47 protein-coding genes, 1 other RNA gene and 2 pseudogenes (1 of these 50 running past the window's edge) are annotated in these 57,671 nt (G+C 56.7%); 42 read left to right on the plus strand and 8 right to left on the minus strand.

Translation table 11 applies throughout. From position 1 onward, the window contains the following. Positions 1-100 precede the first annotated feature (100 nt). Together dnaA and GF1_RS00010 are read left to right on the plus strand one after the other, a co-directional pair. A complete protein-coding gene (gene dnaA / locus GF1_RS00005; protein ID WP_267927578.1) occupies positions 101-1,420 on the plus strand; it encodes a chromosomal replication initiator protein DnaA in 1,320 nt (439 codons plus the stop codon). A gap of 448 nt (positions 1,421-1,868) precedes the next feature. Further along, complete coding sequence (locus GF1_RS00010; RefSeq protein WP_267927580.1) at positions 1,869-2,426, plus strand: hypothetical protein; 558 nt, start codon at positions 1,869-1,871, stop codon at positions 2,424-2,426. Positions 2,427-2,604: 178 nt separating this feature from the next. Here GF1_RS00010 and hemG read toward each other — a convergent pair whose 3' ends face one another. Next, positions 2,605-4,014, minus strand: a complete 1,410-nt coding sequence (hemG, locus tag GF1_RS00015) for a protoporphyrinogen oxidase (RefSeq protein WP_267927581.1) — start codon at positions 4,012-4,014, stop codon at positions 2,605-2,607. A gap of 228 nt (positions 4,015-4,242) precedes the next feature. On the opposite strand from hemG, the gene htpG reads away from it, so the two are divergent. The 6 genes from htpG to GF1_RS00045 all read left to right on the plus strand — a co-directional run bounded on the left by htpG (position 4,243) and on the right by GF1_RS00045 (position 9,838). Continuing rightward, positions 4,243-6,144, plus strand: a complete 1,902-nt coding sequence (gene htpG, locus GF1_RS00020; protein ID WP_267927582.1) for a molecular chaperone HtpG — start codon at positions 4,243-4,245, stop codon at positions 6,142-6,144. Between the two features lie 367 nt (positions 6,145-6,511). Then, on the plus strand, positions 6,512-6,886 hold the full coding sequence (locus GF1_RS00025; RefSeq protein WP_267927583.1) for a hypothetical protein: 375 nt from the start codon (positions 6,512-6,514) through the stop codon (positions 6,884-6,886). Positions 6,887-6,921: 35 nt separating this feature from the next. Continuing rightward, on the plus strand, positions 6,922-7,536 hold the full coding sequence (locus tag GF1_RS00030; RefSeq protein ID WP_267929159.1) for a protein-L-isoaspartate(D-aspartate) O-methyltransferase: 615 nt from the start codon (positions 6,922-6,924) through the stop codon (positions 7,534-7,536). Then, a complete protein-coding gene (locus GF1_RS00035) occupies positions 7,520-8,146 on the plus strand; it encodes a YqaA family protein (RefSeq protein ID WP_267927584.1) in 627 nt (208 codons plus the stop codon). The genes GF1_RS00030 and GF1_RS00035 overlap by 17 nt, the downstream gene beginning before the upstream one ends. A 52-nt stretch (positions 8,147-8,198) precedes the next feature. Further along, on the plus strand, positions 8,199-8,738 hold the full coding sequence (locus tag GF1_RS00040; protein WP_267927585.1) for a hypothetical protein: 540 nt from the start codon (positions 8,199-8,201) through the stop codon (positions 8,736-8,738). Next, positions 8,738-9,838 (plus strand): sensor histidine kinase, encoded by a 1,101-nt coding sequence (locus GF1_RS00045; protein ID WP_267927587.1) that lies wholly within the window; start codon positions 8,738-8,740, stop codon positions 9,836-9,838. Before GF1_RS00040 ends, GF1_RS00045 begins: the two co-directional genes overlap by 1 nt. A 121-nt stretch (positions 9,839-9,959) precedes the next feature. Here GF1_RS00045 and GF1_RS00050 read toward each other — a convergent pair whose 3' ends face one another. Beyond that, a complete protein-coding gene (locus tag GF1_RS00050; protein ID WP_267927588.1) occupies positions 9,960-11,153 on the minus strand; it encodes an amidohydrolase family protein in 1,194 nt (397 codons plus the stop codon). A gap of 106 nt (positions 11,154-11,259) precedes the next feature. On the opposite strand from GF1_RS00050, the gene GF1_RS00055 reads away from it, so the two are divergent. The 11 genes from GF1_RS00055 to GF1_RS00105 all read left to right on the plus strand — a co-directional run bounded on the left by GF1_RS00055 (position 11,260) and on the right by GF1_RS00105 (position 21,873). Then, the gene (locus GF1_RS00055) at positions 11,260-11,709 is read left to right on the plus strand and encodes a DUF2452 domain-containing protein (RefSeq protein ID WP_267927589.1); all 450 of its coding nucleotides are present in this window, start codon (positions 11,260-11,262) and stop codon (positions 11,707-11,709) included. A 330-nt stretch (positions 11,710-12,039) separates the two neighbouring features. Beyond that, positions 12,040-13,137 (plus strand): redox-regulated ATPase YchF, encoded by a 1,098-nt coding sequence (ychF, locus tag GF1_RS00060; protein ID WP_267927590.1) that lies wholly within the window; start codon positions 12,040-12,042, stop codon positions 13,135-13,137. A 23-nt stretch (positions 13,138-13,160) separates the two neighbouring features. Then, positions 13,161-14,222: a 3'-5' exoribonuclease YhaM family protein gene (locus tag GF1_RS00065; protein ID WP_267927591.1), complete on the plus strand. Its 1,062-nt coding sequence runs from the start codon at positions 13,161-13,163 to the stop codon at positions 14,220-14,222. Between the two features lie 80 nt (positions 14,223-14,302). Next, the gene (holB, locus tag GF1_RS00070; protein WP_267927592.1) at positions 14,303-15,304 is read left to right on the plus strand and encodes a DNA polymerase III subunit delta'; all 1,002 of its coding nucleotides are present in this window, start codon (positions 14,303-14,305) and stop codon (positions 15,302-15,304) included. A gap of 136 nt (positions 15,305-15,440) precedes the next feature. Further along, entirely contained in the window at positions 15,441-16,436 is a 996-nt protein-coding gene (locus tag GF1_RS00075; RefSeq protein WP_326491571.1) for a PSP1 domain-containing protein, read from the plus strand. 122 nt (positions 16,437-16,558) lie between these two features. Continuing rightward, positions 16,559-18,508 carry a methionine--tRNA ligase gene (gene metG / locus GF1_RS00080; RefSeq protein WP_435051701.1) on the plus strand — a complete coding sequence of 650 codons (1,950 nt, stop codon included), beginning with the start codon at positions 16,559-16,561 and terminating at the stop codon, positions 18,506-18,508. Positions 18,509-18,666: 158 nt separating this feature from the next. Next, entirely contained in the window at positions 18,667-18,963 is a 297-nt protein-coding gene (locus tag GF1_RS00085; protein ID WP_267927594.1) for a YggT family protein, read from the plus strand. A 17-nt stretch (positions 18,964-18,980) separates the two neighbouring features. After that, positions 18,981-19,274, plus strand: a complete 294-nt coding sequence (locus tag GF1_RS00090) for a DUF167 domain-containing protein (RefSeq protein WP_267927595.1) — start codon at positions 18,981-18,983, stop codon at positions 19,272-19,274. Between the two features lie 220 nt (positions 19,275-19,494). Next, positions 19,495-20,247 carry a precorrin-3B C(17)-methyltransferase gene (gene cobJ / locus GF1_RS00095; RefSeq protein ID WP_267927596.1) on the plus strand — a complete coding sequence of 251 codons (753 nt, stop codon included), beginning with the start codon at positions 19,495-19,497 and terminating at the stop codon, positions 20,245-20,247. Next, positions 20,244-21,005, plus strand: a complete 762-nt coding sequence (gene surE / locus GF1_RS00100) for a 5'/3'-nucleotidase SurE (RefSeq protein ID WP_267927597.1) — start codon at positions 20,244-20,246, stop codon at positions 21,003-21,005. The genes cobJ and surE overlap by 4 nt, the downstream gene beginning before the upstream one ends. Before the next feature lies 1 nt (position 21,006). Beyond that, positions 21,007-21,873, plus strand: a complete 867-nt coding sequence (locus GF1_RS00105) for a deoxyribonuclease IV (RefSeq protein WP_267927598.1) — start codon at positions 21,007-21,009, stop codon at positions 21,871-21,873. A gap of 16 nt (positions 21,874-21,889) precedes the next feature. Here GF1_RS00105 and GF1_RS00110 read toward each other — a convergent pair whose 3' ends face one another. Next, complete coding sequence (locus GF1_RS00110; protein WP_267927599.1) at positions 21,890-23,926, minus strand: fibronectin type III domain-containing protein; 2,037 nt, start codon at positions 23,924-23,926, stop codon at positions 21,890-21,892. Positions 23,927-24,181: 255 nt separating this feature from the next. On the opposite strand from GF1_RS00110, the gene GF1_RS00115 reads away from it, so the two are divergent. From GF1_RS00115 to GF1_RS00130, 4 genes and pseudogenes are all read left to right on the plus strand, one after another. After that, positions 24,182-26,005, plus strand: coding sequence for a GspE/PulE family protein (locus tag GF1_RS00115; protein ID WP_267927600.1), 1,824 nt, complete (start codon positions 24,182-24,184; stop codon positions 26,003-26,005). Between the two features lie 58 nt (positions 26,006-26,063). Further along, positions 26,064-26,521 (plus strand): annotated as a pseudogene (gene smpB, locus GF1_RS00120) (SsrA-binding protein SmpB). Between the two features lie 31 nt (positions 26,522-26,552). Next, positions 26,553-26,913, plus strand: a transfer-messenger RNA (tmRNA) gene (gene ssrA, locus GF1_RS00125). Between the two features lie 640 nt (positions 26,914-27,553). Beyond that, a complete protein-coding gene (locus GF1_RS00130) occupies positions 27,554-28,720 on the plus strand; it encodes a Fic family protein (protein WP_353740416.1) in 1,167 nt (388 codons plus the stop codon). A gap of 375 nt (positions 28,721-29,095) precedes the next feature. Here the strand turns inward: GF1_RS00130 and GF1_RS00135 are convergent, their stop codons facing one another. The 5 genes from GF1_RS00135 to GF1_RS00155 form a co-directional block, all read right to left on the minus strand. After that, complete coding sequence (locus GF1_RS00135) at positions 29,096-30,013, minus strand: SWIM zinc finger family protein (RefSeq protein ID WP_267927602.1); 918 nt, start codon at positions 30,011-30,013, stop codon at positions 29,096-29,098. Between the two features lie 76 nt (positions 30,014-30,089). Next, complete coding sequence (locus GF1_RS00140) at positions 30,090-33,305, minus strand: SNF2-related protein (protein WP_267927603.1); 3,216 nt, start codon at positions 33,303-33,305, stop codon at positions 30,090-30,092. A gap of 30 nt (positions 33,306-33,335) precedes the next feature. Beyond that, positions 33,336-33,998 (minus strand): isoprenoid biosynthesis glyoxalase ElbB, encoded by a 663-nt coding sequence (gene elbB / locus GF1_RS00145; protein ID WP_267927604.1) that lies wholly within the window; start codon positions 33,996-33,998, stop codon positions 33,336-33,338. Positions 33,999-34,016: 18 nt separating this feature from the next. Next, positions 34,017-34,535 (minus strand): hypoxanthine phosphoribosyltransferase, encoded by a 519-nt coding sequence (gene hpt, locus GF1_RS00150; RefSeq protein ID WP_267927605.1) that lies wholly within the window; start codon positions 34,533-34,535, stop codon positions 34,017-34,019. Positions 34,536-34,724: 189 nt separating this feature from the next. Continuing rightward, positions 34,725-37,031 (minus strand): tetratricopeptide repeat protein, encoded by a 2,307-nt coding sequence (locus GF1_RS00155; protein ID WP_267927606.1) that lies wholly within the window; start codon positions 37,029-37,031, stop codon positions 34,725-34,727. A gap of 172 nt (positions 37,032-37,203) precedes the next feature. Between GF1_RS00155 and GF1_RS00160 the strand changes: the two genes are divergently transcribed. The 19 genes and pseudogenes from GF1_RS00160 to GF1_RS16310 all read left to right on the plus strand — a co-directional run. Continuing rightward, on the plus strand, positions 37,204-37,956 hold the full coding sequence (locus tag GF1_RS00160; protein WP_267927607.1) for a polysaccharide biosynthesis/export family protein: 753 nt from the start codon (positions 37,204-37,206) through the stop codon (positions 37,954-37,956). Between the two features lie 20 nt (positions 37,957-37,976). After that, positions 37,977-39,458: an outer membrane beta-barrel protein gene (locus tag GF1_RS00165; protein WP_267927608.1), complete on the plus strand. Its 1,482-nt coding sequence runs from the start codon at positions 37,977-37,979 to the stop codon at positions 39,456-39,458. A gap of 16 nt (positions 39,459-39,474) precedes the next feature. Beyond that, positions 39,475-41,469, plus strand: coding sequence for an asparagine synthase (glutamine-hydrolyzing) (asnB, locus tag GF1_RS00170; protein ID WP_267927609.1), 1,995 nt, complete (start codon positions 39,475-39,477; stop codon positions 41,467-41,469). Between the two features lie 25 nt (positions 41,470-41,494). Then, complete coding sequence (locus tag GF1_RS00175; RefSeq protein WP_267927610.1) at positions 41,495-41,743, plus strand: acyl carrier protein; 249 nt, start codon at positions 41,495-41,497, stop codon at positions 41,741-41,743. Between the two features lie 44 nt (positions 41,744-41,787). After that, complete coding sequence (locus GF1_RS00180; RefSeq protein ID WP_267927611.1) at positions 41,788-43,323, plus strand: class I adenylate-forming enzyme family protein; 1,536 nt, start codon at positions 41,788-41,790, stop codon at positions 43,321-43,323. Positions 43,324-43,691: 368 nt separating this feature from the next. Continuing rightward, positions 43,692-44,576, plus strand: a complete 885-nt coding sequence (locus GF1_RS00185; RefSeq protein ID WP_267927612.1) for an adenine nucleotide alpha hydrolase family protein — start codon at positions 43,692-43,694, stop codon at positions 44,574-44,576. After that, positions 44,573-44,938, plus strand: coding sequence for a nucleotidyltransferase family protein (locus GF1_RS00190; protein ID WP_267927613.1), 366 nt, complete (start codon positions 44,573-44,575; stop codon positions 44,936-44,938). The genes GF1_RS00185 and GF1_RS00190 overlap by 4 nt, the downstream gene beginning before the upstream one ends. Continuing rightward, positions 44,913-45,395, plus strand: a complete 483-nt coding sequence (locus GF1_RS00195; RefSeq protein WP_267927614.1) for a ribonuclease toxin HepT-like protein — start codon at positions 44,913-44,915, stop codon at positions 45,393-45,395. Before GF1_RS00190 ends, GF1_RS00195 begins: the two co-directional genes overlap by 26 nt. A gap of 35 nt (positions 45,396-45,430) precedes the next feature. Next, positions 45,431-46,087, plus strand: a complete 657-nt coding sequence (locus tag GF1_RS00200; protein ID WP_267927615.1) for an exosortase C-terminal domain/associated protein EpsI — start codon at positions 45,431-45,433, stop codon at positions 46,085-46,087. After that, complete coding sequence (locus GF1_RS00205) at positions 46,084-46,953, plus strand: exosortase/archaeosortase family protein (RefSeq protein WP_267927616.1); 870 nt, start codon at positions 46,084-46,086, stop codon at positions 46,951-46,953. Before GF1_RS00200 ends, GF1_RS00205 begins: the two co-directional genes overlap by 4 nt. Positions 46,954-46,968: 15 nt before the next feature. Next, the gene (locus GF1_RS00210) at positions 46,969-47,817 is read left to right on the plus strand and encodes an XrtA system polysaccharide deacetylase (RefSeq protein WP_267927617.1); all 849 of its coding nucleotides are present in this window, start codon (positions 46,969-46,971) and stop codon (positions 47,815-47,817) included. Positions 47,818-48,018: 201 nt separating this feature from the next. After that, positions 48,019-49,019 (plus strand): annotated as a pseudogene (gene wecB / locus GF1_RS00215) (non-hydrolyzing UDP-N-acetylglucosamine 2-epimerase). Between the two features lie 16 nt (positions 49,020-49,035). After that, entirely contained in the window at positions 49,036-50,085 is a 1,050-nt protein-coding gene (locus GF1_RS00220; RefSeq protein ID WP_267927618.1) for a FemAB family XrtA/PEP-CTERM system-associated protein, read from the plus strand. Positions 50,086-50,087: 2 nt separating this feature from the next. Then, positions 50,088-52,505 carry a glycosyltransferase family 2 protein gene (locus GF1_RS00225; protein WP_267927619.1) on the plus strand — a complete coding sequence of 806 codons (2,418 nt, stop codon included), beginning with the start codon at positions 50,088-50,090 and terminating at the stop codon, positions 52,503-52,505. A gap of 1 nt (position 52,506) precedes the next feature. Beyond that, on the plus strand, positions 52,507-53,424 hold the full coding sequence (locus tag GF1_RS00230; protein WP_267927620.1) for a glycosyltransferase family 2 protein: 918 nt from the start codon (positions 52,507-52,509) through the stop codon (positions 53,422-53,424). Between the two features lie 33 nt (positions 53,425-53,457). Beyond that, positions 53,458-55,359, plus strand: coding sequence for an asparagine synthase (glutamine-hydrolyzing) (gene asnB, locus GF1_RS00235; RefSeq protein WP_267927621.1), 1,902 nt, complete (start codon positions 53,458-53,460; stop codon positions 55,357-55,359). Further along, positions 55,352-55,861 carry a serine O-acetyltransferase gene (locus GF1_RS00240; protein ID WP_267927622.1) on the plus strand — a complete coding sequence of 170 codons (510 nt, stop codon included), beginning with the start codon at positions 55,352-55,354 and terminating at the stop codon, positions 55,859-55,861. Before asnB (GF1_RS00235) ends, GF1_RS00240 begins: the two co-directional genes overlap by 8 nt. Positions 55,862-55,935: 74 nt before the next feature. Next, positions 55,936-57,117: a glycosyltransferase family 4 protein gene (locus GF1_RS00245; protein WP_267927623.1), complete on the plus strand. Its 1,182-nt coding sequence runs from the start codon at positions 55,936-55,938 to the stop codon at positions 57,115-57,117. A 5-nt stretch (positions 57,118-57,122) separates the two neighbouring features. After that, positions 57,123-57,671: the beginning of a glycosyltransferase gene (locus tag GF1_RS16310; protein WP_353740417.1), read on the plus strand. 591 nt of this gene lie beyond the right edge of the window; 549 of the gene's 1,140 nt are visible here — the first part of the coding sequence; the start codon lies at positions 57,123-57,125; its stop codon lies off the right edge, out of view.

Raw genomic sequence — 57,671 nt, forward strand, 5'->3', positions numbered from 1 at the left:
CGTTATGGCCGGGCACGACTTTGCCGTCTGCCCGGACCATGCAGGATTGTTGTTCTATTTTATTGTATTTACAAGAAAGGAGCGCAAGAGGTTGGTTTCAATGGTGTGGGAAACTGTCAGGGAATCGTTGCAGGACGCACTGCCGGAAAGCGATTTTGGCCTGTGGATCAAGCCACTTTCGTGCAGAAGAGAAGACCAGCAGGTGCTGGAGCTGGTTGGACCGGACCGTTTTTTCTGTGCCTGGGTCCAGGAACGGTACCTCGAGTTGATTAAAGGCCGTCTGCAGGAGTTTGGCGGTCCCTCCGAGGTCAGACTGACGGTGGCCAGCGAGCCCGAGACCCAGCTGGATGCCGGCGCCGGAGGTCAGCTCCGTCTGCCCGGGGTCACAGCCCCGGTCAACCGGATCCGGTCCCTGCATCCAGGCTACACCTTTGAGCAGTTCATGGTCGGGGAATCCAATATCCTTGCCCGGTCCGCCTGCCAGGCCCTGGCGGATGGCCAGTCCACCTATGGCCACTGTCTGTTCATCAACTCCTCCACCGGTCTTGGCAAGAGTCATCTGACCCAGGCCGTGGTCCACAAGGTGATGCAGACCGCCCCCTCCACCCGGCTCCATTATCTGACCGCCCAGCAGTTCTCCGCCGAGATGGTCCAGGGCATCCGCAGCGGAGCCATGGACAAGTTCTCCAGCAAGTACGTGCAGAACTGCGACATGCTCCTGGTAGAGGACATCCACACCCTGACCGGCAAGAACAAGACCCAGGAAGAGCTGAACACGGTGCTCGATTACCTGATCCGTTCCGGTCGTCGGGTGATCCTGACCTCGGCTGTGGCCCCGCGCAACATTGCCGGGATCGACGAGGATTTCCGTTCGCGGATGACCTCCGGGCTGGTCACCCATATCGAGGAACCGGAATATGAGACCCGGGCCTCCATCATTCGCCACAAGGCGGCCCAGAATGAGCTGGAACTCGGCGACGAGGTGGTGGATTTTCTCGCCCGCCATCTGCGGGGCGATATCCGCAGGACCGAGAGCGCCCTGATCGGGATCCGGGCCAAATCCTGCCTGTTGGGAACCCCTCCGGACCTGGCCCTGGTCAAGGAGGTGCTCAGCGCCATCATCGACCGGCCGGCCGAGCTCTCCGGCGAGACGATCCGTGATTTTGTCGGCTGTGAGTTCAAGGTTTCCATCGAGGAGCTGACCTCCCGCTCCCGCAAGCGCTCCATCACCTTTCCCCGCCAGGTGGCCATGTACCTGACCCGCAAGTACACCGGGGAATCGCTGGCCGATATCGGTCAGCTCTACAACCGCGACCACTCCACGGTTCTCCATGCCATCAAGGTGGTGACCCGGGACATGTCCCGCAAGACCTCGGTCCGCCGCCAGGTGGAGATGCTCTGTGAAAAACTGCAGAAATAGGTCCTGAGCCGCCGCCGAACCGGTACCCCGCTCCTGGCGGGTACCGGTTCGGGCCTGTTGCGCACGGTCTGCCATTTATCTCATGGTCCTCAGCATGACTGTGCTGTCCACGGGGCGGCCAGGTTCACGGCTGCCAGGCCCCACTGCGTAGATTTTCTTCACCTCGCTCCGCTGCTCCCCAGGAAAAAGTTTCATTCCATTTTGTGACATCCCAAGGTTTAATGGACTCAACTTAGAGGAAAAGTACTTGTCCTGGGTTACGACATGGTTACGATTTGATTAATTCCGCAACAGCAGGATGAAAGGAGCCCTCTCTTTTCGGGTCAGGGGAGAATCAAAAAGACATTTGGAGCTCGTATCGATGCATACCTTACGTTTACAACTACTATCCAAGATGTTACTGCCTATCCTGCTGGTGCTGATCCTTGCCGGCTGCAGCAGGTACCCCATGGGCATGAGTGAGGATGAATGGGAACACCTGTCGCCCGAACAGAAGCTTGAGATGCGAAGGCAACAGGCGGAGTTGAGGGCACGGGAGCAGCAGGAGCGGTTGCGCGCGGAAACGGAGAAAACCCGTATCGCAGCCGAACTGGAGAAAGCCCGCCTGCAGACCTGGCGGGAGCTTGCTTCCGGGATGGGTTACGGTGAATTCATCCGTGTCAATTTTCTTTCCGGCGAAGGGGATTTCCACGGATACGGTCCGATCGTGCCAGACAGTTTCCTCCTGCCGATCGGCGGTTTGGAAAAGCTGCGTTTGCGTAACCGCGATGGTGACGAGTTGGCGCTCTGGGCCGGTTACCAGCCGGGCAAGCTGATCCTGTGCTCCGAATCCTTTGCATCGTACAGCGACTACGACCCACGCCACTGCGCCATACTCCTGGACAACTGGTGGGAACAGGGCGAGGAGTACCATGTCGAGGTTCCGGGACGCTGGGACCCGGATCAGGCCTTGCTGCGCAAGGCGGTGGTGCGGGTCAAGGCTCTGAAGGCGAAGAACTGCCGGTGACGGAAGTTTTTTCCCTCTCCCGCCCCGCCGTGTCCCTTTCCTGGAACAGTAGTCCAGGAAAGGTTTGAAAAAGTCGGTTTTCTTGCCTGGTTATCCGAAAACCACCACTACTCTCAGGTAATTGCCGGGTGGTTTTCATGGTCTGTTGTGGCTGACCGGTCTGGTCCAGCCATGCGGGCTAGAAATAGACCCCTTTTACCTCTGCGCCTTCCTCTTTTTCTCCTGTTCCCATCAGGACGCCCTTGGCTGCCCTCCAGGCTTCCTTGGCCATGTCATTGATGCCGATGCCGCCCCAGCCAAAACCGCAGACATGCAGGTCCGGCCAGGTCCTGGTGAGCTGGTTGCGCCACGTAAGCAGGGCCGGGTAGCCGCGTTCCAGCTGCGGGATGCCCGAGGCAGGCCGCAGGACCCGGGCAAAGACCGGGTCGGGCAGGTCGATGAGCTCCTTGAGGTCGGCCAGGGTCTTGTCGATGAGCTCGGAGTCGTCCAGTTCCAGCCGTTCGGGATGGCGGCGGCCGCCGATGATGGTCTCCAGCAGTACGTGGCCGGTCGGGGCCCGGCCGGGGAACATGTTGGAGGAGAACAGGGACCCGAGGGCGAATCTCTTTTCCTGCTCCGGGGCCAGGTAGCCGAACCCGGGCGGGATCTTTGCCTGGTCGGTGAACCCCAGGATGACTGTGGCCACCCGGGCCTGGGGCAGCTCGGCAAGCGGCGGCGCGGTGATGTCCGGTACGGTGGCCAGGAGCCGCAGGGCCGGGTTGGCTGGCAGGGCCAGGACCAGCTGGCGGCAGGAAAAGGCGTTGTGCCCGGTCTGCACGGTCCAGCCTTCTTCATTGCGGGCGATACTCTGCACCCCGGTGCGGTACATGATATCCCGGTTGACCTTCAGGGGCTGGACCAGGCCCAGGATCAACCGTTCCATGCCCGAGGAGAAGGAGGTCATGGCCGGCAGTTCCTTTTTGCCGCCGCCGGAGCCTTTCTTCTTTTTGTCCCTGAGCATCTGGAACACTCCCTTGAGGACCGAGCCATGCTCCTTTTCCAGCTTCCGGACCCCGGGCATGACCCCGTCGATGCTGAGCCGGGTGATATCGCCGGCATAGGTGCCGGTGAAGACCGCGTCGGCAAAAGGAACCAGGGCCCGGCCGAACCGGTACTCCACCCAGTCGGCCACCGAGGGCTCGCCATCGAGCGGTTTTTTCCAGGCATCGGCCAGGACGCGGAGCTTGGCGGACAGCGGTACCAGATCAGCGCGGATGATCTTCATCGGCTGCTGGGGAATCATCCGCAACCGGCCGCCCAGGCAGATGTAGCGGACAAACTTGCCCAGCGGGGCCTTTTCTACCTCGTCCTCGGCCCCGGCCAGGTGGATCAGGACCCGGGACTCCAGGCAGTTGTCGAGAAAACCGTGTGGCCCGTATTCAGCCAGGAAGCCTTCCTCGCTCCTGGTCTGCACTGCGCCACCGGGCCGGTCTGATTTTTCCAGGACCAGCAGGGAACATTCCGGCCGCTTGTGGTGCAGGAACCGGGCCACGGCCAGCCCACTGAGTCCGGCCCCGATGATGATGGCGTCATAGATTTGTGTGCTCATGTGTAGCCCTTCGAAAATATGGTGGATTCCGGGACAGATTACGGTTTGTCCCCACTCTTGACAGGCCCGCAATCATGCTTACCATGTTGCCCGAAAGAAGAACCTGCATTGGGCACAGTCCCGGCCAGGGACCATGGGGTAACAGTCCGGGGAGGGGGCAGGTGGACAATGCAGAGGGAAATATACCCAAAGAGATGCAACAGAACCAGAAAAAAGGGAGCAGGTACAATGACAGACACCAAAGTCGAAACCAGGCAGTTTCAGGCGGAAACCAGGAAGGTTCTCGATATCGTGATCAATTCTCTCTACACCGAGCGTGATATCTTTGTCCGGGAACTGGTCTCCAACGCCGCCGATGCCCTGGAAAAATACCGGCATATCAGCCTGACGGAAAAGCCGGAATTTGACAAGGACGTACCCCTGGAGATCAATATCGACTGCGATGCCAAGCGCCACCGGCTCACCATCACCGATACCGGTATAGGCATGACCAGGGAGGAACTGGAGACCAACCTGGGGACCATCGCCCATTCCGGTTCCGGCAAGTTTCTCGAGGAGCTGGCCGAGGCGGCCAAAAAGGATATCAACCTGATCGGCCAGTTCGGGGTCGGTTTCTACTCGGTCTTCATGGTCGCCAAGCGGGTCCGGGTCCAGACCCGGTCCTGGGACGGCAGCGAGGGGCACGAGTGGGAGTCGGACGGCGCCGGCACCTACACCATCCGCGAGTGCCCGGGGCTGCACCGGGGGACCAAGATCATCATCGAGCTCAAGGATGATGCCGAGGATTATGCCAACAAGTTCACCATCGAGCGGATTATCAAGCAGTACTCCAACTTTGTTCCCTTTCCCATCAAGGTGGACGGCAAGACCGTCAACACGGTTCAGGCCATCTGGACCCGTTCCAGGTCGGAGATCACCGAAGAGGAGTACACCGAGTTCTACAAGTTCATCGCCAACGCGGTGGACGAGCCCATGTACCGGCTTCATTTCTCCACCGATGCGCCGCTGGCCATCAATGCCCTGCTTTACGTACCAAAGGAAAACTACGAGCTCATGGGCATGGGTCGGATGCAGCCGGCGGTCAACCTGTATTGCCAGAAGGTGCTCATCGATCAGCATTCCGAGCATATCCTGCCGGAGTGGCTGCGCTTTTTGAAAGGCGTGGTCGACTCCGAGGATCTGCCGCTCAACATCTCCCGCCAGGCCCTGCAGGACAATGCCCTGGTCCACCGGCTGCGCAAGGTGCTGACCAAGCGGTTCCTCAAGTTCCTGGCCGACGAGGCCAAGAACAATCCGGAAAAATATGCCGAGTTCTGGAAGACCTTCGGCATCTTCCTCAAGGAGGGAGCCACCTCGGATTTCGAGTACCGGGACGAGATCGGCAAGCTGCTGCGCTTCGAGTCCTCGGCCACCGAGCCGGGCGAGATGACCTCGCTGGACGACTACATCGATCGGATGAAGGAAGGCCAGGACGCCATCTACTATATCAACGGTCCCAGCCGCAGCGCGGTGGAGCACGGGCCGTACGTGGAGATGTTCAAGAAGCGCGACATCGAGATCATCTACACCCTGGAGCCCATCGATGATTTTGTCCTGAGTCACATGGGCACCTACCGGGACAAGAAACTCGTTTCCGCCGACCGCGCCGATCTGCGTCTGCCCGAGGCGGCCGACAAGGAAGACAAGGGCGAGACCCCTGCCGAGACCCTGCCCGAGGAGCAGGTCAAGGAGATCTGCTCCTTTATCAAGGAGGTGCTGGGTGACAAGGTCCAGGAGGTCAAGCCCTCCACCCGTCTGGTGGACAGTCCGGCCATGATCGTCAATGTGGATGGCCTCATGACCTCGTCCATGGAACGGGTTCTGCGGGCCACGGCCCGGGAAGACTCGATGCTGCCGATTGGCGGCAAGAAGGACATGGAAATCAACCCGGCCAGTCCGCTGATCAGGAAGCTTGGCGCCCTGCGGACCAGCGACGCAGACTTTGCCCGCGACGTGGTCTGGCAGATCTATGACAACGCCATGATCCAGGCCGGGCTCCTGGTCGATACCCAGGAGATGGTCAGCCGCAATTACCGTATTCTCGAGCGACTGGCAGGAGATAACACCGCTGATGAACCCGGGGAAAAGTAAGGCCCGTCGGCCTCATGACCGGTAAGCCTTGAAAAAAGGTTGTGTTCACGATATAGGAACACAACCTTTTTTGTATTCCGGGGCAAGGCCGGATGCGAAATTTCCTGTCTCACCATGGAGGAGTCTTCTGTTGGCCTGGTTTTCCGCCCGGTATCCTTCGTGGGACGGTGCCTGCCGGTACCGGACAGAGTCGGTCTTCCGGGTCTTGCGATCTCCTGTCGCCCGTGGCGGTTCCGCCGCCTGCCGGTGCCGGCTTCTTCGTTCCTGCACCGGTGCGGTGGACCCGGGACAAACGTTCTTTCATTCCTACCCGTCAATGCTTTAGTGGTGGCGCTGGCCGGATGAACTGTACCTTGGAGGAAAACTGATGCGCCGCGTACTCGTTCTCTGTTGTGTGTTACTGCTGCTGGGTGGCTGTTACGGTAAGCCGGTGCGCCACCTGGCCTCCGATGCCAGCCTGATCAAGCCGGATGTCTCCACCCGGAGCGATGTCCTCCTCTATCTCGGGGAACCCGACGGTCACCGGGTCGTTGCTCCGGGGGTGGAGGAATATGTCTACTATGAAGATCGCAAGGGGCTGCTGGGCCGGGCGCCGGTGATCGGCTCCTACCTGGACCCGGAGGGCTATGAGATGCTGGTGATCACCCTCAAGGGGGAAAAGGTGGCCGGCTGTGAATTTCGCGAGTTTGATAAAAAAGACACAAGCTGGATGGACGACTTCACCTGGGAAGAGATCAAGTGAACCACGCCACGTCCTATGACATCAAAAGGGAGCGGATGGTCGAGGAACAGCTGATTCCCCGGGGTATCAACGATCCCCTGGTCCTGGAGGCCATGCGTACGGTTCCGCGGCATCTCTTTGTCGAGGACGCCATGGCGGCCCGGGCCTATGACGATCATCCCCTGCCCATCGGTGCGGCCCAGACCATCTCCCAGCCCTATATCGTCGCCCTCATGACCCAGGCCCTGGGGCTCAAGGGCGGGGAGCGGGTGCTGGAGATCGGCACCGGATCCGGTTACCAGGCCGCGGTGCTGTCGCGGATCTGCGACCGGGTCTACACCATTGAGCGGATCGATTCGCTCCTGGGCCGGGCCCGGAGGGTCTTTGACAAGCTCCACTACCATAACATCGTTTCCCGGATCGACGACGGGACCATCGGCTGGCCGGACGAGGCGCCCTTTGACGGTATCCTGGTGACCGCCGGCGGGCCGAAGATCCCCGAGCCCCTCCTTGCGCAGCTGGCCGATCCGGGCCGGCTCGTCATCCCGGTGGGCGACCAGGCCGTTCAGGAGCTGCAACTGGTGGAGAAAAAGGATGGGGAGCTCACGGTTCATCCCCTGGAATATGTCCGTTTCGTCAGCCTGATCGGGACCCATGGCTGGGACAGCTGAGATGGAGGCGGGACTGAAGAGACCCTCCCTGGTGCAGCGGGTCTATGACCGGTGCATGGAATGGATCCAGACCCCGGCCGGGATCTGGGCCCTGTTTTTCATCGCCGTGGCGGAGTCGTCTTTCTTTCCCATTCCGCCGGACGTCTTTCTGATCGCGCTGTGTATCGCCGCTCCGAAAAAGTCTTTTCGCTATGCCGCCATCTGCGCCATTGGTTCGGTGGTGGGCGGGGTGATCGGCTATGGACTGGGGCTCGGTTTCATGGATACCCTGGGGATGCGTATTCTCGACTGGTACGGGCTCCAGGAAAAGTATGGTGTGGTCCAGGACCTCTACCGGCGCTACGATGCCTGGGCCGTGGGGGCAGCCGGCTTTACCCCGTTGCCGTATAAGCTCTTCACCATCACGGCCGGGGCCTTCAAGATCGATTTCGCCACCTTTTTCTTCGTCTCCCTGGTGGCCCGGTCGGCGCGTTTTTTCCTGGTGGCGGGACTGATTTACCGGTTCGGGGCCCCGGTCCAGTACTTTATCAGGCGGTATTTCAATATCCTTTCCATTGTTTTCCTGATTCTGCTGATCGGAGGATTCATTCTGGTCAAGACGCTGCTCTGAGATCGGCAGGATCCCCGGTCTGTTCTCCTGCAAGGGGTCGGACGGACAGGTAATGCAGAAGATCCCTGGGGTCAATGAGATGAAATCAACTTCCCGCCGCCATCCGGCCCGTTTCCCCGGCTCTCTTCTGGCCGGATTCGGGACCGGGACCTGCCTCCTTCTCAAGGCGCTGCCCGCCTTCGCTCTCCAGACCCATGCCGCGCCCGAGGGGCTATACGCCCACCAGATCGGGCATGTGCTCTACTTTCTTGCCATGGCCGGCCTGGTCTACAAGATACGCAACTCGCAGCTGTGGGGAAGTGCAGCCTGGCGCTGGATCGCCACCGGTGGCTTTCTGCTCGGCCTGTGGAACACCTGGGCCTTTGTCGGCCACGTGGTGGAGACCCTGCTGCCCCAGAACCATTTTGTCGGCAGTGTGGAAAGTGGTCACACGGCGCTCAGGATGGTGTCGCTCCTGGATTACCTTTACTGGTTCCTGCGTATGGATCACCTGATCTGCGTGCCGGCCCTGATCTGTATCTACCTCGGGTTGCACCGGATGCGGCGGGAGCGGGTCGCCAGCCTGATGACCCCCAGAGAGCAGAGGCCCTGATGATCTGGTCACTGTATCCGCTCAAGCTGGTGGATATCACCGGCTGCCTCGTCATGCTGGTGGTGGCCAGCTGCTGCCTGCGCCTGGCCCTGCAGATCTACGACCGTGAGCCGGAAAATGCCCTGACCACCTACCTGAAATGGCTCATTGCGGCCCTGTTTGCCTTCTGTGTCTCCCGCTCGCTTGGCCACCTGGTCCGGCACCTGCTCTACCTGGTCGGGCATGGCCAGCTCTGGCACCGGCTCTCGCCCCTGAGCGGGTCCATCAACACCATCAGTTTTGTCGTTATCTTCGCCGTGACCCTGTTTTTCCAGGATACGATGAGGATCATGGCCCGGATGATCAGAGATCGGGAAAACCTGGAGAAGACCAGCCGCCAGGTCCTGCAGCTCAACCGGGATATCGAGGTCATAGTCGCCGACCGGACCCGGGCCGAGCTGGCTCTGCAGGTGGCCCATGAAATACGTAATCCGGTCATGGTGATCGGCGGCCTGATCCGGCGCCTGCTGGGTCGAGGCAGCCGGCAGGATACCAGGCGGGACGAGCAGCTTGGGATGGTCCTGGAGCAGACCGAGAAACTCGAATCGCTGATCAACCGTTTCGAGGATCTCCAGGCCGGGATCAAGGAGCATTTCGGCGAGGTCGATCTCAACGATCTGGTGCGCCAGGTCCTCGACGTGGTGAAAAAAGAGGCGGTGGCGGCCGGGATCCGGTTGGAAAGCCATCTGGCGCCGGGCTCCCTGGTCCTCCAGGGTGACAGTCAGCTTCTCCGGGTGGCGATTCTCCATCTTGTCCGTAACGCCATCGAGGCCTGCGGCCAGGGCAACACCATCACCGTAACCACGGGCCGCGATCAGCGGGGGATCGTGCTGACCATCAGCGATGACGGTCCCGGGATTCCTGACCAGGTCCTGGAGCATATTTTTGAAGCCTTCCATGAAACCGATGCCGGTCCCACCGGCCTGGGGCTGCCCTGGGTCCGGCAGATCATCGACGAACACCGGGGTACCATTGACCTCGCCAGCACCTCGGGTCGGGGCACCACGGTGACCATCACCCTGCCGACCCACCTGGGAGAACTCCAGCACCAGCCCTCGTAAGATATATCCACCCCTCAGGCCGCCGCCATTTTTCCGGCCAGCTTTGCCACCTGGAGAAGGATCTCCTCCAGGTCCATGGTCAGCAGTCTCCTGTTGCGCACCACCAGTTGTCCGTCCACAATCACGTCCCGGACACCACCCCCCGGGCCGCGTACACCAGCAGGTTCGGGTCGTAGAAGGGGCGCAGGTGCGGCCTGTCCAGGTCCATCAGGATGAGGTCGGCCACCTGGCCCGGTTCGAGCCGTCCACCGGGACCGGATCGGTGCGACAGCAGGGGAGTGGTGGCCAGTTCCAGGATCCGGGCGGCCGGGATCGCCACCGGGTCGCGGCGACGGATCTTCTGGATCTTGGCCAGGCAGTCCATCTCTGCAAACAGGTCGAGGACATTGTTGCTGGCCGCGGAGTCGCTCCCCAGGCCCACCGGGATATCCCGGGTCAGCATGTCTGTGACCGGGGCCAGGCCCGAGCCCAGCTTCAGGTTGCTCCGCGGACAGGTGACCACCTGGGCCCCGGTGCGGGCGAGGATATCCAGGTCCTCCCTGTCTACCCAGACGCAGTGGATACAGACGGTCATGGCATCGAGTAGACCCAGGGCCTCCAGGTGGCGTACCGGCGAGCTGCCCCGGGGGTCCATGATCTGCTCCTGTTCGCCTGCGGTTTCGGCCAGGTGGATGAAAAAGGGCGCGTTTCGTTGCCGGGCCAGTTCCCTGGCCCGTATCAGGGTTTCGGGTGAACAGGTGTAGGGCGAGTGGGCGAAGATGGCCGGGGTGACCAGAGGATGGTTCTGCCACTCATCGAGGAACCGGGCCGCGGCCGAGATGTTGTCGGCCGGGTCCGGCACTCCGGGTGCAGGAAAATCGATCACCCCCTGGGCGGCCACCGCCCGGATCCCGCAGCCGGCAAAGGCCCTGGCGGCCTCGTGTTCGTGGAAATAACCGTCGGCCACCGTGGTGATGCCGGCGAGAAGCATCTCGGCCGCGGCCAGCGTCGTGCACCAGAAGACCATCTCCGGGGTGACGGCCCGGGCCTCGGCCGGGAAGATGTGCTCTGTCAGCCAAGTGGCCAGGTCCAGGTCATCGGCCAGGCCCCGGAAAAGGGTCATGGCCCCATGGCAGTGGCCGTTGACCAGGCCGGGCATGGCCAGGCAGCCTCTGCCGTCGATGATGGTGCGGGCCTCCTGGTCGGTCAGGGCCTCCATGGGCCCGGTCTCCACTATGTGGCTGTCCCTGATCCGGATGAAGCTGTTCGGAAGGAGCGTATCCTCTCCCGGAGCGGGGAAGAGCAGGGTGTCGGTGATCAGAATGTCGGTTTGCATAACCTCGGGTATTGCTGTATGGTGGCGGTGCATGGCAAGGGCCTCAGCCCGGCGGCGGGTTCGCCCCGTCGGCCTATACTGCGCACCCTGTAACCTGTAACGACGGATGAGCAGACAACAGCAGGAATATACCCCATATGCCGGCCGGGGCAAGACCCATGAGGGTCCGGACCACAGCGCACCCTACCCGGTGAGCCGGCTGGCGCCGGCCATTTCCCTGGTCGATATCGCCTCGGAGATCGAGCGGGCCGATACACTGCTCGCCAGCCACGCCGAAGGGCGGCTCGAGGTGATCGCCCGCCAGATCCGGGCCCTGCAGGACGAGGCCCGGACCATCCTGGAAAAGGCCCGACGCGACCAGGAGCTGCACCGGGCGGAAAAATCTTTCCAGGTCCGCCCCGGCCATGTCTACCATCTCTACCGCCGCAGCGACGCCACCCTGGTCTGGTCCCTGCTCTCGCCGGCGGACTGGAAGGGCAGGCCGCCGCATGCCTATGTCGGCAGCTACCGGCTGGAGGCGGACATGGGCTGGACCGAGGTCGAGACAGGTATCTGATTGCAGGGAGGACCCTGCAGTTTGTTACCCGAAAATTGCCTTGTGGCTGGACAGTGCCGAAACCCGGAGTCTCCCTTCGGTCGCTTACCTGGTCCAGCCTTCTGGTTGGTTGAGATGATTAAATTATCTGATTACCATCAATCTTCAGCATTGAAGTCGGTGTCGGTCTCCCGTGTTTCACGGGACGCCATAAACCCGTCCCTGGGGGCTTGACTGTGGCCATCCAGGCCACAGACACCCGTGCAACAAGTGAGGCCGACACCTTCATCCAATCGGTGGCTGAATTTCAGTGGTAATCACATTAAATTAAACGGATAAAGAAGATATATCATGGGATTTCGTTGTGGAATCGTGGGGTTGCCCAACGTGGGCAAGTCCACCATATTTAACGCCCTCACCGCGGCGGGCATAGACGCGGAAAACTATCCCTTCTGCACCATTGAACCCAACGTGGGCGTGGTGCCGGTGCCGGATCCCCGGCTGGACCGGCTGGCCGAACTGGTCAAAACCAGGAACAAGGTGGCCACCCAGATGGAGTTTGTCGATATAGCCGGCCTGGTCAAGGGTGCCAGCCAGGGGGAAGGTCTGGGCAACCAGTTTCTGGGCCACATCCGCCAGGTGGACGCCATTGTCCACGTGATCCGCTGTTTTACGGATGATAACGTGGTCCATGTGGAGGGTTCCATCGATCCGCTGCGCGACCGGGACGTGATCACCATGGAGCTGGTCCTGGCCGACATGGAGTCGGTGGAGAAGCGGCTGAAAAAGACCCGCAACCAGGCCAAGTCCGGGGACAAGAAGTGCAAGGCCGAGGTGGCTTTCCTGGAAAAGCTCCAGGAAGTGCTTGACCGGGGCGAACCGGCCCGGGTCCTGGAACCGGAAACAGACCTGGAGCGCGACCTTGTGCGCGATCTCTGTCTGCTGACCACCAAGCCGGTCCTCTACGTGGCCAATGTCAGCGAGGACGACGCGGCCTCGGGCAACAGTTTTGTCCGGGAGCTTGAAGAGGCGGCGGCCGGGGAAGGGGCCTCGGTGGTCACCATCGCCGGCGGCATCGAACAGGAGCTCAGCCAGCTGGAAGCGGACGAACAGCAGGAGTTTCTGGCTGATCTTGGCATGGAGGAGCCGGGGTTGCACCGGCTGATCCGGGCCGGTTATGAACTGCTTGGCCTGATTACCTTTTTCACGGTCGGCGAAAAGGAAACCAAGGCCTGGACCATCACCAGGGGCACCACCGCCCCGGGCGCGGCGGGCAAGATCCACACTGATTTTGAACGCGGTTTTATCCGGGCCGAGGTGATCGCCTATGAGGACTATGTCCGCTGCGGTTCCGAGTCTGCAGCCCGGGACAAGGGCCTCATGCGCTCCGAAGGCAAGGAATACGTGGTCCAGGATGGTGACTGTATTCTGTTCCGTTTCAACGTCTAGGTCGTCCCGTCCGGAGCCAGCTTATGAAGAAGATCTTTATTGACCAGCTCCAGGAAGGCCAGCAGGTGCACGATGTCTTCCTGGTCAGCCGCAAGACCCTGGCCGAAACCAAGGCCGGCAAACCCTATCTCTCCCTGACCCTGATGGATCGCACCGGCGACATCGAGGGCAGGGTGTGGGACAATGCCACCCGCTACGACGCCCAGGCCGAGGTGGGCAGCTTCATTCGGCTGCAGGGCATGGCCAAGTCCTACCAGGGCCGTCTCCAGCTGGGCATTACCTCTCTGGAACAGGTGAGCGCGGACACGGTGCAGCTGGAGGACTTCATCCCGGCCAGCCCGCGGGACTCCGAAGAGATGCAGGCCGAGCTGCGCCGGATCATCGCTCTGGTGCAGGACGCCCACCTGCAACCCCTGCTCAGGACGATATTCAGGGGAGAAACCCTGAAACAGTTCGTCCGGGCACCGGCGGCCAAGAAGATGCACCATGCCTATATCGGCGGGCTCATGGAGCATACCCTGTCGGTTACCGGCATGGCCATGCGCACGGCAGACCATTATCCGGCCCTGAACCGGGACCTGCTCATAGCCGGGGCTCTGCTCCACGATATCGCCAAGATACGCGAGTTTGAGTTTTCCTCGGTCCCCTTCGAGTACACCGACTCCGGCCGGTTGCTGGGCCATCTTGTTCTTGGCGCGGAGATGGTACGGCAGCAGGCGGCCGCCATTGAGGGTTTCCCCGCCGATCTGCTCGATCAGCTTCTTCACCTCATCCTGAGCCACCATGGCCGGCATGAGTTCGGTGCCCCGGTCCTGCCCATGACCCCGGAGGCCCTCATTCTGCATCATCTCGATGATATGGATGCCAAGATGAACTATATCGACGGGTTACGGGCCTCCATGGAGGAAGGGTTGCACTGGTCCGATTACCAGCGGCCCCTGGAGCGTTTTCTCTATCTCCAGGGTACCGACACACCCCCCGAGCCACCGCGGCCGTCCCTGGAGAGCACCGGCCGTACGGCGGCCCGCTCCAGGCGGGAAAAGAAAAAGCCGGCCCCGGATTTCAAGCAGCCGACCCTGTTTTGAAGGCCGGGATATGGCCGCGCCGGAGTTGAGGCCGGGCGAGCGGATCTCCCCAACACCCGTCCAGGATAGAAAAGAAAAAGATGCCTTTTCAGGAGATTCTTGGCCAACCCAAGGCGATCAAGCTGCTGACCCGGGCCCTGACCACCGGCCGTCTGGCCCATGCCTACCTGTTCACCGGGCCGGACGGGGTGGGCAAGGCGGCCACTGCCCGGGCCATGGCCGCCTGGCTGTTCTGCGGTGCAGAGCGCGATCTTGCTCCCTGTGGCCGGTGTCCGGGCTGTATCAAGTTCGCCTCGGGCAATCATCCTGATTTCTTCCACATCGTCCCGGACGGGATGGCCATCAAGATCGACCAGGTCCGGAGCATGAAGAAACAGCTCTCCTTTGCGCCGCTGGAGGCCAGGCAGCGGGTGGTTTTGCTGGAGGATGTGCACACCATGCGCCGCGAGGCGGGTAATTCCCTGCTGAAAATCCTCGAGGAGCCGCCGCCGGACAACCTGCTCATCCTGGTCGGTTCGGACCGGGAACCGATCCTGCCCACCATAATGTCCCGGTGCCAGGTGGTTCCCTTTGCCCCGCTGACCGTGGACCTGGCCGCTGAAATCCTTGTCCGCTGCGATCCGGATCTTGACCGGAGCCAGGCCCGGGTCCTGGCCACTCTGGCCGACGGCTGTCCCGGGCTGGCCCGCTCCCTGGAAACGGGCGGAGTACTGGATGTGTACCGGGAGCTGGTCGAGGGGCTCTTTACCGCCCCGGAGGATCCAGGGCCCCGGGTGGAGTGCGCGCTTAAGCTTGCCGGCCGGGCCGCTGCCGGGAAAGAGGGACTTGATCTCCTTCTTGACCTGCTGGAGATCCTTTTTCAAAAGGCGATGAAGGCCCACCTGCTCGGTACGCCTGCCGGGAAGCTCGACGACCAGGTGGCCCGGGCCAGAGAACAGTGGAATTTGACGCAACTTTCTGATAAGGTGCAGGCGATGGGATCTGCCCGACGTGCCCTGGCCAGAAACTGCAACCAGGGCCTGGTCTGCGAAGCCCTGATGCTCGATCTGCTGGAGTGCAGTCCCAGGGTTCTGGGTGGCTGAGCCGGCTATCAAGAAATAAGAAAAGGCGATGGGCGGCGAGGTGATCCCTTCCAGGGACAGCATCGCTTAACATGTGCACCTGTCAGCTATTTTTCCAGATCACGCCAGCCTGGCTGGCGTTACTTATATTGACCTGATGTCAGAATCTCAAAAGCAAGAAAACCGGCCTCAGCCGGGTCCGGGAGAGGCCAAGTTCCATTTCTACCGCATCCGTTTCCGGCAGGAAGGACAGGAATACACGGTCAAATTCACCGCCGACGACCTCCAGTACGGCGAAGTGGTGATGGTGAAGACCGATCACGGGCCGGAGCCGGCCTTTATTGTCGGTCGGGCCGCGGACACCACTGTGCCGGGCATGGAGCGGGGTGTTTCCTTCCTGGTTATCCGGCGGGCCGGCAAGGATGAAAAGGAAAAATATGCCCGCCTGCCCGATCTGGAACGGGAGGCCTATGGCATCTGCCTTGGCCGGATCCGGGCCCTGGAGCTGCCCATGCAGCTGGTCCGCGTGGAGCGGTTCTTCAACGGTTCCAAGATCATCTTCTATTTTACCGCCGAGAGCCGGGTGGATTTCCGCGAACTGGTCCGCAACCTGGTCCAGGAGTTCCGAACCAGGGTGGAGATGCGGCAGATCGGTGTCCGCCATGAAACCCAGATGACCGGCGGTATCGGGGCCTGCGGCCGTGAACTGTGCTGCAGTTCTTTTCTCAAGAAGTTCGAGTCGGTCTCCATCAAGATGGCCAAGACCCAGGACCTGCCCCTGAACCCATCCAAGATCTCCGGGCTTTGCAACCGGCTGCTCTGCTGCCTGACCTACGAGTATGATGCCTACAAGGATATCAAGAAAGAGATGCCGAGGATAGGCCGCCAGATCCGCTATGAAGACGAGATTTATCGGGTGATCCGCATCAGTCCCTTGCTGGGTACGGTGCAGGTGGTTTCCCGCGACGGGACCGAGCTGCTCCTGGAAGAGGAGCAGTGGCGCCGGGCCGAACCGGTCCAGAAGCAGCAGCCCCGGCAGAAGAAACAGCAGGGGGGCAAATCCAGGTCGAAAAAAGGCCGGGGCGCAGGCCGGAAAAAAGAGAGTCAGAAGGGGAAAAAACAGAAATCCGGTGACGGAACCGGTGGTTCCTGAGCCTTGAATGTGACCACCGGGCAGGACCCCTGCCGCAGTCGCCGTTCTACAGAATCCGCTGCCCGCCGGGCACTGGAGCAGTGAAATATAAAAAGTCCAGAAAAACAAGTAATAAGAACATCATGGCCACCTATATTACGACCCCCATATACTATGTCAATGCCATGCCCCATCTCGGGCATGCCTATACCACCGTGGTTGCCGACACCTATGCCCGCTTCCGCCGGCTGTGCGGTGATGAGGTCCGGTTTCAGACCGGTACGGACGAACACGGGGAGAAGATCGTCGAAGCGGCGGAAAAGGAAGGAGTGTCGCCGCGGGAGTATGTGGACCGGGTCTCCGACGCCTTTCGCCACGCCTGGCCGGCACTGGCCATCGAGCCGGATCATTTCATCCGCACCACCTATCCCGAGCATGTCCGGACCGTGCAGGCGATCCTGCAGCAGGTTTATGACCAGGGAGATATCTATTTCGACGAATACTCGGGGCTCTACTGTACAGGCTGTGAACGGTTTCTGACGGAAAAGGAGCTGGTGGACGGCAACTGTCCCGATCATCAGAAACCGCCCAAAGAGATCACCGAGCAGAACTATTTCTTCCGGATGTCCAAATACCAGGACTGGCTCATCGATCATATCAAGAGTCATCCGGAGTTCATCACCCCGGAGCGTTACCGCAACGAGGTACTCTCGTTTCTCAGTGAACCGCTTGAAGATCTCTGTATTTCCAGGCCGGTATCCCGTCTGACCTGGGGTATTGAACTGCCCTTTGACAAGAATTTTGTCACCTACGTCTGGTTTGACGCCCTGATCAACTACCTCACCGGGGTCGGCTGGCCCGACGGACCGGATTTCGAGAAATTCTGGAGCGTGGCCGAACATGTGATCGCCAAGGATATTCTCAAGCCCCATGCCATCTACTGGCCCACCATGCTCCGGGCCATGGGCGTGGCTCCCTACCGGCGACTGCATGTGCACGGCTACTGGAACGTGGATGACACCAAGATGTCCAAGTCCATCGGTAACGTGGTCCGGCCCCATGAGCTGGTGGATGAATACGGGGTGGACACGGTGCGCTACTTCATGCTCCGGGAGATGAGTTTCGGCCTGGATGCCTCGTTTTCCGGCGAGGCTCTGGTGGCCCGCCAGAACTCGGACCTGGCCAATGACCTGGGTAACCTCTTTTCCCGCTCCCTGACCATGGTCAACAAGTATGCCGGCGGCCGGGTGCCCGAGCCGGTGGAGAGCGAAATCACCGCGACCGACCGGGAGCTGATCCAGGCGGTGGAGAACATGCTTGCGACTTACCAGCGGGAGATGAACGAGTTTGGCTTTTCCCGGGCCCTGCAGGCGGTGTGGGAGGTTATCGGCATGCTCAACCGGTTCATCGTCACCAATGCGCCATGGGAGCTGGCCAAGGAGGAAGGCCGGGAGCAGCGGCTTATGACCGTGCTTTATTTCCTGGTCGAGTCCCTGCGGATACTTGCCCTGGTCCTGCGGCCGGTGATGCCCGTGGCTGCCGGGAAGATGGCGGCCGCACTTGGCATGGAGCGGGAAATGCAGGAGGCAACGCTCGAAACCGCGGGCCGGTGGGGACTGATGCGTCCCGGCACCGAAATAGAACGGGGCCCGCAGCTTTTTCCCCGTCTGGACAGGAAAAAGAATAAACAAAAGCAGCAGCCAGCAAAACCTGCGAAAAAACAACCAAAGCAACAGAAAGACCAGGCAGGCGACGAGGGATTGATCACCTTTGAGCAGTTCGGCAAGGTGGAGTTGCGGGTGGCCGAGATCGTGGCCGCGGAAAAGATCAAGAAGGCGGACAAGCTCCTCAAGCTCACGGTCCGGGTTCCCGAGGAGCGGACCATTGTCGCTGGAATCGCCAAATTTTACCAGCCCGAGGAGCTGATCGGCAAACAGGTTATCGTGGTCGCCAACCTCAAGCCGGCCAAGCTCATGGGGGTGACCTCCCAGGGCATGCTGCTGGCGGCCAAGGAAAAGGACGCCGACGGCAACGAGCGCCTGGTTCTGTCCACGGTGTCGGCGCCGGTGGCCCCGGGCAGCAGGGTTGCCTGAGTTGGAGATCGTGCTTATTATCTGCTGTGGACGGCGCACGGTGCGCACGTCCAGGTACTCGACCGCCCGACCCGGGTCCGGGGCATGGTGGTCCGTGTGCGGCAACATCCGGTCCGGCCAGAACGGCGGGCCGGCAACCCGAAGCTTGGAACCTGATTATGTTTATTCTCAGTAATTTTATCATGGCCCTGGCCAAGCTCATCAGCTTTGCGCTCAGTGCCTACATCTGGATTGTCATCGGCCGGGCCGTTATCTCCTGGGTCAATGCGGATCCCTATAATCCCATTGTCCGTTTTCTGGTTCAGGCCACCGAGCCGCTGCTCGTCAGGATACGACGGGTCCTGCCGGTCATGGGTGGGATCGACCTGAGCCCCATGATCCTGATCCTGGGGATCGTTTTTCTCCAGAGTTTCCTGGTGCCGACCCTGCAGCAGATTGCCATGAGCCTGCGCTGAGCAGGCGCCCGGAAGACATGCCCGTGAAGACCCTGGCCGATGGCCGGCTCCTGCTGGCTGTGCGTGTGCAGCCTCGGGCCAGCCGCAACCAGCTGGCCGGCCTGCATGACGGTGCCCTCAAGATCCGTCTGACCACCCCGCCGGTGGATGGTAAGGCCAACAAGGCCCTGATCGCTTTTCTGGCCAAACTCTTTCACCTCCCCAAGTCCGCCATAACCGTCCAGAGCGGCCACCAGGCCCGCAGCAAACAGCTCGTCATCGAGGGGATCAGCGAAGAGGACGTCAGGAGAATTGTGCATTGTGAATTCTGATTACCATCAATCTTTGGCATTGAAACCGGTGTCGACCTCCCTTGTTTCACGGGACGCCATAAACCCGTCCCTGGGGGCTTGACTGTGGCCATCCAGGCCACAGACACCCGTGAAACGGGTGAGGCCGACACCTTCATCCATCGGTGGCTGAATTTCAGTGGTAATCACATTGTGAATCGTGAAGAGGAAGTTGCGAATTGAAGATGAAGGGGAACAGGGAATGAGTGGATTGCTGTCTGTGGTGGGAACCGGCCCCGGGGCACGGGACCTTGTTACGCCGCGGGCCCGGAAGGTGCTTGAAGAGGCCGATGTCATTGTCGGCTACCGGACGTACCTGGACCTGGTACGGGATTTTTTCCGTGCCGACCAGGAAATCGTCAGCTCGCAGATGATGCAGGAGATCGACCGGTGCCGCAGGGCGCTCGAGATTGGTGACAGCGGCAGACGGGTCGCCCTGGTCTGTGGCGGAGATCCCGGCATCTATGCCATGGCCGGCCTGGTCTTTGAGCTGGCCCGGGAGATGAAAAGCAGGTGCCGGATCGATATTATCCCCGGCATCGCGGCCCTGAACAGCTGCGCCGCCATCCTCGGGGCCCCGCTCATGCACGATTTCGCCGCCATCAGTCTCTCTGACCTGATGACCCCCTGGGAGGTGATCGAGCGACGACTGGAGGCGGCCGCGGCCGCGGATTTTGTCGTAGTTCTCTATAATCCGAAATCAAAGAAGCGCACCACCCAGATCGTTCGGGCCCGGGAGATCCTGCTTGGGCACCGCAGCCCGGAGACTCCGGTTGGGATCGTCACCGGCGCCACCCGGGAGCACGAGACCGTGCAGCTCACCACCCTGGCGGGGATGCTTGATTGTGACATCACCATGCAGAGCACGGTCATCATCGGCAACTCCACCACCTATACCTGGCAGGAGAAGATGATTACGCCGCGGGGCTACCGGGACAAGTACGGACTTGCATGAAGACAGGGAACAAACCGCTCATCCTGGTGACCAATGATGACGGGGTCTATGCCCCCGGTATCCGGGCCCTGTACGAATCGGTTCGCTCCCTTGGCCGGGCCGTGATCGTGGCTCCGGAACAGGACAAGAGCGCGGTGAGCCATTCCCTGACCATGAGCCGCCCGCTTCGGGTGCGCCGGCTGGAGAGCGATGTCTACACCCTGGACGGTACCCCTACCGACTGCGTGATCATCGGCATGAACAAGATCCTGGAACGACGGCCGGATCTCATCGTCTCCGGGATCAATCCCGGGGCCAATCTCGGCGATGATATCAGCTATTCCGGGACAGTATCGGCTGCCATCGAAGGAACCATGTACGGGATCCAGTCGCTGGCCTTTTCGCTCGGCGGCGAGGCCCCGTTCGATTTTACGGTCGCCGCCGGGGTTGCCTGGAAGCTGGCCTCCATGGCCCTGGAGTTCGGCCTGCCGGAGACCACGCTCTTAAACGTCAATGTGCCGGGGCTTCCGGCCGGCGAGATTCAAGGTATTCGCTTCACCCGGCAGGGGCGACGGATCTATCACGATGCCATCCAGGAAACCTTTGACCCCTGGGGCCGCAAGCATTACTGGATCGGTGGCGGCACGGTGCACTGGTCCGGCGGGGACAATACCGACGAGCAGGCCCTGCGCGAAGGCTGGATCTCGGTGACCCCCATCCAGCTCGACCTGACTAACCATGCCGGGCTGGACTATCTCAAACGGAACTGGAAGATGTAGGATGGTCTATCTCGGAGCCCATGAATCGGTGGCCGGTGGCCTGCACCTGGCCTTTGAGCGGATTGTACGTGTCGGTGGCGAGGCGTTGCAGATTTTCACCCGCAATCAGCGGCAGTGGCGGGCTGCACCTTTGACCGAGGAAGAGGTGACCCTTTTCAGGGAGGCCTGGGATGCGGCAGGCGGGATGCCCGTTGCCTCGCATGCCTCGTACCTGGTCAACCTTGCGGCCGGCAAGAAGGAGACCGCGGTCAAATCCGTGGCCGCCTTCACCGATGAACTTCTGCGCTGCGGTCGTCTGGGTATCGGCCAGGTGGTGATCCACCCGGGCAGCCACGGCGGCGACGGGGTGGAGGCCGGGCTCGAACGGGTGGCGCGTCATCTCGATGAGGTCCTGGAACGGGCCGGGGACCCGGCCGCCGGGGTTACGGTCCTGCTGGAGACCACGGCCGGCCAGGGAACGGGCCTGGGGCACCGTTTCCAGGAGCTGGCCACGATCATCGGCCTGTCCCGGTATCCCGACAGGCTCGGTATCTGTGTCGATACCTGCCATATTTTTGCCGCCGGCTACGATATCCGCACCTCCGAGGCCTATACCCGGACTTTTGACGAGTTGGACAGGACCGTGGGCCTGGAGCGGATCGGCCTGTTTCATCTCAATGATTCCAAGAAGGAACTGGGCTCCCGGGTGGACCGGCATGAGCATATAGGTCAGGGCTGTATAGGCCTGGAAGGGTTTCGCCACCTGCTCACTGATCCCCGGTTTGGTGACCATGCCATGACCCTGGAAACCCCCAAGGGTAAGGAACTGCAGGAAGACAGGGACAATCTTCGGGTCCTGCGTTCACTCCTGAACGATTCCGGCTCCTGAATGGACTTCTTTTTTCCTACCTGCAGGTGATCGAAACGGTTTGTGAACTTTCGCTGCTCAGACCGTTTGCATCCACGGCTGCCACCCGGAAACTGTATTCCCTGCCCGATTCGGGCTCGATCCTGTAGAGAAAGCGCGGTTCCGTGCTTTCCCCTGTTCTGGCGGCCAGAAATCCCGTGGTGAAAATCTCGTAACGGACGATATCTCCTTCTGTCCCCGGATCCCAGGAAAGCTGGATACCTTCGGCCGTGCACCGGGCCCGGAGATGGGCGGGTGCGGATGGTGGCGGTTTCGTGGTGGCCTGGACCGGATTGGACATCTGGCCCTTCAGGCCGTCCCTGTCCACGGCCCGGACCTGGTACCAGTAGGTGCGTCCGTCTTCCAGGTCCTTGTCGATAAAGGTAGTTTGCTCCGATTTGACCGAGCCGACCTGGTGGGTTACCCGGTCCAGGGTTTCACCCCGGAAGATCTGGTAGGTTATGATATCCGGCTCCGGACCTGGCGACCAGCTCAGGGCGACCCGGCGAAAGAGGCGACTCTTGGCCTGGAGTCCCGATACCGGTCGCGGCGCCGGCTTGGTGGTAGCGGACACGATCGCCGAATCTTTGGAACGAACGTCGACCACATTGATGGACTGGATCTTGTAGAAATACCTGGTGTGATCCTGGAGAGGATTGCCCCAGGTGCCGTCATCGGTGTACTTCTGGCAGTCGCGGCCGCCGACAGAATCGATCTGTTTGAACGGCCCGCTGGCTGAGCGGCTGCGAAAGATGGCATAGCCCTTGACATCCGGATCCGTGACCCGGGTCCAGAACAGGGGTACCCGGCGGGGCTGGCCTTCGATGGCCCGGACCTGGGACGGGGGTGGGGGCGCGCCCTTGGTAACCGCGGAGACAACGGGCGCATCCTTGCTGAGCACCCCGACAATGTTACGGGCCCTGATCGTGTAGAAATACTCGGTGCTGTCCTTCAGGGCACCATAGGTACTGAAGGGTGTTCGTTCGCCGTAGTCAGTGTATGTCTGCCGGTCGCGTCCCTCGATGGTGGCGATTTTTTCAAAGGGGCCTTTTTTCCGTTCGCTGCGGAACAGGACATAGCCGTTGACCCGTGGGTCCTGGGATGGTTCCCAGAACAGCCGGATGCGGCGCAGGCTGTTGCCGGCGGCGTGAAATCCGTTCACCGGTGGCGGGGTGCCGGCGGTGGTGACAGCAAGCGGGGCGGCCGGTACGTTGGCAAGGCCGGTGGTGGTGAGGCCGATAACAGTGTAATAATAAGTGGTTGCATCCTTAAGTCCGGAGTCCTCCAGAATAACCAACCCCTGACTGTTGGGAACCGGTTCGGTGACGGCGCGAAATATTCCGTCAGGCCGCGGGGCGCGAAGCAACTGATAACCGGTATAGATATGGGGTGGATCCGGCTGGAGGATGATCCGGTTGCGTCGCAGGTCGCCCTGGGTGGAGATAACCTGCGGGGTCGGGAGCAGGGGTGAGTAGATATCTCCGGCGGCGACCAGTTTCCGGACCAGGCTGAGGGTCAGGCCCTCCATGGTTTTTTCCATGGAAAGAGTTTTTTCCCCTTTCCGCCAGGGAAGTTCCGAACGTATTTCCCAGAGTGTCCGGCCGTTCCAGGCATCGGTCATGCTGATGGTGCAGCGCCTGGCCGGTTCGGAACCGGAGAGTGAATAGTCCCCCCTGAGCCGGCCGGTGATTACGCCGCGGGCATCCAGGTCCCGTCCCGCCTGCACGGGATCTGTTTTCCGGTGCCTGGCCTGCCAGCCCTGTGCTTTTTCCAGGGCAAGGAGGCGGTACTTGCCCGTTCGCTCCAGGGCCTCGTGGAACAGTGCGGTGACCTGGCGGGCAAAGTCGGGGCTGTCGCCGGTAAAGGGCAGCAGGACGACCCGGTTCAGGATGTGTTGCCGGGCATCCGGAGCGATGTGGATGGCCACCTGGTCGCTGGGATGTTCTTCTGCCGGTGCGGCCTGGACGGTCACCGGCCGGACACAGCAGAGAAGAATCGAGGCAAACAGGAGCAGTACGGCCTTGGCTGGGGACATGGTGCGGGATCTCTCTTTTCCTGTAACTGGAAGGCTGCGAGCTGTAACAGCTTAAAAAACCAGATATTTATAAGTATACCAGAATGAATGGTTTTTGGGAACCTTCACCATCTGTCCCGGGGGTGTCGTGGGGAATCACCGGAGAACTGTTGAAAAAAACTTGCTTCCCGATCCATTGCGGGAGATGATAGAGGAAGTTGCCACTTTGATCGAATCGGATCGGAAGGGATATTTCGCCAGCATATGGAAAAAAGTATGGGCCTGTTACAAAGTGATGCACTCCTCGACCTGCTCTGTGAGCAGAACCTGCTGACGACAGAGCAGCGGCAGTACATCATTTTGCACAAGGGCAAACAGCGCCAGAAACTCCTCAAGCAGGCCGGAAACCGGCGGCCGGAGGACAGGCGCCGTCCGGACCGGGGCTATCCGGACCTGGTGGACATCATTGCGTCCCTGCGGCTCGAAATTCCCGGGCAGAAGGGGGCGCGTCTTGGCGAGGAGGTCATTCTTCGGGCGGTGAGCCGTAAGCTGAAGATTCCGTTCAAGAAGCTCGACCCGCTGGAACTGGACATGGAGGTGGTGACCCGGACCATTCCCCGCTCCTTTGCCCTTACCCACCTGATTCTGCCGCTGGAGTTGCATGACGGTATCCTGGAGGTGGCGCTCTATGATCCGGACAAGCAGTCAGTGCTTGAAGATATCGAGCGGGCCAATCAGGTCAAGGTCCGGCCCTTTCTTTCCACCCGCAGCGATATAAAGAAGATCCTGGCCGAGTTTTTCGGCTTCCAGCGCTCCATAACGGCTGCTGAAACCCAGTTCGGCGCCGGTGTCGGCGGATCGCAGACCGTGGATATCGGCAACCTGGAGCAGTATGTCCGGCTTTCCTCGGCCCAGGAGCTGACCTCCACGGATCAGCATATCAAGGCCGCGGTCAACCACTTGTTCCACTATGCCCTGGAGCAGCGGGCCAGTGATATCCATATCGAGCCCAAGCGCAATATCTGCCTGATCCGCTTCAGGATCGACGGGGTGCTGCACACCATATACAAGCTGCCCAAAGCGGTCCATTCGGCCATTGCCTCGCGGATAAAGTCACTGGCACGGCTGGATATTGCCGAAAAAAGGCGGCCCCAGGACGGGCGGATCAAGATCGGCCAGGGGCGGGAGAAGGAGGCGGAGCTGCGGGTATCGTCGGTACCGGTGGCCTTTGGGGAAAAGATAGTCCTGCGTATCCTGGATCCCAATGTTATCTTTCAGGACCTGCATGAACTTGGTTTTTCCAGGCGGGATTTCCAGGTCTACGAGAACTTCATGCGGGCTCCGCACGGTATTGTCCTGGTTACCGGGCCCACGGGCAGCGGCAAATCGACCACCCTCTATTCCACTCTGAAAAAGATTGCCACCCCGGAGAAGAACATCGTCACCGTCGAGGATCCGGTGGAGATGGTGTATGAGGAATTCAACCAGATCGCGGTTCAGACACAAATTGACGTGACCTTTTCCTCTATTTTACGTAATATCCTGCGCCAGGATCCAGATATTATCATGATCGGTGAGATCCGCGATCTGGAGACCGCAACCCATGCGGTCCAGGCGGCCCTGACCGGACACCTGGTCTTTTCCACCCTGCATACCAACGATGCGGTCTCAAGCATTATCCGGCTGGTGGATCTGGGGCTGGAGCCCTTTCTTGTCGCCTCCACCATGCTCGGGGCCCTGGCCCAGCGGCTGGTCCGGCGGATATGCCCGCATTGTGTGGAGAGCTACCAGGTGACCGGCGCGGAACTGGCCCGGCTCGGCTTTCCCGTGGAGGGCGACGGTCCGGTGGAACTCAGGCGAGGCAAGGGGTGCCAGCACTGCCGGGGAACGGGATATCTGGGACGGCTGGGGATTTTCGAGATCTTTCCCATGTCGGAGCAGCTCAAGAAACTGGTGGCCGACCGGGCCACCGATGCCCGGCTTCGGCAGGTGGCCATCGGTGAGGGTATGACCACCCTGCGTGAGGATGCCTGGCGCAAGGTGCGCCGCGGCGTGACCACCCTGGAAGAGGCCATCCGGGTAACCGGGGAACAGCAGTGAACAGAAGCCTGCCGGACCATTTTCGGACCGGCACAATGGATAGATGACGACGTAACCTATGGGACAGCGAATTGTCTGCAGAAATAAAAAGGCGTTCCACGATTATCATATCGATGATCGACTGGAGGCCGGCATTGTCCTGACCGGACCGGAGGTGAAATCCCTGCGGGCCGGGCGGGCCAACCTGAAGGACGGCTATGCCAAGGTGAAGAACGGGGAGGTTTTTCTTTATAATGTCCATATTTCCCCTATTCCTTTGCCACCCATGTATCGCCCGATCCGCTGCGGGTTCGCAAGCTCCTGCTCCACAAGCGGGAAATCCGCCGACTTACGGGAAAATTAAAAGAAAAAGGCATTGCGCTTATCCCACTTAAGATTTACTTTATAGATAATGGCAAGGCCAAGGTGGAACTGGGCCTTGCCCGGGGAAAGAAACTCTATGATAAACGCGCCGCACTCAAGAAGAAGCAGAGCGACCGGGATCTGGAACGCGCTTTGCGGCGGTACAAGGAATAGGGATCAGCACAAGAACATAGAAAGATTGAAAGGGGGCGAAACGGATTCGACGGGGATACATAAGCTCAGGCTGCATGCCGAGGATTCCGCCAACCTCGTAAAACAGGTGGAACGTAAATATAGTCGCAGACGACTATGCATATGCTGTGGCAGCATAAATAAGCCACTGCTCCCCGGTTACTCCTGCGGACCGGGTAAGAGCATCGACTAGCGGGATAGCTTCCGGGGTTCTCCGGTGGCTCCGGCGGCGAAACTCCACAGCGGATAGTGCTGACAGCCCCTTGTCCTGGAGGGGCCAAGGCACGATAAACAACCCCTTCACAGGACTAAGCATGTAGACGCCTGCAGGGGAGTATCTCCGGACGCGGGTTCGACTCCCGCCGCCTCCACCATTTGAAAAAAGACAACCCGTCTCTCCGGGGTCATTCTCCGGGGTGACGGGTTTTCTTTTTCCCCTTGTTTCTGAAGAGTTTGCGCCCGTTTCACATCTTTCCAGACCCGTTCTCCTCCCGCCGAATTCTCCCTCTTTTCCCGCCTTTCATTCTCTGTTTGCCCCCAGATTCTCTGTTTTCTCCGGACGAAGTCCGAAGCTCGTCCGGAAAGCTACCTCCTTAGAAAATAAATAGATTCCGCTCTGTCGCCCATTCGGGTGGTTGCGGTATGTCATCAGTCGGTGTCCCGGTGGCATTTTCGTTTCTAACTTCGCACTTCTTGGCCAGCAAGGGAAAGCTATCAACTCGGATTTCTCAGTCCCGGCAAAAGACAAATCCGCAGGACAGCGGATTTGGACGGCCGACAGGCCGCCAGCAGGGTGAACGCCAGGGATGGTGCGAATCAACAGCCGACCGCTGATGGTCGGCTGTTGGGGCTGCTCTGGTCCGATGGTCAGTTAGTGGCGAAACCGAATTGTCGGCGCTGCTCCGTCCAGTCCTCGGGAAAACCACTTGTTTTTTCCTTCTTGACTCTTTATTTTAGGATGTGCGACAAAGATAAAATAAAGGACAGTCTTATTTTAGGTTCGGGGCAGGCAGGATGAAGCGAGAACTCCAAGGAAAATACGTGACCATATCGACAGTGGGTGAGAAGGCCCAGGCCTTCGTGCCCGCGCCGCTGCCTCCGCGTCCGCCCATCGACTGGACACCGGAGCTGCGTAACAAGTTCGACCAGGCGCTACTGGCGCTGGGTCGGCTGGACAGTGTCTCAACCCTGCTACCGGACACCTCGCTGTTCCTGTACATGTACGTTCGTAAGGAGGCGGTTCTCTCCTCGATGATCGAGGGAACGCAGTCATCGCTCTCCGATCTCCTGCTTTTCGAATTGGACATGGAGCCCGGTGTGCCGATGGATGATGTCCGGGAAGTGAGCAACTATATGGCAGCCCTGGACCATGGCCTTGCACGACTGGCCGAGGGGTTCCCGCTGTCACTGCGTCTGATAAAAGAGATGCACTCCATATTGCTTGCCAAGGGGCGGGGCAGCAACCAGACACCGGGCGAATTCCGCAGGACCCAGAACTGGATCGGCGGCACCCGGCCCGGCAATGCGGCCTTTGTCCCTCCACCGGCCGAGCAGGTGATAGATTGCATGGGCAAACTGGAATTATTTCTGCACGACCAGCCGGAACCGACCCCTGCGCTCCTTAAAGCTGCTCTGACCCATGTGCAGTTCGAGACCATCCATCCGTTTCTGGATGGTAACGGCCGTCTTGGACGGCTCCTGATCACGCTGCTTCTGTGCGAGCGATCAGTACTCCGTGAGCCCATGCTCTACCTGAGCCTCTATTTCAAAACACACCGCCGGTATTACTACGAATTGCTCAACAATGTGCGTCTGATCGGTGACTGGGAAGCCTGGCTCGACTTTTTCGCGGAGGCGGTCATTGTCACCGCCACCCAGGCGGTGGAAACAGCGCGGCAACTTGTCGATCTGGCAAATAAAGACCGTGATAAGATCAGCAGCCTCGGCCGGGCGGCGCCATCTGCCCTGCGGATTCATCGGGCCATGATGGAACGTCCCATCACCACTTCCGGGTGGCTGGTGAAAAAAACGGGCATAACTCCGGCGACGGTCAATAAGTGCCTGGCCCATCTTGAGCGTTTGGGCATTGTCCGGGAATTGACTTCCCGCAAGCGCAACCGGCTTTTCAGCTATACCGGATACGTGGAGATCATGAACCAGGGGACGGAACTGCCAGGGTAAAGGCGTTCGGACTTTTCATGTCAACACACCAAGAGGAGTGACCAGGGGAATCGAACCCGCATCCATTCTCTGTTTGGGAAAAACATGAAGAAAGGGATTTCTCCGGGAAGGCGCCGGAAGGAAGTTGTGTTGTGCCGATTTACAATGTGATGGCAACAAGTTACGTCATTTTGGCATATGAGAGTCATTTGTGAACAAGCCGCGTTCCCTCCACCATTTTAAGACGGAAACAGCCCGTCATCCTGAAACACCAGGGTGACGGGCTGTTTTTGTTTCATGGCCTCGTGATGATGGGTCGTTGTCGGTGATTTCGGAGCGAGTGGTATTTTATTGCCCTGTTCCACCATGGGCGGCCACGGGGGGCGCCCCTACGGTTTATTTGTCTTTGTTGAGGATTTCTTCGCCGGTCTTCTGAAACCGGGCGTAAAGTCTTCTCATGAAAGGAATGAAATCGTGTTCGCTGCGCCAGAGGGGCGGGGGGCCCAGGCGACGGATGAGAGATGCCTCCAGCCGGGGTGGTTTCCGGCGCACGGGGATGGTGTCAAGGGGCAGGTTCCGGGACCAGAAGGTTTCCGGTTCGTTTAGGGCCAAAGGTGCAGGCTGGCGCCGACGCAGGTCCCTGCCTAGCATTTCCTGCTGGATAGTGGCCAATGGCGGCACCGGCCTGGAAGCGTCGACCTTCACCTCTTCCCCCTGGATGGCCCGGACCAGGGCGAAAAAATCTTCCGGCTCCAGACCCCGGAAGCGGAAAAGCAGCAGCGGCTCCCGGTCGAACTCTCGGGCCATGATAAAGGCGACCGCTGCAATGTGTTTACAGGGGTTGGACCAGTCGGGGCAGGAACAGTCGGCCTGCAGCTCACTGTAGGTAGCCGGAAAAAGGTTGATGTCGGCTTTCCGCAGGTCGTTTTCCAGGTGTTCCGGTAGCTCGCCGTTGAGCAGCCGGGCCAGGTACCTGGGCTGTTCGGCAATGGTGTCCAGCACGGTCAGCCACTCTTTCTCTGTCCAGTGGCGGAAACTGATCCTGACCTGGTAGGGTTTGTTTCTGCTGCCCTGGACCACAGCCTCAATCCCTGCCACACTGGTACGGACATCGACCACCTGGCCCTGCCGGGCATAGCTTTTGCCCCGGCCCAGCCTGGCGCCGATGTTGTAGGAGGCCATGATTTCTTCCCAGCGCCGACCCCACCATGATTCAGAGAACCAGCCCCGTTTTGACCGGGCCTTGATCCCTCCGGCAACCGTTTTGGGACGGGTAGCCGGATACCAGCCGGAATATCTCCTTTTTCTGGCCATGCCTGTGTCCTCCCTTATTCCTGGCCCCGGATCACCGGTGTGTCATGGGGTGCATGATGCAGGACAGTATCGATTGTCATGGTTCCACGGCCTCGCTGTCCAGGCGGAACAACTCCTGCAGTTCCCTGGTAGAGAGTTCGGTAAGCCATGCCTCGCCGCTGCCGACAACTTTTTCCGCCAGGTCCTTTTTTCTTTTCAGCAGGTTATCTATCCGCTCTTCCACGGTTCCCTGGCAGAGAAACTTGTGTACCTGGACGTTTTTCTTCTGCCCGATGCGAAAGGCCCGGTCGGTGGCCTGTTCCTCCACGGCCGGGTTCCACCAGCGGTCAAAATGAAAGACGTGGCTGGCCCGGGTGAGGTTGAGCCCCGTGCCACCGGCCTTGAGCGACAGTACCATGATCGCCGACCCTGCACCTTCCTGGAATTCCCGGACCATCACGTCACGCTTTTTGCGCGAGACGCCGCCATGGAGAAAATAGACCGGCACTCCGAGCCTGGTGCGCAGGTACGGGGTCAACAGCTCGCCCATCTCGCGGAACTGGGTAAATACCAGGGCGCTGTCACCCGCGTCGCGCAGGATGTGCATCATCTCCAGCAGCCGGTCCAGCTTGCCGCTGCGTCCTTCAAGAGGACGCTTCTGGCCCAGAAAATGGGCCGGGTGGTTGCATATCTGCTTGAGTTTCGTCAGGGTGGCCAGGATGATACCCCGGCGCTGCATACCAATGGCCTCGGCCAGTTGCTGATTTGCGTCATCCACTGCGGCCTGGTACAGGCTGGCCTGTTCCGGGGTCAGGGTGACATGGATATCGGTCTCCTGCTTCTCCGGCAGGTCGCGGATGATCTGTTTGTCGGTCTTGAGTCTCCGCAGCAGAAAGGGCCTGGTGATGCGTTGCAGCCTTTTTGCTGCTTCATCGTCCTGCCGCATCTGGACCGGGCCCAGGTATTTTTTTCGGAACGAGGATTTGGTCCCGAGAAAACCGGGATTGCAGAAGTCCATGATCGACCAGAGATCCATGATGGAATTTTCCACCGGGGTACCGGTAAGGGCGATCCGGAAACGGGCCGGGATGCTGCGGATGGCTCGGGACTGCCTGGTATCGGGGTTTTTGATATTGTGGGCTTCGTCGACGATTATCCCTGCCCAGCTGACCTGGCGCAGGGTGTCGATATCGCGAAGCGCCAGACCGAAACTGGTGAGTACCAGGTGGTGTCGGGCAGCGCTTTCCTGGAAGGCTTGCTCCCGTGATCTCCCGGGGCCATGATGGAGCAGGACAGCCAGGTCCGGCGCGAACCGGGTCGCCTCCCGCTGCCAGTTGCCCAGGACCGAGGTGGGGCAGATCAGCAGGACCGGCTCGGTCCGGCCCTGTTCACGGTTTTTGAGGATGAGTGCCAGGGCCTGGATAGTCTTGCCAAGTCCCATATCATCGGCCAGGCAGCCGCCAAGACCGAAACGGCTGAGAAAATGGAGCCAGGAAAGGCCCCTTTGCTGGTAGGAGCGAAGCTTGCCGGAGAGAGCTTTCGGCGGCGAAAGAACGGGCAGTTTTTCTCCTGACTTGAGCCCTTTCACAACCTCGGCCAGCCATCCGCCGGCATCCAGCCCGGTAAAGCGCATGCCGTGGATGGTTCGCTCATCGCCAAGGCCAAGGGCAATGGCCGTACCCACGGTCATCTGCAGCTGGTCCCGTTTCTTCCAGAACTTGAGGGCCCGGTCTATATCGGCTGGCTCGACTTCGACCCATTGGCCGCGGACCTGCACCAGGGGGGATTTGGCTGCCGCCAGCCGACGAAGTTCCTCGTAACTGATCGGGGTGTCGCCAAGAGCCATTTGCCAGTCAAAGGAGAGGATGTCACCCAGGCCGGCCGGGGCTTCATTCTCCGCAGTGGCGATGGAGGCCCTGGCGGAGATTTTCTGGTGGTGTCCTGTCCACCAGCCTGGCAGCAGAACGCCGAAACCTTCCTCCTCCAGCAACCAGGCACCCTCCCTAAGGAAGAGGTATGTCTCGTCGGTGGTAAGGAACCATTTGTCTGGCTTGGAAAGCTCAAGGACCGGAGCCAGGGGTTCAAAGAGCTGTGACGCCCGGTCCAGGGCGGTCAGGAGCAGTACATCGGCCCGCTCCAGCTGGCGGCCGGGAAAAAGTTCCCGGTTGCCTTCCCAGACCGCATCCGCCGGAACGACAAGGCTTGGGTCGTCGGTTGCCTGGAGGAGAAAACGCAGCGTCCAGGACTTTTCTTTTTTTTTGCCGACGGGCTCTTCAAGGCGCAAGCAGAGTCGCAGACCATCCCAGGCCTGTGGCTGGAGGCGGTTGTGCCAGGCAGGCAGCTGATCGGCCAAGGCGTCGAGGTCCGGAACGCCGGATGCCATCGACATATCCAGACGCAGCCCCATGCGTGCCAGCGCGGCCTGGACGCGGTCCAGGCTCGCGGGGCCAAAGCCGGACAGGCGTAGCAGCTCGTGGGCGGAACAACCGGTCAGTTCAGCAGTCGTGTGGATTCCTGCCCGGTCAAGAGCTTTCCGGGCCAGGGGGGGCAATCCCAGATCATCCAGGGGGGTGTCCATGTTCTGGCGGTTCCCGGGCATGCGGTCGCAGAGATCTGCCAGCCAGCGGTCGTGGACACTCTGTCCGGGATCAACGGCTGCGGGCTCGGCAGCAGCGGCGCTTCTCCGGCAGAGAGCGTCCACCAGGATACAGGTGACATCGTAGAGCAACTCCCCGGCCACGTCACGTAACTTTTCCGGGTCCCGGAAGAGCTCCCGTCCGTGGATGGCCAGGCAGGCCGGGGGCATGATCGAGGAAAGGGTGGCAAAAGCGGCCGATTCTTCGGGACGGAACCAGGGACGCCAGCAGCCGCGGATATCTTCTTCCTTCCGGGTGATATCAGGAACCACATCCTGGCGAACCAGGAAGGCGGCCGACCACTCCAGAACAAAGGCCCAGTATTCGAGATCGGGCCCGGGAAAGATGTCAGGATGCCTGGCAGGGTCAACCCGCCGGATATGGTGGAGAAAATCCACTGCTGTGTCCGGGGGGAGGGCCGTGGTCGCAATGGTACAGGCCTGGAGGCTGGTCCTGCCGGACGTCGGGGACCGGTCCAGGAGTGTGGATGAAGGGACCGGGACCCCTTTGCACCCGGGCAGGGTCAGGGCCAGGGGTTCAGGGTCACCGGGTGAAATATCGAAGTCAGCCAGCACGGAATCCGGAGTGTCGAGAATACCCGTGGAGGACTCGGCCCAGACGCAGAAGGAGGCATCGCTCCAGACGCCGTGCAGGATAACAGGGGTTGGGTAGGACATGAAACCAGCTCGGGAGCTTTCTGTCGCCTGCTAAGACATCAGCCGCAACATGGCCTGGACGACCTTGTCTGCGCCCTCGCCGATCTGGTCGACCCTGGAGGGGAGCATGTAGCAGGGCGTGGTAACGACCCTGTTTTTCTCGTCCACGGCAATCTCGCCCTGCCAGGTGGCGGTGTGTCGGCCGCCCATGGCCGCGATGTTGCCGGCTGTTCCCTCGTCCTGGCCAATGGTGACGGTGACATCACCAAGCACCCGGACCACGATGACCGGGGCAATGCACAGGGCGCCGATGGGTTTTTGCCGCTTGTGCATTTCCCTGATCGCCCGGGCCACATCCCCGTTGACAGTGCAGTCGGGGCCGTCGAAGGCATAGGTGCAGAGATTTTTGGCGGCGCCGAACCCGCCGGGCAGGACCAGGCCGTCGAGCTGATCGGGATCGAGATTTTTGAGGTCCTGGATATCGCCCCTGGCGATGCGGGCCGCTTCGATGAGCACGTTTCGGTGCTCGTCCATCTCCTTTCCGGTTATATGGTTGAGCACGTGATACTGGTCGATATCCGGGGCAAAGCACTGGTAATCGGCCCCGTTTTTATGGATGGCCCACAGGGTGAGGGTTGCCTCATGAATTTCGGCTCCGTCCTGATGGCCGCAGCCGGACAGGATGACACCAAATGTTTTTTTGCTCTTGCTCATGACAGCCTCCTGTACGGGTTATGGGGAGAGGGTGTAGATGGCCGGCAGATTGCGGTAGAGCTGGGCATAGTCCAGACCGTAACCGATGAGAAAGCCGCGGTCGATGTGGAAGGCGGCGTAATCGACCTGAACCCTGGTCTGGCGGCGCTCCTTCTTGTCGATCAGGGCGCAGACCTTGACAGAGCGGACCGCATGGTCCTGGAAATACCGTTCCAGCCAGGCCATGGTGGTACCGGTATCGATGATGTCTTCCACCAGGAGTATGTCCTTGCCCACAAGCTCCAGCTCCGGTTCCTTGGTCAACCGGATGGTGCCGGAGGTGGAGGTTTCATTGCCGTAGCTGGCGACCCGGATGAAGTCCACTTCCAGGTCCAGTTCGATATGTTTTGCCAGGTCGGCAAGAAACATGAAGGCCCCGTTGAGCACGCCCATGAGGACGAGTTTTTTGCCGGCGTATTCCCTGGTGAGTTGCTGGCCAAGCTCGGCAACCCGTTGCTGGATCTGTTCGCTTGAGAGAAGGAGTTTGCGTGTTTCCATGGTCAGTTGTGTTTCCCTGGGTTGTATTGTTCGTTCCTGACGGTTGGTGGTCTCTCGCAGGTCCCGGGAGGGAGAAAAGCGAGTCCCTCCGGGAGGCTGCCAACCATCTACAACAATTTTTCAGGAAAACCAATGAGAATCCAGTCCCTGTTCCTTCAGGCATGGGCGCTGCAGGGAATACAACGCGGCTCAGCCGGTGATTTCTCTCTTCCACTGTTCCAGCAGCTCTTTGGCCTCTTTCACCTCCTTGAAGGGTTTATCGCCGGCAAGGGCTTCTTTCAGTTCCTTGACAGCCTCTTTCTTTTTTCCCTCTCCGTACAGGGCCAGGGCCAGGTGGTAACGGAACACCGGCCGCTCGGGCTGTTTTTCCACCGCCTGGCTGAATTCCGACCGGGCAAGACCATAGGCTTTCCGCTTGTAGTGGACCCAGCCCAGGGTATCCATGATATGCGGCTCATCCGGCAGCTGCTCCTTGGCGATCATGGCCAGCCGCAGGGCCTCGCCCAGGTCGGGCTCGGGCTGCTCGGCAATGAGCCAGGCCAGGTTGTTGGCCGCTGGAGCGAAATCGGGCCGGACCTGGAGCGCCTTTCTGTACTGGGCCATGGCGCCGTCGATATCGCCTTTCTGCTCCAGCAGGGTGCCAAGGCCCATGATGGCCTGGACATTCTCCGGTGTTTTTTCAAGCAGGGCCCGGTATTCGCCGATGGCCTGGTCCAGTTTCTGCTGCCTGTTGTAGATCGATGCGCTCAGGATATAGGTGCGCGGGTTTTGTGGATCGAGCTTCTGGGCTTCCTGCAAGACCTGCAAGGCTTCGTCCAGCTGGTTTTCACCCATGAGCAGTGTTGCCAGGAGAATCCGCAGACCGGTTCCCTGGGGCGCTTTTTTGATCTGCTCCCGGAGCTCCTGCAGCAGGCTGTCCCTGCTCTTGCCCTGGCTGCCCTCGATGCGGAGGATATTGACCATGGCCAGGGTGTTGGCCGGCTGGACCGCCAGCAGCTGCCGGAAAGCCTCCAGGGCCTGGTCCAGTTTTTTCTGGCCCAGGTAGGCCAGGCCCAGGTTGCCGAGAATCTCCACGTTGTCGGGCACTTTTTTACGCATCTCCTCCAGCATGGCTGCGGCCCGATCGTAATCCTTGCTGTAGAGGACGCTTTTGGCGAGCAGTAGGGCGGCCTGAAAGTTTCTCGGGTCGAGCTTGAGGGCAATGGCCGCCTCCTGCCTGGCCTGGTCAAACTCCCTGGCATTAAAGTGGAGATAGGCCAGCAGGGCCCGATAGCGGGAATTTCTCGGATTATGTTTCAGGGCCTCGAGAACACTGTTCTGGGCCATCTCTGTCTCACCAAGATTCATGTGGGCCAGGGCCTTGGTGAAGTAGGCGTCGGCCCAGCGGGGATAGTTCTTGACCAGGTTGGCGGTCAGGGTGAGGGCCTCCTGACTTTTTCCCTCCTTGATCAGGAACTTGGCCTTGACCAGGTTGGCGCCGCCATGCTTGCTGTTTTCAGCCAGGATCTCGTCCATGAGTTTTCTGGCCTGGTCAAATTTTTTCTGTTCAAAGTAGTAGTCTGCCAGCTGCGCCTTGATATCCAGGGGGTTATCCGCTTTGTCAATGGCGGTTTCGTAGGTCTGGACCGCCTTGTCGAACTGGCCGGTGTTACGGTAGAAGTCAGCCAGGATGAGCAGCAGGCGGGTGTCATCGGGGAAGGTCTCGATGGCTTTTTGCAGGGTTTGCTCGGCTTTGCCGTTTTCATTGTTCTGCCTGTAGAGGGAGGCCAGGAGGATATGGGGCCGGACATTGTCGGGGAATCGGGTCATCATCTCGCGGATGATGGCTTCTGCCCGGGCCGGATCCTTTTGTGACTGGTAAAAGCTCAGCAGCACCTGGTAGTTGGCTATTTTATCCGGATTCAGTTCAATGGCGCGCTTAAACGCGGCTTCGGCTTGGGTAGATTTATTCTGGGCAGCGTAGAGCCGTCCCTGGATGGAATAGAGCCGGTCCATTTTCGGGGAGAGCTTGAGCGCCCTGTTGAGCAGCTCCCCGGCCCGGTCAAAGTTTCCTTCGATGATCTCCAGGTTGGCCATCAGGGCCAGCCCATCCACATTGTCCGGGTGGGCCTTGAGAACGGCCTCCACTATCTCGCGGGCACTTTTCTTGTCCCGGCTGATCAGGTGGAATTCCGCGGTTTTCAGTCGGGCGTCCACGTTTTCCGGATCCAGGCTGGCGGCCCGCTGCAGCTCCCTGAAGGCACCTTTTATATCCCCTGACTTGAGATAGAGCAGCCCGAGCTGGTACCTGGCGTCGGCGAATTTCGGGTCGATCTGGATGGCGTTTTTCAGCTCAATGACCGCAGCCTTGTCCTTGCTTGCCTGCACATATTCCATGGCCTTCTGATAATGCTTGACCTTTTTTTCATCTGGATTTGATGAGCAGCCGGGCAGGAGCAGGAGAAGAAAAAAGAGGAGCAGGAATGAGGAGGTGCAGGTCGCTGGAAACTTTTGCATGACAATACCTTTGGGTAATTTCGATCTGTATGATATGCTTTTGATTACAATTAATATACACGAGAAGTTGCAGGGATCCATAGAAAAAAATCGTTTTTCTTTTTTGATTATAGTACCTTTAAGTAACTCCTGTGAGCTGTAATTCAGAAATGTATGTCCAAGAGGGTTGATCATGCGTGGGGTCTGTCGGAACTTCGGATATCTTTTTGTTTTAATAGTGTTATTTGTGCTCTGTCAGGCGGGCTTGGCCCGGGCGGCCCAGTCCACCGCCGATGTGGTGGCGGACAGTGCCATGAAGGAAAAGCTGCGCCAGGAGATTGTCGGCACGGAGCTGCAGTACCCGGGTGAAGAAGAGGAGTATGTCATCGGCTATGGCGATATCCTCAGCGTCAGTGTCTACGGCGAGGGCGACATGGCGGCCTCGCTGGCCCATGCCGCCGGACGTGGTGAAGGAGAGGGCGCCGGTGGTGACGCGCTCCGTCGTCCCGGCACAGGAGTGGAGGTGCGGATAGACGGGCGGATCTCGCTGCAGCATATCGGCGACGTCAATGTGGTCGGTATGACCCTGACCCAGTTGGCCGATTACCTGAAAAAGCTGTATTCAACTGTCTTTACCGATCCCATCGTCACCGTGACACTGGTCCAGAGTAACAGCCGGCGCTACACGGTCATGGGGCAGGTTGCCAACCCGGGTATCTTTTTCCTCGATTATCCTATCACGTTGGTCCAGGCCGTGGCCCGCAGTGGAGGTTTCACCGAATGGGCCAACCACGAGATCACCGTGGTCCGCCAGGGCGATGGCCTGCACAAGGGCAAGGGTCAGCAGAAGAAAAAACTGGAGTTTGACTACGACGATTTTCTCAAGGGAAAAGACCTGGAGAAGAACATCTATATTCACTCCGGCGATATCGTGATCGTTCACTGACAGGGGACAGGGAGATGCATATGAAGCCAGGCAAGTGGGGAGTTGGTCGGTACGCCATCGTGATGGTCTGCGCGGCAGGGATGTTCCTGGTCGCCCGGGAAGCGCGCGCCAGGAGCAATATTTTTATAGGCGATCTCTCGGTTTCCTATAACTTCACGGAACGAGACTATGCCGACGGGGCTGTAGTGGCTGAAAACAGCGGCGATCGGCGCGAGTACACGGTTTCGCCCCGCCTGACCTGGTCGTCCCGGGGCGAGACAGACCTCTTTGAGCTCAGCTATGCGCCGGGATTCATGTACGATGACCTGGGCTACACCACCCGGCTGGACCACTCCTTTATCCTGCGGGCGGAGAAGCAGATGAGCCGGCGCTGGTCGGTTTCCCTGGATGACACCTTTTTCCTCGGTGATGATCCGGTGCGGGAAGAGGCCCTGGCCACCACGGAGATAACTGCTCCGGATGCGACCACCGTGGAACCGCCGCCGGAAGATGGCGCCCCGGTCGCGACAGAAGACACCTTTCAGCCCGTTGATGAGCGGGTGGGCACCAGGGAGTACTGGCGCAACACCGCCTCCCTGCAGACCGGGTACAGCTACGGCCAGGGTCGTCAGTTCACCACCGGATACACCCTTTCCATGCTGCGAAACAACTCGGACAGCCAGGGCGGATATACCGAGTATGACCGGCACGAGGTGATGGCCCGGGTCGGACACCGGTTCGATGCCCGGTGGAGTACCGATGTCTCGGGCCAGTACACGGTGGGTCTTTTCAAGGAACCGACGGACGTGACCGCCACCGGCACTGCCGAGCTATCCAATGACCTCAAGGAATATTCCGCCTCTGCCCGGGTCGGGTACCAGTGGTCCACCCATGCGACCGTCTTCCTGCAGGACAGCAGCGTGCGGACCGATTACGACAGCGACCTGCGCAGTGACAGCTGGGCCCATAATGTTTCGCTCGGCGTTGATTATGCTTTTGACCGGCATCTGTCCATGAGTGTGGGCGGCGGGGTGTCGCTGTCCCGGCTGGACGGCCAATCCTGGGATACAGACTACAATTTTTCAGCCAGTCTCCGGCGCGAACTGCTGCACGCCAGCTGGAGCGTGTACCTGAACAATGCTTATGATGTCCAGAATTTCGATGGCCAGGGCAGCGGTCTGACCCGGACCTGGGAGGTCGGGGGTGAGTACAGCCACCGGTTCAGCGAAAACCTTTCGCTGAGTCTTTCCGCCGCCTACAGTGATGCCAGGCGGATGCAGCGGACCTATGAGGACCTGCTGGCAGCGTACGAGGCCGGTGCCGCCATTGCCGAGGATAGCGACTATCATGAAAAAAATTATTCCGCCGGGGTGTCGTTGGCCTATTCCTTCCGGCGCTGGTATTCGTTGTCGCTTGGATATCGGTATGCAAAATATGAAACTGACCTGGCTGATACCCCTGATTATGACGAGCATCGGGTCTTTGTTCAGTTGACGGCCAGTAAGGATTTTTTCCGCTGGTAGGGGCTGGCAGCTTCACGTGTGCGGGATAGCAGGGTATTTCAGGGTCCAGGACAACAAAGCAACATTTGATCTGCGTTCTCTGGAGCGGATGATCTGGTCGCTCCGGCACCGGGGACCGGACGGTTTTGGCTTCTTTCAGGATCAGCGGACGGGACTTGCCCATGCCCGGCTCTCCATTATCGATCTCGAGGGTGGCTGGCAGCCGATACATAACGAGGATAAAACACTGTGGGTTGTCTTTAACGGGGAGATATTCAACTACCCTGAACTTCGGCAGGACCTTATCGCCAGAGGGCACCGGTTCGCCACCGATTCCGATACTGAAGTCATTGTCCATCTGTACGAAGAAAAGGGCCCGGACTGCCTGGAGGACTTGAACGGCCAGTTTGCCATTGCCCTGTATGACCAGAAGGAGCAGGCTCTTTTTCTGGCCCGGGATCGAATGGGCATCCGGCCGCTGTTCTATACCCGGCATGACGGGCATATCCTGTTCGGTTCTGAGATCAAGGCTCTGTTTTCTGCCTCTCCTGCCATCCCGCGGCAACTGGATCCCCAGGTGCTCAGAGAAATCTTCACCTTCTGGAGCCCGGCAGGCAGGGAAACCGTGTTCCAGGGCGTCTTTCAGCTCGAACCGGGCTGCTGGCTCCGGGTTGACCGGAACGGTGAGACCCGGGAAGAGCAGTACTGGGATATCCCGTTTTCGCCGGCCTCTTGTTCCTTGGCCGGCAAAGAAGAACACAAGCTGGCCGGACAGCTCCGCGAACTGCTGGTCGACTCGGTTCGTCTGCGTCTCCGGGCCGATGTACCGGTGGGGGCGTATCTCAGCGGCGGGCTCGACTCCTCGGCCATCACCTCGCTCATCAAACATTATACAGATAATGAGCTGCAGACCTTCTCGGTCACCTTTGCCGACAAGGTCTACGATGAGCAGGCCGAGCAGCAGCAGATGGCAGAATTTCTCGGCACCCACCATCAGGCCATACGCTGCGACTACCAGACCATTGCCAGGGCCTTTCCCGATGTCATCTGGCATACGGAAACCCCGATCCTGCGGACCGCCCCGACGCCGCTCTATCTTCTCTCCTCCCTGGTACGGGAAAATAGGTACAAGGTGGTTCTGACCGGTGAGGGGGCCGACGAGATCCTTGGCGGCTACGATATCTTCAAGGAGGCAAAGATCCGCGCCTTTATCGGCTCGCAGCCGGATTCATCCTGCCGGCCGTTTCTGCTGCGCCGCCTCTATCCCTACCTGGCCCTGTCTCCGGCCAGGTCGGCGGAGTATGCCCGGAAGTTTTTCGACACCGCCGCGCCGGTCGATGACCCGTTCTATGCCCATCGGCCGCGCTGGAAGACCACCTCGGGTACGCAGCGTTTCTTCAGCCCGGAGCTGCTGGCGGCAGCGGATGTCGATCCGGTGGATAAGCTTGGGGCAAGGTGGGGCAAGAGGCTGGCAGGGCTGGATTTTTTCACCCGGGCTCAATATCTCGAGAGCAAGATGCTACTGGGGAATTATCTCCTCAGCTCCCAGGGCGATCGCATGGCCATGGCCCACAGCGTGGAAGGGCGTTTTCCCTTTCTTGATCACCGGGTGGTGGAGCTGGCTGCCACCATGTCGCCGCAGGTGAAGATGAAGGTGCTGAGTGAGAAGAACATCCTGAAAAAGGCCATGGCGGACATCCTGCCGGAGGCCATTGTTCAGCGCAAGAAGCAGCCCTACATGGCTCCAGATATTATCAGTTTTTTCGGAGAAGAGTCTCCGGCCTATCTGGATGAATACCTTGAACCGTCCAGGTTACGGGACAGCGGCCTGTTCCAGCCGGCACCGGTGGAAAAACTGGTGGCCAAGTGCCGCCGGAAAGCAAGGCAGGGGTTCCGGGAAAACATGGCCTTTGTCGGCATCCTGTCCACCATGATCCTGCACCACAGGTTTGTGGAAAATTTTTCAGCAGATACCCCGGAAACACTCCCCGGTACCAGAATATTGGTTGGCTGTGCTGGTTCATCTAAATAGTCAGTTTTGTCGAGGTGAGGTGCTCATGTCTGATATTGTTCCGAAAATACGCCAGTTTATATTTGATAACTTCCTCTTTGATGCCGGCGAGGAAGATCTGGGTAATGATGACTCATTCCTGGAGCAGGGGGTGATCGATTCCACCGGCGTCCTGGAACTGGTGGAATGGCTGGAGGAGACCTTTGACATCAAGGTCGAGGATGAGGAGTTGGTGCCGGAAAACCTGGACAGCGTCAACCTGCTGGCCCGGTTCATTACCGGAAAAACGTCCTGACAACCTGTTTGTCCCTTTACAACCAGGAAAGATTACAGACCATTATGCTCCTGCAGAACTATCTCCTACGGGCCGCGCAAAAGTATCCGGATAAGGAGGTCCTTATCCATGGCGATCACCGGGTAACGTATGCAACACTCCGGGCAGCGGCCATGTCGGTGGCCGGGTGGCTGCTGGCAAAGGAGCTTGAGCCTGGTTTTCGCGGGGCCCTGCTCACCGACGATCCTTTTGAGTACCTGGCCGGATATTTCGGTATCCTGCTGGCGGGCGGGGTAGTGGTTGGGCTCAATACCCAGACATCTGTCAAGGCGCTTCGATACACCCTGGAGGACAGTGGCGCCGAGGCGCTGCTGGTCAATAGAAAATTCAGTCGCTATCTCGAGGCTGGGCTGCCGGCAATACCGTCCGTCCGAGCGCTGGCCATGAGCGGTGCGGCGGATACTTCTAAAAAAGGATCCCTGCCGCCGTATGACAGTCTTACCGGGATTCTTGACCGGAAGGAGGTCCTTTCAGAACAGGATCTCCCCTTTCGTCAGTCCTGTGATCTGGCGCAGATCATCTATACGTCCGGTACCACCGGATCGCCCAAGGGGGTCATGCTGAGGCATGCCAACCTGGCGGCCAATACAAGTTCGATTATCGAGTATCTGCAGTTGTCTGGTACAGACCGGGTCATGGCGGTGCTGCCGTTTTTCTATTCTTACGGCAATTCGGTCATGCTTACCCATATCGCGGCAGGGGGAAGCCTGGTTGTCAACCAGAGTTTTTTGTATCCCAATGTCATCCTGCAGCAGATGGTTGAGCACCGGGTCACCGGTTTTTCCGGGGTGCCTTCGACCTATGCCCTGCTCCTGAACCGTTCGGCAATTTCTAAATATTCCTTTCCGGACCTGCGTTACATCACCCAGGCCGGAGCGGCCATGTCGCCTGCCATGGCAAAAAAATTGAAGTCGATTTTTCCCGGTGTCAAAATATACATCATGTACGGCCAGACCGAGGCCTCGGCCAGGTTGTCGTACCTGGACCCGCAGGAACTTGAAACCAGGCCCGGTTCCATCGGCAAGGCCATTCCCGGGGTGACCCTGTCGCTTCGGGACCAGAATGGCCGTTTTGTGCCAGCCGGGCAGACCGGTGAGATTGTGGCCCGGGGTGGCAACATTATGGCCGGTTACTGGCAGCGGCCCGGGGAAACAGCTGCAGTGCTGCGGAAAGAAGGTCTGTGGACCGGTGATCTCGCCCGGCAGGATAAAGACGGTTTTTTTTATATTGTCAGCCGAAAAAGTGATATAATCAAATCCGGGTCACACCGCATCGGGCCTAAAGAAATAGAAGATACCCTTGCTGTACATCCTGCAGTACATGAAGTGGCGGTGGTCGGAGTACCCGATGAAATACTGGATGAACGGATCCGGGCCTGCGTGGTGCTCAAGGAAGATGCCAAGTGCAGTGAGAAAGAACTGATCCGGTTGTGCCGGCGTGAGCTGCCGGCATACAAGGTGCCCCAGGAGATCCTGTTCTTTAAAGAACTTCCGAAAACCGCCACTGGTAAGATTAAAAAAGCTCCATTAAAAAACACCTGACCTGATTCAGTGAAGCTGGAATTTTGCCGCAGTCGCAAGGAAGAGACCCGTTGATCAGAGTGACGCTCTATCAACAGGTTGATGACGCAGCGAATGCGGTGAAATTCCAGCTCCCGAAGGGCGGATCCGTTACGATGGGTGATTTGGAAAAACATATAGCAATTATCCTTTTTTAACGCAATTCAAGGCAAGTAGCATGAAAACAATTATTTTCCCGTCACTGATTCAGGTCTGAGCCATAAGTTATGAGCCAGCAACGCTGTACAAACTGTATACTGCCAGCCTCATTCCCCGGCATTTCCTTTGATGACAAGGGGGTGTGCAACCATTGCCGCCGTTATCGCGGCCGTGCGGTTACCGAGGACCAGATGGCAAAGTATGAGCAGAAGTTTGTCCAGTTGCTGGAGAAGGAAAAAAGACCGTCAACCTACGATATCATCGTGGCCTACAGTGGGGGCAAGGATTCCACCTATACCCTGGATGTGCTGGTCAACCGCTATGGCCTGCGGGTGCTGGCCCTCACCTTTGACAACAGTTTCATCTCACCCCGGGCGGAAGAGAATATACGCAATGTCTGTGGCGCTCTGGGTGCTGATCTGCTTGTCATCAGGCCTGTTCCGGCAATGCTCAGAAAGATATTTCGGGCCGCAGCCGAGCGGGAACTCTATTCTGCAAAGACCCTGGAGCGGGCCTCGACCATCTGTACCTCCTGCATAGGGCTGATCAAGAGCGTGGTCCTGCGCACGGCCCTGGAAAAGGAGATACCCTTTGTCGGCTTTGGCTGGTCACCGGGCCAGGCGCCAGTTGCTTCCTCGGTGATGAAAACCAATGCCCGCCTCATGCAGTCAACCCAGAAGGCCATCTACAGGCCGCTGCATGAAATTGCCGGTGATGCCATCAACCCCTATTTTGTTACAGAAGAGCAATTTGCCCATCCGGAAAAATTTCCCTGGAATATCCATCCCCTTGCCTTTATCGAATATGATGAGGAAAAGATTCTGGAACGGATCAAGACCTATGGCTGGGAAAAGCCCGATGACACCGACCCCAACTCGTCCAACTGTCTGCTCAATGCCTATGCCAACCAGATACACCGTGAGCGGTACCATTTTCACCCCTATGTCTGGGAAATTGCCAACATGGTCCGGGAAGGCGTGCTGACCCGCGAGGAAGGGCTGGAAAAGATAGAACCGCCCGAGGACCCGCGAATGGTGGCATATTCAAAGGAGCTCCTGGATAAAATTGACTTATGAGCCAGACAACCTTCCATGCTCTGCAGAAGAGATGGCAACAGGAACGTGAGAATAGAATCAGACGTTCCAGGAATGCAAGGGAAAGGATTATCCGGGAAGGACCGGAGATTTTCAAGGAATTCAGGGTGAAGAAGGTTATCCTTTTTGGGTCTGTCCTGGAAAACAATATGCGGCAGAACTCAGATATCGATATCCTGGTCGATTATCTGCCTCCGGAGCGCTTTTTTACGTTCCAGTGCCGGTTGGAGGAACGGCTGGATATGCCTGTTGATGTGCATACAATGGACGAGGATGAAAAATTTACCAGAAAAGTATTGCAGCGCGGACAGGTGATATATGAAATACAGCACAGCACTTCTTGAAGCTGACATCAGAGATGAATTGGAAAAACTTCAATTACTGGCTCGTGAATATGAAAAGCTCAGGGAGTTGTTGGCGTTGCCTGACAGTGAGGTGTCTTTTTTTGACAAGGCTGCTGTCGGATATTTTCTTCACAGCTTCTATAATGGATGTGAAAATATTTTTCGTTCGATTGCCAGGTTTTTTGAGAATGATATAGGCAGCGAAAGCTGGCATCGTGATCTTCTGAAAAGGATGAAACTGGAGATTCCCGGTTACCGGCCCAGACTCATTGACAATGAGACATACGAAGTACTCAATGAATTTAGAGCCTTTCGCCATGTGTTCAGGCACTGCTATTCTTTCGAGTTGGACTGGGCACGGGAAAAGGCGATTGCAGAAAAATTTCCCCTGGCATGGGAAAGTCTTGCCTCGCAAGTCGATAGTTTTCTGTTAACGATCAGGAACAGTGATCTGTAACAGATTGTTGCAATATGACACAAAGACAAATATCCATGGGCCAGATAGTACGATCTCTGATTATTCTGCTTCTGTTTGCGGCAACCTCTGTTCTTTTGCATGCAACGTCATCGGTTACAGCTGTCCCCATAAAAAAAACACTGGCTGAGTTTCCTGCCCGGATTGGGCAGTGGCGGCTCATTGATTCCTATCTGTCTTCATCCGATATTCTGGAGATGCTCGGAGTTAAAGATTACATTCAGTATAATTATGCCAATCCGCAGGGTGACCAGGTAAATCTGTATATAGGCTATTACGACGCCGTCGGAGTAACCGGCTCCTATCATTCCCCGAAAAACTGTCTTCCCGGCGGGGGCTGGGGCATTGCCGAGGTAAAAAAAGTTCCTTTGCAGGGAGATACGAACCGGGGAAAACCGGTAACTGTTGCGGAAATGCTCATCCAGAATGGTTCAGAATACCAGGTTGTTCTTTACTGGTATCAAAACAGGGGCCGTATAATACATTCAGAATACTGGGAAAAAGTCTATCTGGTCCTGGATGCGCTGTTCAAGGGCAGGCGGGATGGATCCTTTGTCCGGATCATGATGCACGTGAAGGATGGCGATATACAAGGTACTGAAGAAAAGGCAACACAATTTGCCGAGCAGGTGCAGGTTCTTCTCCAGGACTATCTTCCCGGGGCAACGATATGAATACCAGAGCCGCAGAGTGGGACAGGAATACGGCGCTCTCCCTGGGTGTCGTTCTGGCAGGGTTGTTGCTCCTCTATTTCCCGTATCTCAAGACATTGCTGGTGGACTGGGAGACCAATGACAATTACTCGCATGGTTATTTTATACCCCTGCTGTCCCTCTACATGGTGTACTCGATCCGTGACAGGTTGAAGAACCTGCCGGTCCAGCCAGGCTACTGGGGGCTTGTCCTGATCCTTATGGGGCTCGGGCAACTCGTTATCGCCAAGATCGGTGCTGAATTTTTTTTACAGAGAACGTCGTTTATCGTTGTGTTGCTCGGGGTTATTCTGTTTTTTCTGGGAACAAAATATTTTAAGGCTCTCTTGGTTCCTGTTCTCTACCTTGTGTTCATGATTCCTCTGCCCGCTGTTGTCTGGAACAAGATAGCCTTCCCCCTGCAGCTCTTTTCTTCTTTTTTGACTGAAAAGGTCGTCTCGCTTCTTGGTATATCTGTTTTTCGCGAAGGGAATATTCTCCATCTGGCAGAGACGTCGCTGGAGGTTGTGGATGCCTGTTCCGGGCTGCGTTCGCTGGTAACCATGTTTGCCTTAAGTGCGGCATTCGCCTGGCTGCAGTCGTTGCCGGTGTGGAAAAAATGGCTCCTGTTTTTCATGGCTGCTCCCATTGCCATCTTTGCAAACATTATTCGCCTGACAGGTACAGCCATCCTTGCCTCACGCTACGGTGGTGATGTGGCCCAGGGCTTTCTCCATGAGTTTTCCGGAATGGTCACCTTTTTTGTCGGCCTTGGTCTCCTGATCGGCCTGAGCGTTTTGCTCGGCAGCCCCTTCCGGGACCCCTCAGTAACGATCGGAACCAGATAAAAAGAGACGGGATTCATGCCGGGCACCCAGCGATCAAGCATAAAGAACTACCTTACCATTGACGTGGAAGACTATTTCCAGGTTGCGGCTTTCGAGGACATTATCAGCCCCTCTGCCTGGGACTCCATGGAACAGCGTGTCGAGCGGAATACCAGCCGTATACTGGATATCCTTGGCCGTTATGATATCAAGGCAACGTTTTTCGTGGTGGGCTGGACGGCGGAGCGATTTCCGGAACTTGTCAGAAAAATCAAAGCGGCTGGACATGACATCGGATGCCACAGTTACCTTCACAGAAAGATATATGATCTGACCCCGGATGAATTCCGGCAAGACACGCAACGGGCAAAAGAAATTCTCGAAGATATAACAGGTGAAGAAATCATCGGCTACCGGGCGCCAAGCTATTCCATCACCAGAAAATCACTCTGGGCCCTGGATATTCTTGAAGAGCTTGGTTTCAAATACGATTCCAGTATTTTTCCTATACTGCATGATAACTACGGCATCCCTGACGCCCCCCGTTTTGAATACAGGCTGCCCGATCATGATATGATGGAATACCCTATCTCCACGGCCCTGTTTCTCGGCCGCAAGATTCCCATTGCCGGAGGAGGGTATTTTCGTCTGTTCCCATACTGGTTTACCAGGATGGCGCTGAAAAAAATAAATAAACGGGAAAAGAAACCCTTCATCTTTTACCTGCATCCCTGGGAGGTTGATCCAGCCCAGCCAAGGATGAAGCACGCCAGAGCGCTGTCCCGGTTCCGGCATTACAACAACCTGGATAAGACAGAAAAACGCTTTGCAAGGTTGTTGGAAGAATTTGAATTTGGACCAATCTCTACCTGTACTAACCAATAAGGCAACAATTCAATGATAAAAATCATGTCAATAGCCGGCGCGCGGCCAAATTTCATGAAGCTCGCGTCCATCGTCAGAGCCATAGAAAGCCATAACCAGAGACTTGAGGAGGAGACGCCTGACAAGGATGACACAACAACAGGCCGCAGGCAGTCAATTAAGCATATCATCGTGCATACAGGGCAGCACTACGATGCCAGGATGTCCCATTCCTTTTTCGAGGATCTCGGCATCCCAAAACCAGACATAAATCTTGAGGTCGGTTCAGGCAGCCATGCGGCACAAACCGCGGAAATCATGAAACGGTTTGAGCCGGTGCTGCTGCAGGAGCAGCCGGATGTCCTCCTGGTGGTCGGCGATGTCAACTCCACCATCGCCTGTACCCTTGTGGCCTCCAAAATTCAGTACCCGGAATCAAGCAACAACCGCTCCGGGCGTGCGCGACCTCTCATTGTTCATGTTGAGGCCGGACTGCGCTCGTTTGACAGGGACATGCCCGAGGAGATCAACCGGATCCTGACCGATGCCATCAGTGACCTGCTCTTTGTAACCGAAGAGAGCGGCAGGACCAACCTGCTTCAGGAAGGGGTGCCGGAGAACAAGATACATTTTGTCGGCAACGTGATGATTGACACCCTGAAGCAGCACCTGGAACGGGCCGATTCATCAGATATCAGAAAGCGTCTGGATCTTCCCCCTCCTATGTTCTGGTCACGCTGCATCGCCCATCCAATGTTGACCGCAGGGAAACACTGGAACCGCTCATCGGGTGTCTTGAGCAGATTGCCGAGCAGAAACATATCGTTTTTCCTGTACATCCGCGGACAAGGAACAGCCTGGAATCATATGGTCTCTATCAGCGTCTCGAAGAAAATAAAAATATTACGCTGGCAGAGCCCCTTGGATATCTTGATTTTTTGAACTTGATCAAAAATGCGTCGGCAGTGGTTACTGATTCAGGAGGGATCCAGGAAGAGACAACAGTGCTCCAGGTGCCGTGCGTAACGCTCAGGGAGAACACGGAACGTCCGGTCACAGTTACTGTTGGCACAAATTATCTCATTGGCACGGATCCGGATCGCATTATGGAGACAGTTACTGAAATACTCAGTGGCCAGGGGAAACAGGGGGAAATTCCGCCGCTATGGGATGGCCAGGCTGGCGACCGAATTGTGAGAATCCTGGCAGATAGCGCAGTGTAATTATAAGTATATGCGCATGAAGATCAGAATAGCGACCCCTGAAGATAAATCAGCATGGGATGCCTATGTGGACAACCATCCAAATGCTGCCCCTTATTCACTCTTTGCCTGGAAGAATGCTGTTGAGGAGGCCTATGGCCATGAAAGCTGTTATTTGCTTGCTGAAGAGGACGGTACCCTGAGAGGCGTTCTGCCGCTCTTTCATTTTCGTATCCCCCTGTGGCAACGGAATCTCGTTTCTCTCCCTTTCTGTGATATGGGCGATATCCTTGCCGATAACGCTGAAGTCCGCATGGCATTAGCCAACGAAGCCGTGTCACTCGCTCAAAAAAGGAAAGTCAAAAGCCTGGAAATCAGAAGTGGGTCGGAAAACCTCTTTAGTGATGGCCATGGCTGGAATGTACGTGTCAACACCGGCAAGGTGCGCATGCTGTTGGGTCTGCCAGATACTTCGGAAGAACTCTGGAAAGGTTTTAAATCAAAATTACGTAGCCAGATTCGTAAGGCAGAGAAAAACGGACTTACTTTCTCCTGGGGTCATACAGAAACTCTGGATGCCTTTTACGATGTATTCAGTCGCAACATGCACGATCTCGGCTCTCCTGTGCACAGTAAAAAATGGATTGAGAAAATTATTGAGCATTATGGGAAAAGTGCAAGGATGGGGCTGGTGTACTGTGAAGATCAGCCAGTTGGTTGTGGTATTATTCTGTTTACCAGGCATACGGTAAGTATCCCATGGGCCTCTACACTTCGGGAGTACAACCGAATGGCACCCAATATGATGCTGTATTGGAACTTTTTGAAATTTGCTGCAGATACCCATAAAAAGACATTTGATTTTGGACGATCAACCCCTGGTGAGGGAACCTATAGGTTTAAAAAGCAATGGGGTGCTGAAGCAAATTCCCTTTTTTGGTACCAGGTAAGTCGATCGCTGAGTTCGCAAAAGGTAAAGAACAAAAAAACAAGTCAGCGTAAAATGCTTGCAGGTATTTGGTCAAAACTGCCATTGCCTATTGCTAACTGTGTCGGTCCTAAAGCGAGAAAATATATCAGCCTCTGAAGATGGATACATTCTTAACCATACTGGCAGTTGGCTCCTTGGGGTTACTGGTATATGTCTATATCGGCTATCCTATATTGCTTAGTATGTTGAGTGTATTGTTTCCTGCCCGAACTATTAAAAAACGCCCTATACGGCCCTCCGTCAGCTTGTTAATATCCTGTTATAATGAAGAAAACATTCTGGAGGAAAAGCTGGAAAATTGTTTTGCTCTGGATTATCCGGCAGACAAATTGGAAATATGTGTGGTCTCGGATGGTTCCACAGACCGAACAGACGAAATTGCTAAAAGCTACGCGGACAAGGGGGTCAAGCTTATCAGGGTTGAAGGGAGGGTCGGAAAAACTGCCTGCCTCAATGTAGCTGTCCCGCAGGCAACGGGAGAGATCATAATTTTCTCTGACGCGAATGCCATGTATGCGCCGGATGCCATCAGTCGTCTGGTTGAAAATTTTGCCGATGAACAGGTTGGCTACGTTGTAGGGGAGGCGCAATACGCAGATGCTGATTTGAATGCCGCAGCAAAGAGTGAAGACTCTTATTGGCAATATGAAATAATGATAAAGAAGATGGAGAGCCGTCTGCATTCCATGGTAGGAGGAGACGGCGCCATCTATGCTATTCGAAGAGAATTTTACTGGGAACTGCAACCATCAGACATTAACGATTTTGTCAATCCGTTGCAGATCATTTCCCACGGCTATCGCGGTATCTATGAGCCTGACGCTATATGCTATGAGGATACAACCGGCAGCTTTGCCAAGGAATTTGACCGAAAGGTCAGAATTGTCAATCGAAGTTTTAACGGCTTGCTGCGCGTTAAATCCGTACTAAATCCTTTCAAGGTAGGGATTTATAGTTTTGAGATTATTTCTCATAAATTGCTGCGTTGGTTTGCCCCCTATTTTCTTCTTCTTTTTGTCTTGTCCTCGGTAGTTCTCGCATTACGTGGCAATGTGTTCTTTCAGTATGTGACATTTTCCATAGCAGCTTTTATTGTTCTGGCGGATATTGGTCACTTGCTGTCTTCATATTCTAAAACATGGCCGATCTTTTATCTTCCTTATTATTTTACCAGGGTAAATATTGCAGCATTTATTGGAATAAACCGCAGGCTGTTGGGTAATACTCAGGTGACATGGACACCTTCAAGAATTGAGGAAAAAGAACTGGAAGGTGTTTCAAGGGTGGATATTGTTACCCAAATAGTTGCAATTGGATTGCTGTTTTATGTGTTTTGGTTTGTTAGTCGTGTCGTTCCGGTTGATATAGTGACATCCAGAACTGTTTTCTGGTCATCATTATGTCTTATTTTTTATGTATATTTTGGCTATCCAATTATATTGGCTGTTTGGTCAAAATGTTGCCCCAAGGATGTGAATCGTGATGAAATATTTCCGGATACAACACTTCTTGTTTGCGCTTATAACGAAGATGAGGTTATAGAAGAAAAAATATTGAATTCGCTGAAAGTTGATTATCCTGAAGAAAAACTGCGCATAGTCATCGCTTCTGATGGTTCCACTGATAATACAAACTCGATTGTCGAAAAGTATGCAGGAAAGCGGCTCACACTGTATGCATATAAAGAGAGGACAGGAAAAGTTGGGGCCATTTTGCAGACTGTGCCTCAGTTGACATCGGAAATTATCGTTTTTTCAGATGCAAACACTATGTATGACCCGAGTGCGTTACGCACACTTATGCGAAATTTCAATGATCCCTCCGTCGGTGGAGTAAGTGCTGATGTTGTACTTCTCAATGATGAAACTAATTTTGGGGAATCAGAATCTGCTTATTACCGCTATGAACGCTGGATTCAGCAGAAAGAGTCAGAGGTAGGCTCAATTATCGGAGCTGATGGTGGGATGTATGCCATAAGACGCGAGTTGTTTAAACCGCCCGCCCCGAACATTATTCTCGATGATTTTGTTATTTCCATGAATGTTGCCCTGCAGGGAAAACGGCTTGTTTATGATGCTGAAGCCAAAGGGTATGAAAAAAGTACAATATCCCATGTAACAGAATTTCTACGTAAGTCCAGAGTTATTGCAGGTGCTGTGCAGGCCCTGAAACAGGCGGAGGGAATTCCAGGGCCTTCGCATAAGGGCCTGTTTTTCTCTTTTGTGTCCCATAAAATGCTGCGATGGCTGGTGCCGGCCATGCTCTTGGCCATGCTCTTGTCAAACTTATATATTGTTGTCCATGGTGGGTCGTTGATTTATCAGCTTTTTTTGGCGTTACAATTAGCATTCTATCTTTTCGCATTTGCTGGACTCGTTCTTGGTGGAGAGAGCAAAACACCGATAATTGGTATCCCTTTTTATTTTTGCCTCGTGAATGGGGCTGCGCTCTATGGCCTGTACAAGGGATGTCTGAATAAACAGCCGGTCACCTGGAAGAAGTTTTCCCGGAAATAATATGAAAATTGTTTCTATTATAATTCCGGCTAAAAATGAAGGGAGATACCTTAGCGCGTGTCTGGAATCACTTCTGGCATTAAACTTCCCGGATAATCGTTACGAAATCATTGTCGCTGACAATGGGTCAACAGACGATACTGTTGCCATAGCTGAATCTTTTTCCGTCAAGGTGGTTCACCTCCCTGAAAAAACGACGATATCAGCGGTTAGGAACAGTGGGGCTGCCGTGGCCTCCGGGGATATTCTGGTTTTCCTTGATGCCGACTGCACGGTTACTCCGGACTGGCTGACACAGGCCCAACGGTATTTTGACCGCGAAGATGTTGCCTGCTTTGGCTCTTCTCCCGTAATCCCTGAAAATGGAACCTGGGTCGAGCAAACTTGGTTTTTGGCTCGAAAAAGTCATGAACAGGTTTTTGAAAGGGATTGGCAGGAATCGACCAACATGTTCATTCCAAAAGATATTTTTGACAAATCCGGTGGGTTTAATGAAGAACTCGTCACCTGTGAGGATGTGGATCTTTCGTACCGTTTACTTCAGTTTGGCAAAATTATCTCAGATAACCGGATAGTTGCAATTCATCACCGGGATCCGAAAACGATCAAGGAGTTTTTCCAAAAGGAAAGATGGCGCGGTAAAAGTAATTATTCTGGTTTGTTTCGCCATGGACTGAAAGTTAATGAATTGCCGAGCCTCGTGCTTCCACTGTATTTCACCGCGTTGTTGCTGTCTTCCCTGGCTGCCCTGCTGTTCGGCGCCTTCAGTCTGGCATTATTTTTCTTCCTGATGGCTCAGGCCCCTGTAATGTTGCTGGTGTTTCTCAAAACCAGAAAAGATTTCCGTGTTGGTAACTATTTCCGGTTATTGATTCTTTATAATATTTACTTTCTGGCAAGGGCGTGTGCGATTGTTTAGTCCTTTTCGTTCAATAAATCCTTATCTCCTGAAATGTGTGGAATAGCTGGCGCAACGCGAAATCTGCTTGGACCAGGGCCTGAACGCTCTCTCCAGCGCATGAACGAGGTCATGGTACACCGTGGCCCTGATATGGGCGAGGTGGTTGTGGACTCTGATATGGGCCTTTGTCACCGCCGACTGTCCATCATTGATCTGAGCGAAGACGGTCGACAGCCCATGGTCAGCGGAGATGGAAGATATACCATAGTTTTTAACGGGGAAATTTATAATTTCCAGGCACTTCGCAACGAGCTGGCCGCGAAAGGTTATGAATTTCGTTCCCGCACCGATACGGAAGTTCTTCTCGCGCTCTATGCGGACCAGGGCGTTGCATCTTTGCAAAAGATTCGGGGCATGTATGCTTACGCTATCTGGGATAATAAAAAGAAGGAACTCTTTGCGGCCCGGGATCGTATCGGCAAAAAGCCTTTTTACTATTACCACCAGGGTGACCGTTTCGCCTTTGCCTCTGAGCTGAAATCCATCCTTGAGCTGGACGACATCCCCACAGAAATCGATTACACTGCAGTTCTGGATTACTTTAAATATCTCTATGTGCCACATCCCAAAACGATCTACAAGGGGATCAGCAAACTGGAACCCGGCCATTACCTGCTGTACTCAGATGGTAAATTGACCATCAGAGAGTATTGGGATGTGGATTTTTCTTCACCCAGCACCTCTGATTCCCGTGAACTGGGTGAAGAGTTGTTTGCAATCATCAGGGATGCGGTTGAGTGTCGCCTTATTTCCGATGTGCCCCTTGGTGCTTTTCTCAGTGGTGGCGTTGATTCTTCGGGTATAGTCGCGTTAATGGCGCAGATTTGCCGGGAACCGATAACTACCTGTACCATTGGTTTTAATGATAAAAAGCATAACGAGGCTGTTTATGCAAAAGCGTTTGCGCAGAAGCTGAATGCCAAACATCATGAACAGTACATCAAAGACGAGCCAGCCCGAATCATTAAAAAGCTTGTGTGGCATTTTGACGAACCATTTGCCGATTCATCCATGGTGCCGACCTATTATGTCTCTAAGATGGCCAGGCAGCATGTTACCGTTGCTCTGTCCGGTGATGGTGGGGATGAAAGTTTTGCCGGCTATGAAAAGTATACCATCGACAGTTATGAAAACCGGGTGCGCGAGCTGGTTCCCGCTGCACTCCTTAAGGGGATCTGTGGCGTTGCCGGCCGTTTTCCGCAATGGAATACACTTAAACGGTTGCATTCCCTGAGCAGTTCCGCTCTCCTTGATCCGGCACAGGCTTTTTATGTGACCAACTCTTTTATAACGGATCAGCAGGCAGAGCAGATCTTTTCAGATACTTTTCTCCAGGAAGTCAGGGGATATGATCCCGCAGTACATACGTTGCGATATTATCAGCAGGCAAACGGAACAGATCATTTGTCGAAGATTCTGTACACTGATCTCAAGCTTTTTCTGCCCGGTGATATTTTAGTCAAAGTTGACAGAATGACCATGGCCAATTCCCTTGAAATGAGGTCCCCGCTCCTGGATCATAAGGTCATAGAGTTTGCCGCTCGTCTACCGTCGTCATTAAAACTCAGAAACGGTGAAAAGAAATATCTGTTAAAAGAGGTTTTACGACCTTTGGTCGGCGACGAAGTACTGACACGCAAGAAACATGGTTTTACAGTCCCGCTTAACGCATGGTTCCGTGACGAGTTGCGCGATATGGCTGAATCCTCCATTTTCGAGTCGGAAAAGATGCCCCTGTTCTTCTCCAGGCCCGGGCTCCAGCAGATCTGGGATGAGCACCAGCGGTGCACAATGAATCACGGGACCTTGCTCTGGACAGTTTTTATGTTTTCTCTCTGGCTTGAAGGGCCTGGTACAGATAGTCTTCAATACGGCGAAGAAAGCAATGCTTGAAAATATTAAAGAAGATCTCAGGGCCCTTGGCGGCGGCAGCGCCGGTCTGCGTACATTGGTTCGGGGGCTTCTGTCGCAGGGATTTCAGGCTGTTCTTGTTTATCGTTTATTTAATTTTTTGCACAGAAAAAGGATTCCGGCGCAGCCTTTCCGGTTTTTTTTTGAAAGGTTCATCGAAATTACAACTGGTATTTCGATACCGGCTGCCTGTACTATAGGAAAAGGATTCAGGATTCATCATTTTGGTGGGATAATCCTGCATCCTAGCGTGGTTATCGGTAAAAACTGCACCATGTATCATCACGTTACCGTGGGTGACATTGGTGGAACAGGTGGAGCAGCCAAGATAGGTGATAATGTCATGATTGGTGCGGGCGCAAAGATTATCGGTGAAATCACAATTGGAGATAACTGCAGAATCGGAGCCAATGCAGTGGTGAACCGGGACCTCCCTGATAATAGTGTTGCGGTTGGCAACCCGTGTATTATCAGGGAGTATTGAGTCCTGAATCCTGTATTTTACTGCTGCCGTCAACCGGGAGCAGAATGATGATATTTCCCATACGATAGAAAAGAATGCATCCCGTACGCGTTTTAGATTTTCGAGGAACATACAAAGGAGGGGGAGGACCGGACAAAACCATCCTCAACTCGGCTGTTCAGCATGACAGAAGCAGGGTGTATGTTCAGGTTCTGTATCTGCGTAATCCCGCTGATACAGAATATTCCATTGATAAATGGGCTGCAGACCTGGGTGTGAACTATTGCGATGTCATGGACCGCAAGCTCATTGACCGGCAATGCGTCAGGGATATAAAAAAAGTCATTCAAGAACAGGAAATAGAGGTTATCCATTCCCATGACGAGAAAACCCTGCTTTACGGGTGGATGATCAGGCGGGCCATGCCGTATATCCGCATAATGTATACGTGTCATCTGCACTCGCCCTATGTCAGGAAAGATTTTGAATCCCTTACGGCTTTTTTGAATTTCAAGCTCCGACGCAAGGTAAATATTCTCCTGATGAAACGGTATCACAAACCTCTGCTTGCCGTTTCTCATCATACCAAACAGTGTATGGTTGCCGATGGCCTGCGTGAAGAAGACATAAAAGTACTGCATAACGGAATTGACATTGATGCCTGGCGGGCCGAATTGGGCCGGGCCGTACTCAGAAATGAGCTTGGAATCAAACCTGATGAATTTCTGGTCGGGACAGTAGCCAGAATAGCGCAGCAGCACAAGGATCTGCCAACCTTTTACCGGGTAGCTGCCGAGATCAGCAGGACAATGCCAAAGGTGAAATTTGTCATCGTTGGGGATGGCCATGGTGATGAAATGGCAAAGGCAAAAAGGCGGGTGGCCGAACTGGGGGTGGAGCATTCTTTTTTCTTTACCGGCCACCGGACCGATTTGCTTGATATTTACACCTCATTTGATGTCTTCCTGATGACTTCTCTGACAGAAGGGCTGCCCAATACGGTGCTCGAGGCCATGGCTCTCAGAGTACCGGTGGTGTCCACTGCTGTTGCAGGGGTCCCGGAACTGGTGGACCATGGAGAGACTGGATTTTTATCACCGATTCGTGATGTGAAAAGTCTGAGTGGACAGGTCGTCAGGTTGCTGGAGAATCCAGCCCTGAGAGAGGAATTCGGGCAAAAGGCAAGGAAACGTATTGAAAAGGATTTCTCCTTTGCCAACCGTGTTCGCAGGATGGAAGACTATTACGAGTATTTTGCGAATTATCGGTCCAGATAACCCCCATGGCTCTCCGTCAGCGTACAGTTCTGCACCTTGTCCATCGCCTTACCTTTGGCGGCGCTGAACGGGTACTGGTGAATTATCTCAATGGCAGTCACAATCACCGTCATGTGATCGGCTCCTTTTTTCCAGCTGATTCTTTTGCCGATGAGATCAACAATCCCGACGTGCAACTTATCAACCTCAATAAAAAAACCGGCAATGACCCACGAATCCCGTTCAAGCTGGCCGGCATCTGCAAAAAATTCAAAGTGGATGTTCTCCACTGCCAGGGATGGGGGACCTATTTGGAGGGACTGCTCTGCGCCAGAATACTGCGGCGTCAGACAAAGTTTGTCTTTGCCTTTCATGGAAAGACAATATCAGATTTAGGGCTTCTGCCCCGACGGAGGATTTTGACCCAGAGGCTGGGTGCTGTCCTGGGGGATGCTGTGATCACTCCTTCAGAGGAGATGAAGCGGGATTACGCCCAAACAATAGGCATTGACAGGAAGAAAATTACCGTGATTCATAACGGTGTGGATACAGACCTGTATTCTCCGGGAACAGAT

This window comes from Desulfolithobacter dissulfuricans, assembly GCF_025998535.1.
Lineage (GTDB): Bacteria > Desulfobacterota > Desulfobulbia > Desulfobulbales > Desulfobulbaceae > Desulfolithobacter > Desulfolithobacter dissulfuricans.

Coding starts and splice junctions, on each gene's coding strand:
- dnaA (WP_267927578.1), top strand. CDS start 101: ATGGTGTGGGAAACTGTCAGGGAATCGTTGCAGGACGCACTGCCGGAA.
- GF1_RS00010 (WP_267927580.1), top strand. CDS start 1,869: ATGGGCATGAGTGAGGATGAATGGGAACACCTGTCGCCCGAACAGAAG.
- hemG (WP_267927581.1), bottom strand. CDS start 4,014: ATGAGCACACAAATCTATGACGCCATCATCATCGGGGCCGGACTCAGT.
- htpG (WP_267927582.1), top strand. CDS start 4,243: ATGACAGACACCAAAGTCGAAACCAGGCAGTTTCAGGCGGAAACCAGG.
- GF1_RS00025 (WP_267927583.1), top strand. CDS start 6,512: ATGCGCCGCGTACTCGTTCTCTGTTGTGTGTTACTGCTGCTGGGTGGC.
- GF1_RS00030 (WP_267929159.1), top strand. CDS start 6,922: ATGGTCGAGGAACAGCTGATTCCCCGGGGTATCAACGATCCCCTGGTC.
- GF1_RS00035 (WP_267927584.1), top strand. CDS start 7,520: ATGGCTGGGACAGCTGAGATGGAGGCGGGACTGAAGAGACCCTCCCTG.
- GF1_RS00040 (WP_267927585.1), top strand. CDS start 8,199: ATGCAGAAGATCCCTGGGGTCAATGAGATGAAATCAACTTCCCGCCGC.
- GF1_RS00045 (WP_267927587.1), top strand. CDS start 8,738: ATGATCTGGTCACTGTATCCGCTCAAGCTGGTGGATATCACCGGCTGC.
- GF1_RS00050 (WP_267927588.1), bottom strand. CDS start 11,153: ATGCAAACCGACATTCTGATCACCGACACCCTGCTCTTCCCCGCTCCG.
- GF1_RS00055 (WP_267927589.1), top strand. CDS start 11,260: ATGAGCAGACAACAGCAGGAATATACCCCATATGCCGGCCGGGGCAAG.
- ychF (WP_267927590.1), top strand. CDS start 12,040: ATGGGATTTCGTTGTGGAATCGTGGGGTTGCCCAACGTGGGCAAGTCC.
- GF1_RS00065 (WP_267927591.1), top strand. CDS start 13,161: ATGAAGAAGATCTTTATTGACCAGCTCCAGGAAGGCCAGCAGGTGCAC.
- holB (WP_267927592.1), top strand. CDS start 14,303: ATGCCTTTTCAGGAGATTCTTGGCCAACCCAAGGCGATCAAGCTGCTG.
- GF1_RS00075 (WP_326491571.1), top strand. CDS start 15,441: ATGTCAGAATCTCAAAAGCAAGAAAACCGGCCTCAGCCGGGTCCGGGA.
- metG (WP_435051701.1), top strand. CDS start 16,559: ATGGCCACCTATATTACGACCCCCATATACTATGTCAATGCCATGCCC.
- GF1_RS00085 (WP_267927594.1), top strand. CDS start 18,667: ATGTTTATTCTCAGTAATTTTATCATGGCCCTGGCCAAGCTCATCAGC.
- GF1_RS00090 (WP_267927595.1), top strand. CDS start 18,981: ATGCCCGTGAAGACCCTGGCCGATGGCCGGCTCCTGCTGGCTGTGCGT.
- cobJ (WP_267927596.1), top strand. CDS start 19,495: ATGAGTGGATTGCTGTCTGTGGTGGGAACCGGCCCCGGGGCACGGGAC.
- surE (WP_267927597.1), top strand. CDS start 20,244: ATGAAGACAGGGAACAAACCGCTCATCCTGGTGACCAATGATGACGGG.
- GF1_RS00105 (WP_267927598.1), top strand. CDS start 21,007: ATGGTCTATCTCGGAGCCCATGAATCGGTGGCCGGTGGCCTGCACCTG.
- GF1_RS00110 (WP_267927599.1), bottom strand. CDS start 23,926: ATGTCCCCAGCCAAGGCCGTACTGCTCCTGTTTGCCTCGATTCTTCTC.
- GF1_RS00115 (WP_267927600.1), top strand. CDS start 24,182: ATGGGCCTGTTACAAAGTGATGCACTCCTCGACCTGCTCTGTGAGCAG.
- GF1_RS00130 (WP_353740416.1), top strand. CDS start 27,554: ATGAAGCGAGAACTCCAAGGAAAATACGTGACCATATCGACAGTGGGT.
- GF1_RS00135 (WP_267927602.1), bottom strand. CDS start 30,013: ATGGCCAGAAAAAGGAGATATTCCGGCTGGTATCCGGCTACCCGTCCC.
- GF1_RS00140 (WP_267927603.1), bottom strand. CDS start 33,305: ATGTCCTACCCAACCCCTGTTATCCTGCACGGCGTCTGGAGCGATGCC.
- elbB (WP_267927604.1), bottom strand. CDS start 33,998: ATGAGCAAGAGCAAAAAAACATTTGGTGTCATCCTGTCCGGCTGCGGC.
- hpt (WP_267927605.1), bottom strand. CDS start 34,535: ATGGAAACACGCAAACTCCTTCTCTCAAGCGAACAGATCCAGCAACGG.
- GF1_RS00155 (WP_267927606.1), bottom strand. CDS start 37,031: ATGCAAAAGTTTCCAGCGACCTGCACCTCCTCATTCCTGCTCCTCTTT.
- GF1_RS00160 (WP_267927607.1), top strand. CDS start 37,204: ATGCGTGGGGTCTGTCGGAACTTCGGATATCTTTTTGTTTTAATAGTG.
- GF1_RS00165 (WP_267927608.1), top strand. CDS start 37,977: ATGAAGCCAGGCAAGTGGGGAGTTGGTCGGTACGCCATCGTGATGGTC.
- GF1_RS00175 (WP_267927610.1), top strand. CDS start 41,495: ATGTCTGATATTGTTCCGAAAATACGCCAGTTTATATTTGATAACTTC.
- GF1_RS00180 (WP_267927611.1), top strand. CDS start 41,788: ATGCTCCTGCAGAACTATCTCCTACGGGCCGCGCAAAAGTATCCGGAT.
- GF1_RS00185 (WP_267927612.1), top strand. CDS start 43,692: ATGGCAAAGTATGAGCAGAAGTTTGTCCAGTTGCTGGAGAAGGAAAAA.
- GF1_RS00190 (WP_267927613.1), top strand. CDS start 44,573: ATGAGCCAGACAACCTTCCATGCTCTGCAGAAGAGATGGCAACAGGAA.
- GF1_RS00195 (WP_267927614.1), top strand. CDS start 44,913: ATGAAATACAGCACAGCACTTCTTGAAGCTGACATCAGAGATGAATTG.
- GF1_RS00200 (WP_267927615.1), top strand. CDS start 45,431: ATGGGCCAGATAGTACGATCTCTGATTATTCTGCTTCTGTTTGCGGCA.
- GF1_RS00205 (WP_267927616.1), top strand. CDS start 46,084: ATGAATACCAGAGCCGCAGAGTGGGACAGGAATACGGCGCTCTCCCTG.
- GF1_RS00210 (WP_267927617.1), top strand. CDS start 46,969: ATGCCGGGCACCCAGCGATCAAGCATAAAGAACTACCTTACCATTGAC.
- GF1_RS00220 (WP_267927618.1), top strand. CDS start 49,036: ATGAAGATCAGAATAGCGACCCCTGAAGATAAATCAGCATGGGATGCC.
- GF1_RS00225 (WP_267927619.1), top strand. CDS start 50,088: ATGGATACATTCTTAACCATACTGGCAGTTGGCTCCTTGGGGTTACTG.
- GF1_RS00230 (WP_267927620.1), top strand. CDS start 52,507: ATGAAAATTGTTTCTATTATAATTCCGGCTAAAAATGAAGGGAGATAC.
- asnB (WP_267927621.1), top strand. CDS start 53,458: ATGTGTGGAATAGCTGGCGCAACGCGAAATCTGCTTGGACCAGGGCCT.
- GF1_RS00240 (WP_267927622.1), top strand. CDS start 55,352: ATGCTTGAAAATATTAAAGAAGATCTCAGGGCCCTTGGCGGCGGCAGC.
- GF1_RS00245 (WP_267927623.1), top strand. CDS start 55,936: ATGCATCCCGTACGCGTTTTAGATTTTCGAGGAACATACAAAGGAGGG.